Genomic DNA, 56804 nt, shown 5'->3' with positions numbered 1-56804 from the left:
ACTAAGTGGCCTGCCCTCTCAGGTGTCAGCAAGCCTCTTGTTCTGATGCTATCACCAAGTGATACGGTTCGGCTGTTGTACGTCGACGACGAGCCGGATTTCGCGGCAACGGCTGCTGCGTTTCTTGAGCGTGAGAACGACCGGTTCCGCGTCGAGACGGCGCCGAACGCGGAAGACGCGCTGGAGCGGCTTGCGGAGTCACCGGTTGATTGTATCGTGTCGGACTACGACATGCCCGGACGCGACGGTATCGAGTTCCTCGAAGCCGTCCGCAAGGAGTACCCCGACCTCCCGCTCATCCTGTTTACTGGAAAGGGAAGCGAGGAAGTCGCGAGCGACGCTATCTCGGCCGGTGTCACCGATTACATGCAGAAGGAAGGGGGCACAGACCAGTACACATTGCTGGCTAATCGGGTCCAGAACGTGGTGGCGGCGAAACAGTCGGCAACCGAGGCCAAGCGCCGGCGACACCGACTCGAACAGATACTCAAGACCGTCCCGTCGTGTGTCGTGCAACTCGACCGCGACGGCCAGTTCGTGTTCGCCAATCAGCGCGCCGTCGACGTTCTCGGACTGTCGCAGTCGGCGGTGAAAGACCGGGCCTACAACGACCCGAAGTGGGATATCCGGGACCTCGACGGGAACCCGATACCGGACGCGGAGCTCCCGTTTCGACAGGTGCTTGAAACCGGCCAGCCCCTGGCCGACGCTCGGCACACGATTCACTGGCCGGACGGCACGGAGAAGGTGCTCTCCGTGAACGGTGCGCCGCTGTTCGACGAGGACGGGGCTGTCGAAAGCGTGGTCTGTACGCTGACCGATATCACCGACAAGCGCGACCAGAAGCGGGACCTACAGGAAACCGAACGCCGACTCCAGCTGGCTCTAAAGGCCAGCGAAACGGGAGTCTGGGAATGGAACTACGAGACAGACAAGGTTGTGTTGAGCGACACGCTCGAACGGCTCTTGGGCTTCGAGCCCGGTGGGTTCGACGGGACGCTGTCGGCCGTGTTCGACCTGATTCACCCCGAGGACTCCCATGAAGTCCGCGAGCAGATAGAGCGAGCAGTCGAAACGGACAGCATCTACGACGGAGAGTTCCGGGTAATCGACGTGGACGGGAACGTCCGATGGGGGTCCGTTCGGGGACAGCCCCTATCAGACGACGACAGGACACTGATGGTCGGCGTCCACCACGACATCACCGAGCAGAGAGAACGTGAGCGTGACCTGCGGAGAGCAGAGCGACGGCTCGAAGCGATTCTGGAAAACACCACGACCCCGATGTTCATGAAAGACGACGACGGGCAGTACATCTTCGTCAACCACGGCTATCGGGAGATGACTGGGCTCACTGACGCGGAAATCGTCGGCCGCACCGACTTCGAGTTGTTCCCGGAAGAAACAGCCGAAACGGCGTGGACAAACGACCGTGCCGTCCTACACACTGGCGAACCGCTGGAGGTTGAGGAGCGTATCGTTATCGACGGCGAGGCACAGCAGTATCTCTCGACAAAGGTCCCGATATACGACACGGGGGAGCGGTCCGACCCCGATACCCCGGTCGCCGTGTTCGGCATCGCAAGCGATATTACCGACATTCGCGAGCAAGAACGGGAGCTACAGCGTGAGCGCGACCGGCTCGCCGAGTTTGCCAGCGTCGTCAGCCACGACCTTCGCAGTCCTCTGAGCGCCGCACAGGGACGATTGAAGCTCACCCGAACAACCGGTGATGAGAGCCATCTGGCGGGGATCGAGACTGCGCTCGACCGGATGGAGCGCATTATCGATGACGTGTTGCTTCTGGCTCGCCAGGGGCGAGACATCAAGGAGCCCGAGCCGGTTTCGCTCCGTGACGCGGTTGCGGATGCCTGGGAGATGGTCTCTCAGGACGCCGGGGACGGGACCCTCGGCTTCGCCGACACTGTCGGGCGGGGCGTGACGATTACCGCCGACCGGCCGCGCCTGCTGCAACTGCTCGAAAACCTGCTCCGGAACAGTGTGGAACACGGTTCCACGAGCTGTTCGACGGGAGTCGATGACAGTGCGGAACACGGGTCGGTCGAGCCACGGTCACAGGACCAGACGGATGTGGACCACGGCGCTACCAGCAGCCAGACGAAGCCAGAGGACACAGCTAACGGCAAGTGCGTGACAATAACTATCGGAACCGCCGAAGACGGTTTCTACGTCGCAGACGATGGCCCCGGCGTCCCAGGAGCCAAGCGTGGGACACTGTTCGAGGCGGGATACTCGACCGACGACGACGGCACCGGGTTCGGACTGGCGATTGTCGACCGCATCGCTGAGGCCCACGGCTGGTCGGTCGACGTGTCGGAAAGCGCCGACGGCGGGGCACGATTCGAGATTACCGGCGTCGAGTTCGAATAGCGGCCGGGTCACACCGCGTCACGCATCGGTGGCTCCGGGCTATCCGGTCCGTGTCGGTGCATCCGGATACGCGTCGTCGTACAGCAGGCAGGCGATACGGTGGTCGTCGCCGACATCGAACAGCGCTGGGTCGGTTCGCTCACAGGGCGATTCGAAGGCGTCGTTCAGCACCGTCCGCGCGGCTTCGAACGCCCCGTCGTGCAGGTGGTCTAGCGTCGTCGCGAGCACGTCCTCGGCCTCGCGGTCGCCGACCGTGTCCGGGAGGCCGAACTCGGCTCGGACCCGCGTGTCGAGGGCCGACCGTGAGAGCTGACTGCGGTCCTCGTCCTCGACGCCCTCCTGCACTGCGGTCACCGCTTCCAGCGAGTCGGCTTTGCGGAGCCGCTGTTTCAGGTCCATCAGTGACCGCCACTCCGACTGTGCCATGTCTGTCCCCTCGGGCTGGATAACCTTCGGACAGCGGGTGTGGAACCGACAGCCAGACGGCGGGTTCAGCGGCGATGGAACGTCGCCAGAGAGGAAAATACGGTCGCCCTCCCAGCCGGGATCTGGCTCCGGAATGGCGGACAGCAGCGCCTCGGCGTAGGGGTGATACGGCGGCTGAAACACGTCTTCGGTCGGGCCGACCTCGGCGAACTCTCCGAGATAGAGGACACCAACGCGGTCGGCAATGTGTTCGACGACGCTGAGGTCGTGCGCGATGACGATATAGGAGAGGCCGAACTCCGACTGCAGGTCCGCGAGCAGGTTCAGAATCTGGGCCTGCACGCTCACGTCCAGTGCCGAGACGGGTTCGTCACAGACGATGACCTCGGGGTCGACGGCGAGCGCCCGGGCGATGCCGATACGCTGGCGCTGGCCGCCGGAAAACTCGTGGGGGTAGCGGTGGGCGTGCCGCTGATTGAGTCCCACGGTTTCCAGCAGATCGCTGACGCGCTCGGTCCGGGCCTCGCCCTCGGCGATGTCGTGGATGTCCAGTGGCTCACCGACGATGTCGCCGACCGTCAGCCGCGGATTAAGGCTGGCAAAGGGGTCCTGAAAGATGTACTGGATGTCCTTTCGGAGCGCCCGGAGGCGGTCGTCAGAAGCTGCCGTCAGGTCCTCACCCTTGTACCGGACCGTCCCGGCCGTGGGTTCGATGAGCCGCAGCAGGCTCTGGGCGAGTGTCGTCTTGCCACAGCCGGACTCCCCGACGATACCGAGTGTCTCCCCGGGGTACAGTTCGAGGTCGACGCCGTCCAGCGCCTTCACTTCCTGATTCCGGCCCAGCAGGGTATCGATGAGGCTCCCCCCGGATTCGTAGTACTTTGTGAGGTTCTCGACCTCCAGAACGGGGTTGTCCGCCGTCCTAGCCATCTTGCTGGCCTCCAGTCTCGTCGTCCACGTCGTCGCTCTGGTCAAGCAGGTCGGTATCGGCTCCAACCGGGTCGGAATCGGCGCGAAGCGGATCGGAGTCGGCCCGGCGCTTCTCGGCGTCCGACGCGTGGAGACGGGCGTTCGACTGTGGCTCGGTGGGCGGCGCGTCCCGGCCTTTCACTTCGACCTCGTAATCCAGTTCGCCGTCGAGGTCGCCGGTGTAGGCCAGACAGGCTGCTGCCCGGTCGGACAGACCGACACCGTCCCCGGTGTCGGGGTCGACGAGCGGCGGCTGTTTGCGCGTACACACCTCTTCGGCGAAGGGACACCGCGGGTGGAAGCTACAGCCGGAGGGCACCTCTACGAGGTCCGGCATCGTCCCCGGAATCGTCTGGAGGCGGTCCTGCCGGTCGCCGATGCGGGGGATGGCGCTCATCAGCCCGACGGTGTAGGGGTGTTTCGGGTCGTAGTACAGCTCTTCGACGGTCGCCGTCTCGACGGCGCGGCCGGCGTACATTACCATCACCCGGTCGCACAGCTCCGCGATGACCCCGAGGTCGTGGGTGATGAGCTGGATGGCCGTGTCGTACTCCTCGGCGAGCCGTTCCAGCCGGTCCAGAATCTTCGCCTCGATGGTCACGTCGAGCGCCGTCGTCGGCTCGTCGGCGATGAGCAGGTCGGGGTCACAGGACAGCGCCATGGCGATGACGACCCGCTGTTGCATCCCGCCGGAGAACTCGTGGGGGTAGTCGTCGTAGCGGGCCGCCGGTTCGGGGATGCCTACGTCGTCGAGCAGGCGGATAGCCCGCTCGCGGGCGGCCGTGTCATCGTAGTCGAGGTGGTGGCGGATCGCCTCGGCGATCTGCTCGCCGACGGTGTAGACGGGATTGAGTGCGGTCTGTGCGTCCTGAAATATCATCGCGATGTCGTTGCCCCGCACGTCTCGAACGTCGGATTCGGACAGTTCCATGAGGTCTTCACCGTCGAAACGGACGGTCCCGCTCTCGATGCGGCCAGGCTCTTCGATGAGTCGCATTACCGATAGCGCGGTGACGCTCTTGCCCGCGCCGCTCTCGCCGACGACGCCGAACTTCTCGCCGCGCTCAATGCGAAAGGAAAGGTCGTCGACGGCGGTGACGACGCCCTCCTCGGTGTAGAACTTGACCGTGAGGTCCTCGACTTCCAGCAGCGCCATCAGACCTCGCCCCCGCGGGCCACGTCTTCGCTCTCCTGTGCGTCCAGCGCGTCGTTGATGCCGTCGCCGATGAGGTTCATCGACATGACAAACAGGAAGATTGCGCCGCCGGGGAAGACGGTGACCCACCAGGGAATCGACCCGCCCGGTCCCTGGACGATGGTCTCGCGGGTCTGGTCCAGCATCGTGCCCCACTCGGCGGAGCTGGGTGGGAGACCCAGCCCGAGGAACCCAAGGGCCGCCACGCCGATAACGACAGTCCCGATGGAGAGGGAAGCCTGGACGACAAGCGGCGCGATGGCGTTGGGGACGACGTGTCTGAAGATGACACGGCGGTCCCGCGCTCCCAGCGCTTTCGCCGCCAGCACGTACTCGTTTTCTTTGACTTTCAGAATCTCGCCGCGTATCAGTCGGGCGTAGCCCGCCCAGCCGATAGCGGTGAAGGCGAGCACCAGCTCCCAGTACCCCTTGCCGAGCACGGCGACGATGATGAGCGCGAGCAGAAGGCCGGGGAACGCGAAGATGAGGTCGAGTATCCGCATCATCACCTCGTCGACCCGGCCGCCGTAGTAGCCGGCGACCGCGCCGTACACCAGCCCGATTACGGCGGTGACGAGGACGACGATGAAGCCGATAGAGAGGCTGAACCGGCCGCCGTACAGCACGCGGGAGAACACGTCCCGCGCGGAGCCGTCGGTCCCGAACGGGTGGGCCAGCGACGGGGCTTCGTAGGCGCTCACGTCGAGGCCCTGTGCGTACAGGATGGCGCTCGGGTCGTACGGCGCGAGCGAGAACGGCTGGACGGTGACGCCCGCGACCGTAATTGGACGGGCGAACACCGCGAGCAGCGCCATCGCCGTGACGATGTACAGCCCGAGCATGGCGCTGCGGTTCCGGCGGAACTCGCGCCAGGCGCGCGCCCACCGGCTCTCTGTCCCCGTGTCTCTCGTCTCTGTCCAGTCGGATAGCGGTTCGCGGGACTCGACGCGGTCGGCGTCGAACCCCGTTATCCGGATGCGTCCTCGGTCCGTACTCATAGGTCAATCATAGCGGATTCGTGGGTCAAGCACAGCGTACATGATGTCTGCAAGCAGGTTCGCGAGGATGATCGTCACGCCGGTAAACAGCGTGATGGCCATGATGAGGTCGACCTCGCGGCCGATGATCGCGCCGACGAAGGCCCGTCCCAGCCCGGGCCAGGCGAACACCTGCTCGACGACGACGGCACCGGCGAAGATGCTCGCGGTCAGGAACGCAGCGATGGTCGTCACCGAGATGAGCGAGTTCCGCAGGACGTGTTTCAACACGACCGTTCGCTCTGGAAGTCCCTTCGCCCGCGCCGCCGTGACGTACTCCTTGTTCAGTTCCTCGGCCATCGACGACCGCATCACGCGCATCAGCGTCGCCGACGACGCCGTCCCGATGGTGACCCCGGGGAGGACGAGATACCACAGCATCTCGGGGGAGAGCAGCGGCTTGTCCGGGGCCAGCACCGGCCACAGGTCCAGCCAGAGCGCGAACACGAGGATGAGCATCAGGCCGAGCCAGAAGTTCGGCAGGGAGATGCCCGACAGCGCGAACACCCGCGAGAGGTCGTCGCCCAGCGTGTCCTTGTTCACCGCGGCGTAGATGCCGGTCGGGATGGCGATGAGCAGGGCGATGGCCCAGCCGAACAGCCCCAGCGCGACGGTTTCGGGGAGCCGGGCAAGAATGTAGGGCAGGACCGGCTGGTCGACGCTGATGACCGTCCCGAGGTCGCCCTGCAGGACGTTGCTCATCCACGTGAGGTACTGCTGCCAGACCGGACCGTCGAGGCCGTACCTGGCGCGTATCGCGGCCTCCTCGGCCGCCGAAATCTGCGGATTCAGGGCGACCATCTGGTCGATAGGGTCCCCCGGCGTCAGGTGGACCAGCGCGAAGGTAAGCACCGAGACGCCGAACAGTATCGGCACCGTCGCCGCCACGCGAACCGCGACGAATCGTCTGAGGCTCATCGTACTGAGTCACTCCCGATCCAGATATGCGACCTGCTGGTCCGTCGGGTCGTGCAGCCCGTAGGGCAGGATGCCACTGGAGAACGTGTACGTGTTGTGTCCGACGTAGTCGGTCGACAGCGCGGAGACGTTCGTCCCGAAGACGGTGTAGCTGTTGGGGGCCTGCTCGATGAGTCCGCGCCACACACGGTCGTACTGCTCGCCGCGGAACTGCGGGTCCTCGACGGCCTCGACCGAGAACCGCGCCTCCGTCGCAATCTCGTCGAGGTCTGGCGTGTCGACCCGCTGGAAGTTACAGCACTGCCCGAAATTGTCGATGGAGTTGACGGCGTCGTAGAAGCTCCCGGGGTTGAACGTGCCCGAGAGGCCGATGAGGACGATGTTGCCCTGCTGGTAGTACTCCGGCCCGAGGATGCGCTGGACGAAGGTCGTGAACTCGAAGGTCTCGACGCTGATGTCGAAAAACTCCGTGTTGCTCATCACCTGGGCGATGAGTTCGGCCTCGCGCACGCGGTCGTCGGAGGTGTTTGTCTCGATGGTCGCCTCGATGGGCGTCTCGACGCCGAGGTCGTCGACGGCCTCCTGCAGGAGTTCGGTCGCGTCCTCGGTGTCCTGTTCGGTCTGGGGGCGCAGTTCCTCGACCAGCGCGTCGTAGTCGGCGGTCCCTTCGTCGGCAGCCATCTCCGGCAGCGGCGTGTACGCCGGGTTCCGGTAGCCGTTGTAGATGTTCTCAGCAATCTGGGCGCGCGGAATCAGCTGATTGACGCCCCGGCGGACCCGCTCGTCGTCCCACGGCGAGACGGTGACGGGGTACTGGAGGAAGTTGTACGCCCCGGCGTTGGTCACGCTGAGCCGGTAGTCCTCCGCGCTCCGGTACTCGCCGTAGGTGTCGCTCGTGAGCCCGTAGGTGAGGTCTATCTCGCCGTTGTTGAGCGCGGCCGCCCGGGTCGCGTCGTCTTGCACGATAGCGACCGTGACCGCGTCGACGACCGGGCTCGTCGGGAACCCCTCTGGCCCGTCCCACCACTCCAGCGCGTCGAGGCCAAGGTCGTCCAGCCAGTAGTCGTCGAACGTGCTGAACTCGGCGCGCTGTTCGGCCTCGTAGGACTCGAACTCGAAGGGGCCGGTCCCGATCGGCGTCAGGTCGTTTCGCGGGTCCGCGCCAGTGTCGGGATACTCTTCGATGTGCTCCATCGGGTACACTGTCGTCGGGAGCTGGCTGTCGGCCTCGGCGTCGGGCTCCTGTCCGTAGATGTCGACGGTGTAGTCGTCGACGGCCTCCGCGTAGAGAAAGGAGTCGAAGGTCTGAGCCGAAATCGAGGAGTTCTCAAGCACCTCATACGACCGGGCGACGTGCTCTGCGGTCATCTCCTCGCCGTTGTGGAAGGTGACCCCCTCGTGGAGTTCGGCCCGGTACTTGATCCCGTAGGTGCCGTCTGCAACGGCATCAGGCGCTTCATTGACCGTCAGGACCTCGCCGGCCTCGGGGTTCCTGATGATTATCTGGTCGTCGGCAACGAGGTTCCCCTCGTCGTCCGTCTCCGCCGACACCATGTACGGCTCGTAGGCCCCGTCCTCGACTTCTTTGACGTCTATCCGTTCCCACGTCTTCGCGAGCCACGGGTACACAGTCCCCGCGGCGTCCTGCGTGATGAGACTCTCGTAGATGAGTCCGTGGACGTTGCCGGCCGGCGCGCTGGTGCTGTATGACGGGTCGAAAGAATCGATACCCGCGCCGAGGCCGAACCTGAGTGTCCCGCCGTCCTGAATCTCGTCGACGGCGACCTCCGCCCGCTCCCGGACCGGGTCGAGGCTCTGTCCACCCTCGCTTTCGCCGTCTCCACCTCCGTCAGTGCCGGCGCTACAACCGGCGAGTGTCATTACTGTTGCCGCGCCCGCCGTCTTGAGGACGCGCCGTCGCGTCACTGTACTCGTGCCTGCAGCTGCGTCATGAGACATTCCCGTTGACCTCGAAAGTTATGCGTTATGTTGCCCTCCCACACACTTATAGCATAACGGCGCTCGGAGTCGGGCAGCATCGGTACGCGACAGGCCGGGAGCATACTACACGGCGCCGATACAGACCCCGCTGGTGAGCTTCACCTCTCGGCTGAACTGCGCTGGTGTATAGCCTCCGGCCAGAGATACGCCATCCTCTGACGACGCGCTGTCGAGACCGAGTTTAGGGGAGATAGCACGTAGGATTGGTCGTTCAACGGTGTCCTGATGCCGGGCGCTCCCGGTACGAACGACACTGCGCCCCGGTCAAAGCTGGGGCCGACACCTACAGTTGCGATTCGAGTTCGAGCGGCTGCTCAGAATGGCGGGCTGTAATCCTCGTACTCGTCCATCTCCTCCATGTCGTCGGTCTTCGAGGGCATGACCGCAGCGCGCGGCCCGCCGGACCGCACGACTTCGACGGCTTCGAGTCCGTCGACGCTCTCCGGGAGTCGGCGTTCGATTGCCTTCATCGTCATCGGAGCGATGCCACACCCCGAACACGCACCGCCGATGGCGACGGTGGCCGTGCCTTCGCTCTCGTCGATGTCGCGGACCTCGAAGTTGCCGCCGTGTTGCTGGATTTGCGGGACGTTGTTGCTCAAGTAGTTACGCGCCTGTCGTTCGAGTCCTTCAGCGCTCATGACGATTGTATATACGCACTAACCTATCATAAAAATGTCGTTTTTGGCGTACCTAAAATACCGTTCCTTAGAGCTTCAGGAGCAATAATTTTGGCCACCCAAACAATTAGTATACTAATTCTATTAATTTTCGCACGGCCTAAAACAAGCTTGCTGTGGAGTCCTCGTTCAGGCGGTATCCTCATCCGGCGCCGTCGAACCAGCCTCTGAACCGTCCTGTTTCGTCTCGGCGTTGCAGGGCAGTGTGGCGGCCAGTCGCTCCGCGACCATCGGGCTGACTAGACCGGCCAGCTCCATCGCTTCCGTCTCGTGATCGTCGAGATCGAGAACCCCCCGAAAGAACCACGAGACGGTCACATACGTCTCGTGTAACTCCGCTGCCTCCTCATGCCCTGACTCTGTCAGCGTCACCCCCTCGTACGGCTCATATGTGACGAGATTCTCCTCTGCGAGTCGCTGGCACATCTCCGTCACCGCCGCCGGAGACCGATCAAGCATCTCCCCCAACTCTCCCGGGGCGACTGGCGGTTCGTCCCGGTGCTGGGCGATGTAAATCGCCAGCAGATACTCCGGTGCTGTGTTCATCGCTCCGACGGATCCGTCCGATTCCCGCTTACTGCCGTCGACTCCCCTGTCGACTGCTCACCGGCTCCGAAGACCACCACGTATGCCCACGCCCACAGTCGGGCATGTGACCGCTGCGGGCGTTTACCCATTCCCATCATCTCGATATTTCCGTCCCCACCCATCAGGCAGACGCCCCCAGTACTGTCGGTAGAGCACTGACCGAGCGGCCGCTCGTCGGTGGACGCTCAGCATGATGCCCACACCGTACGTCGGGACCACGCGAACGGTGTCGATAGCGCCCTCGACGATACGAAACGGTCCGCCATCGATCCCTGCGTTGGTCTCCCCCCGTTTGTGCTCCGAACTCAGTACCGTCGTCTGCCATATGTTTTAGGCTTGCCTAATAATATAAAACGTCTGCGGTTTTTAGGACTGCCTAATTCAATCAGCGAAGTCGAGCCTACCGTCCGAGACTCTCACCCATCGCGTGGCACTCCACTCACCATCGAGGCGTTATCTCTGCCGTAATCGCTTCCCGAATCGCCTCGATCAGTTGGTTTGCCGAATTTGATATCGCATTATATGCTTTATCGGGAAAACCACTGGTCACCTCCGGCTCGTCGATGAACAGGCAAATACGGGTAGTAGCGGCTAAAACACCGCTACTCAGTAAAATCGGTAATAGAATCGAACGTGTCGACCGCCAGCCGTTCAGCGACTGCGTCTCTGTCCACGTCACTGATTTCCTGCGGGTATTTTCGTTCGAAGTAGCTCACGATGTTCTCAACATCGCGAGTTAGCAGTTCCCGGGCGTTTTCGTGGTCGGTCGGGACAGCCTGTGGCCAATCGAAAACGACCACGCCTTCATTCGTGACGAAGACGTTGTACTCGCTCATGTCCGCGTGGACGTACCCTTCGCGGTAGGCCGTCTGCATCTCTTCGAGGACGAGATCCAGAATCGGCAGTACCTGTTCCGTTTCGAGTTTCGTTCGGGAGAGTTCGACGCCGTCTATTTTTTCCATGACAATCGCATGGCGGTTCGTGTCGATTGGCTGGGGAACCGCCACGTTCGGATACAGCGTTTCGAGGGCATCGTACTCCCGTTCGGCGGCCTTCCGGGCGGTGTAGAGCCAAGAAACGTGGTCGCGGTCGGCGGTATACTCCCGCTCTTTCATCACTTCACGGAAATTGGTGTACCCCTCGCGGTGGTATTTCAGTGCCACCGGCTTGTACGATTGAGCCTCGTACACGTCGCTTTCCTTGCCGACACCCAGTGGAGACCCGACTCCTTCGATTGTGTCGCGCTCGGCGAATGTATGCAGCGCAAGCGTGTCGTACCCCTCGAAAGTGAGTTTGAACCCTTCGTACTGGATGGTCTTGCGCTCGACCAGTCCCCGGTCCGCACACCGGTCGAGCCGGTAGTCGACGTCTTCCGACGTCAGCCGTGAGAACTCGGTCAACTTCTCGCGGGCGACGTACTCCGAGAACCGCATCCCCTGCTCGACGCCGGAGAGCAGATGGAAGTCCTCGGGTTCCAGCTCCGCCATCACTGAAGCCACGTTCTGGACCATTAGCGTTCTCTACTCGATGGACTGGTAAAAGGCCGACGCGTTCGCCGGATAGAGGTGATAAATCTGTAGCCGCTATACAAAATACACATCTGGTCTCAGGCTGGTTGCTGTATCGGCGGACGACGAGCGCTCTGACCGGGGCGGCTGGGCGCAAACTTAGACGGACTGCAGTGTTCGGACAGTCTGCCCGAGACAGCTACGCTCATATTTTCATCTGTCCGACTCGACCCGCTACTGTCGGCGTTTCGTGACCGAAACCGCAGTTCAGTCGCTTGCTCATCGAATAAGACCTCATTAACCTACATAATCACACGTTTTCAGCTTGGCATCATACATCTGCTATCGCTACTGTACTATCGTTTCAGTATCTCAAAACGCGGCTGATGTGGCTCGGAAACGGGCCTTTGCTGGTCGCAAGCGCTATTCACACATAATCAGCTATAGAAGCGAAACGTTAGGCATCAACTCGAAAATACGTTCCTAATCGCCGTGACAGTATATGTAAGGCGAACGGCGACTGCGTTCGCTGACTGTGTGGCCGTTAAGCTACTCTCTACTTTTGGTCATCTAAACGCAAGCGTGCCGTGTGAGCAGACAACATAAAGACCAGCTCAGGGACCTGCTTCGCTCACTCGCGTTTAATTCTCACGACCGTCGGCTCGCGTTTCCGGTGCTGTTTGCCGTCGGTTCGGAACTGTATTTCGTACTGACAATCACACTCGGTTCTGCCCGTCCCCCGATGGCTCCCGACGCTGGCATCTTCCAGCATCTCGGCTGGTATCTGACGCGGGGCGGTCGGCTGTACGTCGACGCCTGGGAGCCGAAGCTCCCGCTGTCCTACGAGACGACCGGCGTTCTGGCGATGCTCGCCGGCGGCGACATGTACCGGCTCCACCTCCTCAGCGTGGCGCTGATGAGCGCGGCGGTGTGTGGAATCGTCGGGCTCGTCGTGATACTCGTCTACGACATCACCGGCGACGACGTCGCTGCGCCGCTGGCCGGCCTCTCTATGTTCCTGCTGCCGGGGTTCGCCGTCCGGCCCGCGTACGGTTTCAAGGCGAAGTACCTCCTCGTCCTCTGTGGACTCCTGGCGATATACCTGTACACGCGCGAATACCCGGCACTGAGCGGTGTGGCCGCGGCGGCCAGCGTTGGGTACTGGCAGGCCGGGGTCATCTTCCCGCTCGTCGTGGTCGGGCTGGCAATCCAGCAACGAGACGTGCGGGCGCTTGAACGTGTTGTCGCCGGCGGCCTCGGGTTCACTGTGGTCATGCTTGCACCGGTATTTCTCGTCTGGCACTCGGTCTCGGAGATGGTCGTCCAGGTGTTGCTCGTGCCGCTACAGACCGAGGAGCAGGCGTCAGTACTCGCCCGACTCGTCGCCGGTGTCGTCCATTTCAAGTGGTCGTCGCCGTTCGTGGTGCTGGGCGGTTTCGGACTCGGACACACCGCTCGGTGCTGGTTCAGGGGCGACGACGGCGCGGTCGGGCGCACCGACTGGTGGATTCCGGTCGGCGCGGCGTGGTTCGCGCTCCTGATATTCTTCGTCGACTTCGAGACCGGCGGCTACACCGACCTCATTCCGGGGCTGGCGTTCGTCGCAATCGGCGTCGGGATAGTCGCGACGACGCTCCGTGACCGCCGACGGAAGCAGTATCTCGCCGCGGCGCTCGCGCTGGTTCTCGTCGTCAACGTCGCCGTCCTCGGTAGCGTCGGTCTCGTCTTCACACCCGTCGAAACGCCGGGACCGGTGCCAATGTCAGACCTCGAAACCACCAGTCTCCCGGAGACCTACGGGGAAAGCGAGTCGGTACCCGACGTCCGGTACATCTATTGGCAGCAGCTTGAACCGTCGGCGTGTCACTACCGGCTCTCGGTGATGGAGTTGCGGTGGCTCGACAGAGTCGACTCGTCGATAGACAGCCGCTGTCTCGGCTTGAGGACCGCCAGAGCCAGGCTCGCAAGCGGCTAGGACTCCGTGGAGTCGTAGTCAGAGAGCGAGGTCTGTGTCGTTTCGACAGAACCTGTGATGATGTAGGGGACGATAATCCGGAAGAACTGAGCGGCAAGCACCAGCAGGATCGGACCCAAAAAGATGCCGTAGAAGCCAAACGCGATGGGGCCGAGGATGTACGCGAACATCAACAGACCGACGTGAGTCAGATCACCGCTAACGTATGGCCGAATCAGGAAATCCGGGATGGTGTCGACGACGACCAGCGTGACCACAAGAAAGAGGACAACCCAGGCCAGGGCTGCCGTCTGTCCTGTGACGACCGCGGAGACCGCAAGCAGTCCAGCCACGGGCAGATAGACGATTTTCATTCCGACTACTGGAATGAGGCTGCCGATGCCGGTGAGCGCGCCGACGAGTGGTGCAAACGGAACCTGCACTGAGCCTGGCGCGACCAGATTGTACAGCGAGAACACGAAGATCCCGATAACGCCCGTCACCAGTGCGTTCAAGATGTTCCCGAAGAGAATCGAAGACAGTTCCTCGTCGACCGCCGCCGCGTAGTTGCGAAGGACACCTGACCCGTCGAAAGTGTCAAGGAACCAGCCGACAAGCCGCGGTCCGTCAGTAAGCAGGTAGTACGTCCCGGCAAACATGATGAACACGCGCAGCAGTAGCGCCGTAAGCATACTCACAGAGCCGATGAGCGTATCAGAGACACGTCCCAGCCACGACTGGACTGTCGCGTTTCGCAACAGGTCAATCACTTCGTCCGGCCCCATCGCCAGCACATCTGAGAATCCGAGGTCGGCGAGCGGCCCCGGAAGCGACCCACCCTGAAGATCCTGAAACTGCGAAAGGTACGCCGCGCCAAGGCCACCTTCGCCGAAGAACGACTGTAACTCGGGGACAATGAGGACGATCGTATAGCCGACCAGAAGCACGAACGGTAACAGAAAGAAGAAAATCGTGGCCGCCGCATGGAGCTGTTTCTGGTACGGGACAGCCCGACCCAGGAACGATTCGGGGAGCGGGAGCCACCCGAGCCGTCGATAAATCGGTCGGCTGGCGTAGTACAGAAAAACGGTAAACACGAGCGTCGGGAGGAACTGGGACAGGACGAGTCCGACCACGAGAAAAAGTGCTACGCCCGCGATAGCAAGCAGAACGCGCCGTCCGAGGTCGGTACTATATTCCATATGTTTTCAGTACAACATCTTGATAAAAAATAAAACCACCGGTCGGCCCGGTGGCTGTACGTGAGCGGGGTAACGCAGGTGACTACAGCCCTTCGAACTGGGTGATCGCCTCTCGCCAGTCTTCGGGGATCGAGCGCGAGGATTCCGTGTCGCGGTCGTATGTAACGACGGTTGTTTCTCCGGTCGCAGCCACACCATCTTCGGTCCGGACCTCGTACTCGAAGGGGAAGCTCTTCTCCCCAAGACGTGGAACCCGGACGCCAACGGCGACTGCATCACTGATTTGGACGGGCTGGATGTAGTCGACTTCGAGGTTCGCGATGACCATGCCAGTGCCCGACTCGCTGCCCGAGAGCAGCGCTTCGCCACAGTCGACCACGTCGTGCAGGTAGTCGATGCGAGCCTCCTCGAAGTAGGTCGCATACGTCGCGTTGTTGACGTGGCCATACGTGTCGATGTCCGTGTATCGGACCTCGACGTCCGTCGTGTACTCGAAGGTCATGCCAGTAATTCCGCGTGTTTCTGTTTGAGCTTCTCGATTTTCGGCGGGATGGTCAGCTGGCAGTAACTCTGTTCCGGATTCTTCTCGAAGTAGTCCTGGTGATACTCCTCGGCCGGATAGAACGTCTCCAGCGGTTCGACTTCGGTGACGATGTCGCTATCGTAGCCCGGCTGGACTTCCTCGATAAAGGCTTCCACGGTCTCGCGCTGGGACTCGTCGTGGTAGAACACGGCCGAACGATACTGCGTGCCAACGTCGTTACCTTCTCGGTCTTTTGTCGTCGGGGTATGGGTCGTGAAGTGGACCGCGAGCAGGTCCTCGTAGCTCACCTCGTCCGGCTCGTACGTAATCTGGACGCACTCGGCGTGGCCCGTCTCCCCGCGACAGACCGCCTCGTAGCTGGGGTCGGCGACGTGCCCGCCGGCGTAGCCCGACACAACGTCGACCACCCCGTCGATCTGTTTGAACACCGATTCCGTACACCAGAAGCAACCGCCCGCGAATGTCGCTTGGTCAGTCATCACCCGACGTACGTGCCCGGCATACAAAACTCACTGGCTGTGGTCCTCGCAGCTGGATGCCTACCTACCGGTCGACCTCGCCCATGATGGTGTCGAGACTGCCAATCGTCGCCACGAGGTCTGGGACGTATTCGCCGCGGGCCATCTCTGACAGTGCCTGCACGTGTGAGAACGAGGGACCGCGGATCTTGAACCGCGCCGGTGTCTCCGTCCCGTCAGAGCGGATGTAGATGCCGAGTTCGCCCTTCGCGGCTTCAACGGCGCGGTAGATTTCGGTGTCAGCGTCGGGCCGAAGTGTGCGGGGCACGTTCGCCTGTATCTCGCGGTCGTCCTCGGGCCAGTCCTCCAGCAGGTCGACGCACTGGCCGATAATCTTCGCGGACTCCTCCACTTCGCGCAGGCGCACGAGCAGGCGCGAGAAGTTGTCGCCGCCCTGCTCGGTGACGACCGACCAGTCAAGTTCGTCGTAGTAGCCGTAGGAGTCGTCCCGTCGGAGGTCGTAGTCGACGCCGGAGGCTCGGGCAACCGGCCCGGTACAGCCGTAGGCCTTCGCGGCCTCAGCCGAGAGGTGACCCGTATCGACCGTCCGAAGCTGGAGAATCTCGTTGCTGGTGAGCATATCGTGGTACTCCGTGAGCTTGTGCGGCAGGTCGTCGAGGAACGCGCGTATCTTCTCGAAAAACGCTTCCCGAGGTTCGGGCAGGTCCCAGGCGACGCCGCCCAGCCGCAGGTAGTTGAACATCAGCCGCTGGCCGGTCAGGTCTTCGAGAATGTCCTGAACGAGTTCCCGGTCCCGGACACCCCACTGGAAGGTAGCGGTGAACTCCCCGACCACGTCAAGCGCGTAGGTCGCGACTGCAAGCATGTGCGAGAGGATGCGCGACAGTTCGCCGCCCATCGTCCGGATGACCTGGGCGTACGCCGGCACCTCGATGTCGGCGAGGTCCTCGGCCGCCCGGGCGTAAGCCCACTCGTTCAACAGGCCAGCTCCGCCCCAGTCCCAGCGGTCCGGATAGGGCATGATCTGATGGCGGTAGGTGCCCTGCTGACACATCTGTTCCTCACAGCGGTGGATGTAGCCGATGTCGGGGTCGACGGCCGCGACCTGCTCGCCGTCGAGTTGGGCGTTCAGGTGGAGGACGCCGTGCGTCGAGGGGTGGTGTGGCCCCATGTTGAGATGCATCGTCTCCGGCCCTTCGCGGCGGTCTTCGAGCAAGCGCTCGTGTTCGCGGAAGGAGACGATCTGTGGCTGAGACTGATTGTAGTCCCGGCTCAGCGGGTGGCCCTGCCAGGTTTCGGGCAGGAGAATGCGCCGGAGGTCTGGGTGGTCCTCGTACTCGATGCCGACGAGGTCGTAGGCCTCCCGCTCGTGCCACGCCGCCGTCGAATACACAGGTGCGGCGGACTCGCTGCTCGGCGACTCCCTGGGTGTCGGCACAACGACCGAAAGTTCCTGTGTCGGGTCGTCGTAGCGCCGCAGGTGATAGATCGTCTCGAACCGGTCGGCGTACTCCTGGGCCGTAACACAGGCGCAGTGGTCCAGACCGGCCTCGGCTCGTAGCGTCGAGAGGACGGTCTGCACCTCGTCCGCGCGGATGACAACGGCCGGGGCGTTCTCGTGGCGTTCGGTGGAGAGGACGTGGTCGGCAATCGGCTCGATAAGCGGGTGGACGTCGTCGGCTCGGTGGACTGTCTGGGCCATCTCCGTGGTCGCCCGTTCGCCGGCTGCCGCCCTCGGGCTGTCCCCTCATGCCCGAGGTTATTTTAAATACCTCCTGGAACGGTCAGGCATGAAGTACGTCACGCTTTCGCTGTGGATGGCCCCGGAGGTTCGGCACCCGATGCACCAGTTCGTCGTCGACCACGACGGCTACGAGGCGAGCTATCTCCTTCGGGGCAACGACATCGGGGCCGATCCCCAGACGCTGCTGTTTCACGTCGACGGCTTTCCGCCGGAGCCCTATCGGGCGGCGCTGGAACAGGCCGACACCGTCCGGGAGTACGCCATCTCTACGTGCCCCGACGAGACGTTCTACCTCTACGTACAGGACTCGCCGTCTGCGACCGATCACGACCTCGTCGACGCGCTCACCCGAGCCGGTCTGGTCATCGTTTCTCCGGTCGCATACCGGGCCGACGGCACAGTCGGACTCACACTGGTCGGTCCAGGGGGGACGGTCCAGCAGGCAGTCGAAACGGTTCCCGACGGCGTCTCCGTCGACGTTCGGGAGGTCGGGGAGTACGACAGCCGGCGACTCGATACCGGGGCCGCGCTCACCGACCGGCAGTTCGAGGCCGTCGCCGCCGCCGTCGACTGCGGGTACTACGGTAGCCCTCGGGCGGGGAGCGTGGACGATGTCGCCGCCGAACTCGGCTGTGCTCCCGGAACTGCCGCCGAACACCTCAGGAAGGCTGAGGCCCATGTAATGGCTGACATACTCGAACAGCGCCCCGAATCGACGGCGTAGTCCGCTCTGTTCGGGAACTGCTGGAGCGGCCGACAACCGCCCCGAAAAACTATAAACTCCGGATAAGTGTCATCTAGTGCTGGGTTGCGAATATACTACAGGGCCAGCGGTGGTCCAACTCAGGACGATACTGACCATGGACACAGTAACTATCGACGACGTACCGGTCGAACGGAACCCGATGCAGGTGCATGACATCCGCAAGCCGGTTTCCAGAAAACTCGGGACCGAGCATTTCGCGGCGAACTACTTCGAACTCGAACCCGGCGACTCCTTCTCGGAGAGCCTCCACCGCCACCACGACCAGGAGGAGGTGTTCTACATCGAGCGGGGACAGACCACTTTCGAGGTCGGCCTCGACCGCGAGGAAGTCGACGTGTCGGGCGGGGAACTGATTCGCTTCGAACCCGGCGAGTTCCAGCAGGGGTACAACTCCGGCGACGAGCGCGTCGTCGGCTGGGCCTTCGGCGCGCCCGGCGCGACCCACGACTGGGACGAGCTAGAATCGAGAGCGCACTGTCCAGAGTGCGACGAAGAGACGACCCAGAGCGTCGCCCTCGCCGAGGGTCGGTTCGAACTCACCTGTACCGAGTGCGGGAACGTTCAGGGCTAGGACCTACTTCTGTCGCTCTCGTGATTGGAAACAGGTGTTTGTACAGCCAGAAAGCCCCGGCCGGCTGTACTCGGGGGGCTCGCTGCGCTCCTTGTCACTCCCTCCGGTCGTTCCTGTGGTGCTTACATCGCCCGCCTTCGTCCAGCCGGCCGCTCCTTTCAGTCCCGCCCAGCATTCTTTGTCCAACCGGCTATGGGTGGGACTGAAAGGGGTCGCTCGCTCGACGTTCGAGGCGATGCAAGCACTGACGAGCAACGTTGAGGAGCGAGGAAGCGCGCAGCGAGTCGCAGGTGTCGAGCGAGCGGGGGCGTTCTGGCTCTTTGCATAACCAACGACCCCATTCGTCTTTAGTTAATACTCTCAGTAATATCTTCTGACCGTATTTTCCGACTGGATACTGCTTACTGACACCCGCTACGACGAACATATCCCGTTTGCAATAGTTGCGTATCGCTCGATATCTGAGGTGATGGTGTCTGTTCCGTGCGTTCTACCCCACTCAATACTATCGAGCATACTTCTATCCTGGAATATTACTATCAGGCTTAGCTAAAGACGAATGCCAACGACCCCGTCGGTCATTCCACCCGCTGCTATAGTAACAATTGAAACGATTTACACACTTATCACACTGCCATCGTGCGATCAGGTGTGCATTGATTTTCAATGGCTACTATAGCCCGCAATTCATATCGCATCGCGTCACGAAGCCCGGGTATGTCACTGGCCGACCTGGAGTGGCGCGTCATCGGCGAGGAAACACGACCCGGGCCGATGACGATGGCGCTGGAAGCAGCCGCTGCTGAAACCGTCGCAGAGGGCGGTCCGGCAACGGTGCGAGTGTACACTTGGCCCGATACGCTGTCGCTTGGCTACGGACAGGACCCCGACACCATCGACTGGGAGTTCTGCGAGCGCCAGGCCGTTGGGGTAACGCGACGACCCACTGGCGGCGGTGCGATCTACCACGACAGCGTGGCGGATATCTCCTACGGGATTATCGCGCCGGCCGACGCCGTTCCGGGCGATCTGATGGCGTGCTACGAGCAGTTCTGCGAGCCGGTTTTGAATGCGTTCGAGCGCATGGGCGTCGACGCGTCGTTTGCTGACGACGAGCGGTCGGCGGTCCATCAGCCGGCCTGTTACCTGCGGCAACTCCATCCGGCCCACGATATCGTCGGCCCCGATGGCCGCAAACTCAGCGGGAACGCGCAGTACCGCCAGAAGGACGCTGTCATCCAGCACGGCTCCCTGTCTGTCTCGCTGCGTCCCGACCGCCACTCCGGCTGTTTCACCGCCGACATCGACTCGGAGCAGTTCACCGAACGCGTCGGGGCGATAGGCGAATACACCGATATCGACCGCGCCGAAGCCGTCGAGACGCTCCGCTCGACGCTGGCTGAGTGGGTCGACGCCGACGCTGGCGGGTGGACGGACGATGAACTCGCACGCGCACACGAGCACGCAGAGAGAAAGTACGCTACTGACGAGTGGATTCGACGGTCGCCCTGACCCGAGGTAGCGACGGTTTGCCTCCACGGGACAGCCACCGCGACCTACCGGCGGCCCTCTCGAATTCGCGGCCTCTAGTATTTGACAACACTCTAACGGCCATTCGGTTTCGACTCACAGCGGCTGAGAACAGGCGTATCGTAGCTCCTGTCGCCGCGTCGGCTGTGGCTTGCGGGTATCATTCGCTCCAGAACACTCGTCCGAACCGCACCGCTGACTATCGAATATTCGCCTATTGCTAAACGTACTGCTAAGACCGTTACTCGGCAACTGTTCGGTGATGGCTAAGCGAGACCACTACCGGTCGCCTAACCAGTTGAGTTTGGATGTTCTCGACCAGAACGCCCGGGATGCCGACCCGCGGGGAGACGACTTCGACTACGCCGAGGAGTTCCAGAAGCTCGACCTCGACGCGGTGAAGGCGGACCTCGAAGAGGTGATGACCTCCTCCCAGGACTGGTGGCCGGCCGACTACGGCCACTACGGGCCACTCTTCATCCGGATGGCCTGGCACAGCGCCGGAACCTACCGCACCACCGACGGCCGCGGCGGCGCGTCCGGGGGCCGCCAGCGGTTCGCGCCGCTGAACAGCTGGCCCGACAACGCGAACCTCGATAAGGCCCGCCGACTGCTCTGGCCTATCAAGAAGAAGTACGGCCGCAAGCTCTCCTGGGCCGACCTCATCGTCCTCGCCGGCAACCACGCCATCGAGTCGATGGGGTTCGAGACGTTCGGCTGGGCCGGCGGCCGCGAGGACGCCTTCGAACCCGACGAGGCGGTCGACTGGGGCCCCGAAGACGAGATGGAGGCCCACCAGTCAGAGCGCCGCAACGAGGACGGGACGCTCAGAGAGCCCCTCGGCGCTGCGGTGATGGGGCTCATCTACGTCGACCCCGAGGGGCCAAACGGCAACCCGGACCCGCTGGCCTCTGCCGAGAACATCCGCGAGTCGTTCGGCCGGATGGCCATGAACGACGAGGAGACGGCCGCGCTCATCGCCGGCGGCCACACCTTCGGGAAGGTCCACGGTGCCGACGACCCCGAGGAGAACCTCGGCGCGGTCCCGGAGGACGCGCCAATCGAGCAGATGGGGCTTGGCTGGGAGAACGACCACGGCTCGGGGAAGGCCGGGGACACGATTACAAGCGGTATCGAAGGCCCGTGGACACAGGCCCCGACGGAGTGGGACAGCGGGTACATCGACAACCTCCTCGACTACGAGTGGGAGCCGGAGAAAGGCCCCGGCGGGGCCTGGCAGTGGACGCCCACGGACGAGGCCCTCGAGAACACGGTCCCGGACGCCCACGACCCGGACGAGAAGCGGACGCCGATGATGCTCACGACGGACATCGCGCTCAAGCGCGACCCCGACTACCGGGACATCATGGAGCGGTTCCAGGACAACCCCATGGAGTTCGGCATCAATTTCGCGCGGGCGTGGTACAAGCTCATCCACCGCGACATGGGCCCGCCCGAGCGGTTCCTCGGCCCGGACGCCCCCGACGAGGAACTCATCTGGCAAGACCCCGTCCCCGACGCCGACTACGACCTCGTCGGAGACGAGGAAATCGCCGACCTCAAGGCGGAAATCCTCGACTCTGGCCTCTCCGTTACCCAACTCATCAAGACCGCGTGGGCGTCGGCGTCGACCTACCGCGACAGCGACAAGCGCGGCGGGGCCAACGGCGCTCGTATCCGGCTCGAACCCCAGAGGAGCTGGGAGGTCAACGAGCCAGAGCAGTTGGAGACGGTCCTCGACACGCTCGAAGGCATTCAGGAGGAGTTCAACGGCGCTCGGGACGACGACACGCGCGTCTCGCTGGCCGACCTCATCGTCCTCGGCGGTAACGCGGCCGTCGAGCAGGCGGCGGCCGACGCCGGCTACGACGTGACGGTGCCGTTCGAACCGGGGCGGACGGACGCGACGCCGGACCAGACCGACGTGGAGTCGTTCGAGGCGCTCAAGCCGAGGGCCGACGGCTTCCGGAACTACGTCCGTGACGACGTCGAGGCCCCGGCAGAGGAACTGCTGGTGGACAAGGCCGACCTGCTGGACCTCACGCCCGGCGAGATGACCGCGCTGGTCGGCGGGATGCGCTCGCTGGGCGCGACCTATCAGGACTCCGACCTCGGCGTGTTCACCGACGAGCCGGGGACGCTGACCAACGACTTCTTCCAGGTCGTGCTCGGCATGGACACGGAGTGGGAGCCCGTCACCGAAGCCAGAGACGTCTTCGAGGGGTACGACCGCGACACGGGCGAGCAGACGTGGACGGCGTCCCGCGTCGACCTGCTGTTCGGGTCCCACGCCCGCCTGCGCGCCCTCGCCGAAGTCTACGGTGCCGACGACGCCGAGGCCGAACTCGTCGACGACTTCGTCGACGCCTGGAGCAAGGTCATGCGGCTCGACCGCTTCGACCTCGAATAGGCCTCCGCGTAGCGGTCGCGTTCAGAGGGTCTCTTCGACGAACTGGGAGACGAGGCGGTCCTCGGCGGTCCGGAGCTGGTACTGGACGGTCGAACGCGGCTCGTCCAGTATCGACGCGAGGTCTTTGACCGAGACCTCCCGCGGTCGCTCGTAGTAGCCGTGGGTCACGGCGGCTTTGAGTACCCGCCACTGCTGGGGCGAGAAGTTCGTCGCGACCCGTTCGGTCGCCTTCCAGTTCCCCGCGCTGGTGATGTGAGAGACCGAGAGCGTGACGCCCTCGCGGAGGCTCGACTCGATTTTGTCGTAGACCTCGCCGATGGGGGCAGACCCAGGATAGAGGACGCGCCAGCGGTACTCGTTGCCCGTCCGCCGAGATTCGAAGATAGTCCCCTCCTTAACGTGCCGATGGAGGAAACTCGGTAGCGACTGACAGCCGCTGATTTCACGACGTAGCGTGTACACTGTCCGTGACGTCTCCCCGCGGTCCAGCACGTGGTACGTCCGCGCCGTCTCACAGCTCACGACGTCGAAACACTCGTTACAGCGGTTTTCGTCCAGAAAGACCTCGTCGAACGCACGCAGGGCCTCGGGTGTCCCCTTCGCGTGGTCGAGCCGCCACATATGGTCGTCGCCGACGAAGATGGCAGAGGACCACACGGAGAGGCTTTCATGCTGCCGGAACACGTCCATCAGGCTATCGGCTCCCGCGTCGAACTGCAGGACGAACTCGAACTCGCGTGTGTCTGCCACTGCTGGCTGTGTGTCGCTCATTTAGCTAGTACTAATTTAGGACAGTCGTTATAAATCGATTACTGGAACCACCAAGCCCACTCCACTTTATCTAGTTGGCTTTTGATTAAGATACAGCAGTCGGTTCGCGGTGAACCTCACGTCTGCGATGACGGGCTACGAGAATGGACTATTCGCCCCACTCCCGACAACGGAACGACACCACCGTTTTGTGGCAACCCGGCCAAGCAGTGGCATGGTCTCGTCCCCCGCTGATGACGACGCTGCCGACACCTCCGCCGACCCTCAGGCAGCCGACGGCAGCGCCGCAACGCTTTCTGAGGAAGAACTGTATGCGATTGTTCGGGTGGCTACCGAAGACGCGGTGCTCGGCGCGCTCGGCACGCTCATGTTGGTCGGTATCGGCATCGTACTAGCCTCCTGGGGCGCAGCGTTACTACTGTCAGCAACGCCGCTTCCAGCAGCTATCGGTGTGGTTCTCGTCCTGTTCGGTGCATACCTCGCGCTATCGAGCCTCCGCATGATCCCACCCGTCCGTGAGTGGATCTGAGCCGGTCGGGTATCTCTGTTCACCGGCCTGTCGTCCCGCTTCGAGGAAATCCTGACACGAGCTATAACCGACCGTAGCACTCCGGAACCTCTTTTGTCGGGCATCACCGACCGGTGTGCATGGTACGAGTCGGGGCACACACCTCCATCGCTGGCGGCGTCTACAACGCCGTCGAGGAACAGGTCGAGTACAGCGGCAACTGCGGGCAGATTTTCTCGCACTCGCCGCAGGTCTGGCAGGACCCGAACATCGACGACGACGAGGCCGAACAGTTCCGCGACCTCGCGGCCGACCACGGCGTCGGCCCGTGGGTCATCCACTCGTCGTACCTCGTCAACCTCTGTACGCCCAAAGACGACCTCCGCGAGAAGTCCCTCGATTCGATGCAGAAGGAGGTCGACGCCGCCGCCAAACTGGGCATCGAGTACGTCAACGTCCACCTCGGAGCCCACACCGGCGCGGGCGTCGACGGCGGGCTGGACAACGCCGCCAGCGTGCTGGACGACCTCGACGTCCCCGATGAGGTCACCGTGCTGGTCGAGTCCGACGCCGGCAGCGGGACGAAACTCGGCGGCCAGTTCGAGCACCTGGCGACGGTCCGGGAGCGAACGGACCAGGACATCGAGTTCTGTCTTGACACGGCCCATATGTTCGCCGCGGGCTACGACCTCTCGACGCCCGCGGCCGTCGACGAGACGCTCGCGGAGTTCGACGACGTGGTCGGGTTCGAAGACCTCGCCTGCGTCCACCTCAACGACTCAAAACACGAGTGCGGGACGAACAAGGACGAGCACGCCCACATCGGCGAGGGCCACATCGGCGCGGACGGAATGCGCGCGTTCGTCAACCACGACGCCATCCGCGACGTGCCGCTGGTGCTTGAGACGCCGACCGAGGACGGCAAGAGCTTCGCCTGGAACATCGAGCGCGTCAAGGAACTCCGCCGCGACTGATTTCGACCGCGGTACTTTTGAGGGCGACTCGACTCTGAGAAACTGTGCGCAGGTTCTCTGCCGACTACCTCGAAACCACCCGCAGGGGAATGTGGGCCGACTCCCGCGATGCGCTCTTGGACCTCCGACTGGACGAGTGTGTGCGCGTTCTCGACGTGGGCTGTGGGACCGGCGAACTGACCCGCGTCCTTCGCGAGGAGACAGACGGGACCGTCGTTGGCCTCGACGCCGACACGGACCTGCTGGCCGCCGCCGGCGACCCGGCCGTCTGCGGAGACGCGACGCGCCTTCCGTTCCCCGACGACACCTTCGACCTGGTGGTATGTCAGGCGCTGCTCATCAACCTCCCTGACCCAGAACTCGCGGTTCGGGAGTTCGCCCGCGTTGCCACCGACCGGGTGGCCGCCATCGAGCCAAACAACGCCGCCGTCACTGTCGAATCGACCGTCGACGACGAACCGGTGCTGGCCCGCCGCGCCCGCCGGCTCTTTCTCGACGGGGTGCGGACAGACGTTACCCTCGGGAGTGATGCCGCCGACGTGTTCCGCGACGCGGGGCTGTCCGTCGTCTCGACGACGAAATACGAGCAAGAACAGCGCATCGAACCACCCTACGACGATGCGGCGATGCAGGCCGCTCGCCGGAAGGCGACCGGAACGGGGCTGGCCCACGACCGTGAGACGATTCTCAACGGCGAGGCGACGCCCGCCGAGTACGACGCACTCCGGGAGCGCTGGCGGTCGATGGGACGGGATGTCATCGAGCAGATGCAAGACGAGGCCTACGAGCGCCGCGAGACGGTGCCGTTCTTCGTCACCGTCGGCGCGGTTCCGTGACCCGCTCGTTACCGAGTTCGGGGAGCAGAGTGCCCGCCAGTCCGTAGACTGCGATGTCCAGCAGACTGGCGAGCAGGCCGACGACGCCCCCGACGACAGCGGCGACACCGGCCCCGATGAGCAGGACCAACAGCACCGACTGGGGGCGGGCCCCGCCGCTCTGGAGCGTCGACACGAGTGCCACCGCGAGCAGTCCCAGCAGGAACACGACACCAGTGACACTCCCGGCCGCAACTCCGTGGAGGACGAGCGTGCTGACTCCGGCTGAATCGAGCGATACCCTCCGGTGAACCCATCGAACCGCTAGGACGAACAGCGCCCAGAGGTAGCAGAAGACGGCCACGCCGACGAGGGTGTTTAGCCCGGCGAGCAGGTCGGCGAGACCACCGCTCGCGTGGACGGCGAGGACGCAGAGCAGGACGAACAGGACGGTGTCGAACGTCGCGAGCGTCCACGTCACGAGTGACACCGGCCGCGTGGAACTCTGTTTGCCGTCGCGCGCTGGCTCAGTCTCACTCACGTTGTCCGCCATACTCTCCTGCTCACGCTGGTCCTCAGCCATGCGCGAGGACCTCCGCGAGGACGACGATACCGAGAAAGACGGCCGCCGTCGCGCCGTACGCTCGCGAGAGCGTTCGCCGGTGGACTGGGTGCAGGTCGTCGAACGTGTTCACGCGGTCACCGATCTGAACGAGGAGTAGCGTCCGGACGACCGAACCCCCGAGGAGGGCGACGACGACGGCGAGTTTCACCAGTAAGGTTCGTCCCCAGTCGGTTCCGGGACCCGGCGGTCCGAGCGAACCGAGGTTCCCGACGCCGGTGACCACGAGTACGCCGACGCCGCCCCAGAACAGCCACTCGAACTGCTTTGCGGGCGCGAGCGAGGCGATAGTGCCGCACCGATAGCTGTACCAGAGCACGGTTGTGCCGCCGACGAGGACCGCCATCGCAAGGACGTGGAGGGTTCGAATCGGGAGGGCTGTCATAGCTGTCGGTTCAGCGGCACGTCGCAAAGAATCACGGGGTTACCCCGACGGGTCGATTGTCACCACGCCCTCACCCGTCGCCACGTTGTACCGCGTCGACGGGTCGACGGTCAGGCTGACGACGCCGCTGTCGAGGGTGTCCGGGCGCTCGAACCTGACGACCGTCGACCGAGCAGTGAAATCACTGGTGTACACACAGGGCTGCGTGTAACAGCCGAACGCGTGGATGCCGTCCGCTGTCTCCTCGATGCGTTTCAGATGGGGGACGATCGAACCGGACCCCCAGCCGGTCTGGACGACGAGCACGGCGTGACTCTCGAAGTCGGTGTCGGCGGCGAGACTGTACGCGTCACCGCTGTTGTCTTCGAGTCGCTCGATGTCGTCGGCGTCTGTCAACAGCGTCGCGTAGAGCTGGTCACCGTTGTCGTCCGGGGCGCGCGCTAGCCCTTCATCGGCAAACAGCGCCCCTCGGGTCGACGCCTGTTCGAACGACAACGATGGCTTGGCCGGCATATTCGCACAGAGATACAGCGGATTGCGGTCGCCCTCGCCGGAGTCAGCAACGTTGCACTCGACCTCTTCGACCTCGTATGGCGGTGTCTCGACTCTGTCTAGCCCGTCCAGCGCATCCGTCGGTGTTTCGTTGGTGGGAGTCTCCGTCTCTCCAGCGTCGGTCGGCGTCTCTGTGCCTCCGTCGTCCGTTTCGGTGCCGGGATCAGTTCCCGGCGACGGATGCGTGCGTGTTTCCGTGCTGCCATCGCCACTGCCGTTCCCGCCCGGCGCGAGGCAGCCACTCAGGGCACCAATCGCCACGCTACCGACCAGTCCAAGGGTCGCTCGTCGCGTCCGTTGCATACGATTCCCTTCCCGTGGTGTGGGTGTATCCCTTCCGTTCGCTCAAAACCGCGTTGTAGTTGTCATGGCCTGTGTTCGCGCCCAGAGTACTGTCGCCCGTCGATAGGCCCTTGCTGTGTGAGCGGCTACGGACGACACGTGCCGGCTCACGTCTCCCCATGATACCACCGCTCGTCCGCCGCTGTCCGGAGTGCCGTCATATGACCTGGAGCCGCCGGTTCACCGCGGTTTCGGACGGCGGGACCGGCTCGCGGCTCGTCGAATGTCCCGCCTGCGGACACCGGTTCTCGACGGTCGACGCGCCTTGGCTGCTGTAAGTCACCCTGTCCAGCGCCGGCACGGTGAGCGCTACACCACGTCGCCTCGAACTGTCGCGCCCTCCTGCTGTGCCCGGTACTCTTTGACCGCGTCGGCAGCGTCGCCGGCCTCCGTCTCGTCCATCCCGAGCATCGACAGCGACTGGGTCAGCGTCGGGAAGACGAACTCGTTGTCACGGAGCTTCTGGAACGCGTCGGGCGACCGTTCGCCGTCGAGCCACAGGCAGGCTCCCCGGGGGTCCAGAATCTGCTCGTAGTCGTTTCGCATCTTCGCGCCCTTGAGCCGCTGGGTGACGTTGTCCTCGAAGGAGGCGTTACACACTTCCAGATGGACCGGCTCGTCGTCGCTCAGGAGGTGGGCGGCGAGGCACTTCTCGGGCGCGGCGTGGCCGTTGGCGTTCGCGCGGATGAACTCGGGGTGCTCGTCGGCCCACGCGGCGCGAACGGTCTTGCCGACCCCGTCGACGCCGTGACTGCGCTGAAACTCTTCGGCGCGCTCCGGGGCATCCTTGAACAGGATATCCTTGGTGACATAGACGTCCAGTCGCTCGACCGGGTCCAGCCCGAGCGCTACGTCGCCGTACACCCACACCTCTCGGACCGGGACCGGCATCGTCTCGTCCTCGACTGTGGCGACGATTTCTTCGACCCGCTCGACTGCCTCCGGACGGTCCAGACTCATTGCCTGCCCTACTGCTTGCGCAGCCTAAACGCTGACTCTCCGGAGGCGAACACCGATATCACTTTGCTGTCTCCGAGACGATATGTCAGACCTTCAGACGCAGTTTGGGACCTGGCTGTACGGACCGACGACTCCTCTCCCCTGTCCAGCCACCTCTGTCGCGAGGCAGCGCAAGACAGTGATATCCTCGACATCGCAGCGGCCGTTCCTGAGAGTCGCCAAGCCCCGCACCTCCTGCTGGCCGCGGTGCAGTACCTGCTCGACCGGCACCCCGACCATCGGCTGGCCGAGTACTACCCGAGCATTACCCAGACGGCGCACGACCCCGATGACAGGTGCTTTCCAGCCTTCTGCGAGTTCTGTCTCGACCATGCCGACGATATCCGGCCGCTCCTGCGGACCCGGCGCACGCAGACGAACGCGGTACGGCACAGCGCGGTCCTCTACCCGGCTATCACACAGGTGGCCCGCGCCACCGACGGACCGCTCGCGCTGGTGGAACTCGGGCCGAGTGCCGGCCTGAACATGCTGTTTGACCGCTACCGCTACGATTACGACGGTCTCGTAGTGGGTAACAGCGACTCGCCGATTACCATCGAGAGCAGCGTCCGACGCGGCGACCCGCCGCTCTCGGAGACGCCGCCCGCTATCCGCTCTCGGGTCGGTCTCGACCGCAATCCGCTCGACGTGACCGACGAGGCCGACAGGGACTGGCTCCGCGCGCTCGTCTGGCCCGAACACGAGGCGCGCCGGGCCGTCCTCGACGGGGCGCTCACCGTCGCCCACGAGGAGCCACCGCGACTCGTTGAGGGCGATATGCTCGATGACCCGCCGGCGGTATTCGACGAGATTCCGCCCGATGTCCCGATCTGTGTCGTCAACACGCTCGTGCTGTATCAGGTCCCGGCGGAACTGAACGAGGCGCTGACGACGGTGCTCGAAGCGCAAATGGTCGAGCGCCCGCTGCACTGGCTCACCGGGCGGCGGGACCTGTCGGGCGGCGAGTCAGTGGAACTGGACTGGAAACGCCAGACCGACGATGGCATCGAGACCACACACCTCGTCGACTACGAGCCACACGGCGCGTGGCTGTCGTGGCGGCCCTGAGCACAGCACGGCTTCCACGTCGACAACGCGACGAGTGGTTGTCAGGCGTTCACCCGGGCTTATGTCTGCACAACGGGAATGTCGGATATGCAGATTCGCGTGTACGACGAGGGGGCTGCGAAAGACTGCCTGTTCGTCCTCGGGTGGGGGAACCGCTGCCGACACCAGAACGTCCAGTGGCTCGTCGACCAGCTTGCCACGGCGTACCGCGTCCACGCCGTCGAACTGCCGATACATATCACCGACTACCGGCGGGAGTGGGTCGGCCCGGTCCAGGAGTACGCTTCCGACCTCGGCAGATTCGACCTGCTCGGGCACAGTGCGGGCGGGCTGACAGCGGCCCACCTCGACGCCGACGGTATCGGCAACCGAGTGTACCTGAGCCCATGGTGGGACAGTGACTTCCCGGTTCCGGGGCCGGTGCTCGACGCTCTCGCCTCGCTCCCGATAACGAAACCGTTCATCCCGGTCGATACGCTGGACGCCGACGCTATCGGCGACCTGGCGACGGCCCAGCAGCTCGCGGACGCTCCGTCGTCGGTTTCGCCGGCGTTCCTCCGGACGGTGTTTCGGGCACAGCGGTCCCTTCCGCCGGCCCGGGACGCCGCCGCGGCGTTTTGCTCGCTCACGGACACAGTCGTCGACCCGCGTGCCGTCGGCGAGCGCCTGCCGGCCGACCGTATACGGCTGTACGACGGCGGCCACGAACTGTTCTCCTCGAGCGGCCGCGAGCAGACCGTCAAGACGGTTCTCGACGCGTTACAGCACGGCCCCGGCGCGCTGTGAACGGCGTCTCCAACGACATCGCTGTCTACTGCCGTGCCGGAACCGAGACGAAACCCTCTCACCATTGCGGCCACGACTACTCGTCACGATGGAGTGCGACAAATGCGGCGAGAACGCGGTGTTACACGCGGCCTATTCCGGGCTGCACCTCTGTGAGTCTCATCTCTGCCGAGCGGTCACGAAACGGGTTCGTCGTCGCATCCGCGAGGACGGCCTCGTGTCCGACGACGCCACTGTCGAAGACCCCGAGACGTGGGTTATCGGCCTCTCGGGCGGCAAAGACAGCGTCGTTCTCACGCAGATTCTGCACGACACGTTCGCCGAAGACCCCCGAATCGAACTGGTTGCGCTTTCTATCCACGAGGGCATCGAGGGCTACCGCGACGCGAGTCTGGAGGCCTGCGAGGAACTGACCGACGACCTCGGCATCGAACACATCACCGTCTCCTACGCCGAGGAGTTCGGCGTCCAGATGGACGACGTTGTCGAAGACGACCCCGAAGGGATGGCTGCCTGTGCCTACTGTGGCGTGTTCCGCCGTGACCTCCTCTCGAAGTACGCCGAGGAACTCGACGCGGACAAACTGCTGACCGGCCACAACCTCGACGACGAAGCCGAGACGGCGCTGATGAACTTCCTCGAAGGCGACGTTGAACAGATCGCCAAGCATTTTGAGGCGTCGCTGGGACCGTTTGACTTGTCTGCCGACGCGCCCACGGAACAAACACGCGAGGCACAAGACCATCATATCCCACGGGCCAAGCCGCTTCGTGACATCCCGGAGAAGGAAGTCGCGCTGTACGCCCGCTTCCAAGACCTCCCGGCACACATCACCGAGTGCCCCCACGCCGAGGAGGCCTACCGCGGCGAGATACAGGACCTCATGCTCGGACTGGAAGAGAACCATCCCGGGACTCGCCACTCGATTATGGCCGGCTACGAGAAGCTCGCGGCGCTGGCCGCCGACACCTACGGCGGCGAGAACGGCGACACCGACTACGGCGAATGTGACAACTGCGGCGCCCCGACGGCGCGGGACCTCTGTCGGAAGTGTAATCTGCTGGACGCGCTGGAAGCAGTCTGACCGACGTCTCGTTTGTCAGACGCCGCTGACAAAAGCGTCGCTCGCGGCCGTAGAGAACGGAAAGAAGAACCGCGGTGTTACTTGTTCGTCCGGATGACGTCGAGTCCGTTGTTCTTCTCGCGCTGGTCCTGTCCGCCGTCGGTCTCGCTGTAGCCGGCGTTCCGACCGCCGCTGTTCTGACTCCCGCTGTTCGGGGCGGGGCTGTCGAAGCTCTCGACGTTGTCGGACGCATCGAATGAGGTGTCGTCGCCGACTTCCTGAATCGCCTCGCGGGACTTGTTGGCCTGTTTCTGGGTCGTCGGGCCGAGCACCTGGGCGGACTGGACGCCGGTCATGATGGCCATGACCCGCACCTTGCCCTTGTACTCTTCCTGAATCCGTGCGCCCCAGATGACGTTGGCGTCGGCCTCAAGCCGCTCGGTGATGTTCTGTGCGATGCCCTCGGCCTCCTTCAGCGTGAGGTCCGGGCCGCCGGTGATGTGGACCAGCCCGCCGCTCGCGCCACGGTAGTCCACGTCGAGCAGCGGGTGGTTCATCGCGTCCTTGACGACCTCTTCGGTCTTGTTCTTGTCCTGGGTCTCGCCGACCAGCATCACCGCGACGCCGCCCTGGTTCATGATGGAGGTCATGTCGGCGTAGTCGAGGTTGATGAGGCTCGGCTGGGTGATGGTCTCTGAGATGCCCTTGACGGTCTCGGCGATGATCTGGTCCATCACGGAGAACGCCTTGCCGATCGGCAGGTTCGGGACGTAGTCGAGCAGGCGGTTGTTGTCCAGCACGATGATGGAGTCCGCCTCGTTGCGGAGCTTCTCCAGGCCTTCCTCGGCCTTGACCGTCCGCGCTCGCTCGACGTTGAACGGCGTCGACACCATGCCGACGACGATTGCGCCCTGTTCTTTAGCGATCTTCGAGACGACTGGGGCCGCACCGGTCCCGGTGCCGCCGCCCATGCCGGCGGTGACGAACACGAGGTCTGCGTCGCCTAGCACTTCCTTGATAGTGCCCTGTGCCATCTCCGTGGCGCGCTCGCCCATCGACGGGTCGCCGCCGGCCCCGAGGCCATTGGTGAGGGACTTGCCGACCAGAATCTTCGTGTCGGCTTCGATCATCTTGAGGTGCTGTTTGTCCGTGTTGATGGCCACGGTGTCAGCGCCCTCGACGCCGATGTTGTACAGGCGGTTGACGGTGTTGTTGCCGGCGCCACCACAGCCGACGATGACGATGCGCGGGTCGCCGAACCCGTCGACGTCCTCGTCGGACATCCGCTTCTGTTCCTGCTCGTCGCGTTCGAGGGCCTCGTTGACGATATCCTGCATCGTTACACCTTGGCCCAGGACCGCTTCTTTTCGGAGGCCTGTTCGGAGCCTTCTTCGGCGAGCATCTCCCGAACCGCCGAGCGAATCGCTTCGCTCCGATTGGGGTACTCGCCCGTCTCGACCATTTGTTCGACCTCTTCAATCTGCTGCTTCGGAATCCGTAGTGTCACACGCTCCATGTTTGGTAGTTCCCCTTGGGTAAGACGGCCCGGACGAGGGCTGTTTACGCCCCGCACGAGTGTTTACACAGCGAAACCGCAGTACGAGGGCGGCATCCCCTCGCGTTCGCCGCCGTGTAAGACGACCGTCTTACGCAGGATAAACCACTGACCCTGATGTATTAAAACTTACGGGCAGTGTCATACATTTTCTCGTTTACGGTGTCTGGACTCTTCTATCCAGTGTAAACGCTGAATTAGGTCTGATCGAGCACATCCGCTGCGGGCGTTCGTCTCCCACAGCCCGGGCAGAATCCCCAGTCCGACCGGAGTTCATCGCCGCAATCACAGAACACCCGCCGAGACGCCTTCTCGCCACAGTTCGGGCAGTAAACGTGGTCAGGTCCAAGATTATCACCGCATTGCGCACATGTCTTACGTTCCTCCGTGTCGGTCCTGTCCCGCGTTTCCGGCTCTGTCTTACGCCCGCTCGTGTCGGACGACTGATTTTCACTGTGAGACCGCCCGTCCTCGGCACTTGCACCCCGATCGGCGGTCTGCCGTCGTTCGGTTTCAGCGTTCGCTGCCCCTGCGCTTACGCCGTCTAACGAGATGTTTACGTTGATATCCTGCGGTTGCGAGGGGCGGCGTCGCGCCCCCAGTCGGTCGGCGATGATGCTGTCGACACGCTCTTCGATGAGCTCGTCGATTGTCTCGGCGTCGGTCACAGACTCTGACGACGACGATGGTTCCGACGCTGACGGCGACGCGTCTCCGAGATACTCCCGAAGCGCCTCGCGCATGACCTCGCTCTTCGAGGCGTCGAACGCCTCGAGTTGGTCGATGAGGTCGTCGTCAGCGCGGAACGTTATTTTGCTCATCGAGTTCGGACGTGTGTTGTACATGATGGTATTTTAATCTTCCCGCGCTGTCTGACGCCCGTCAGCTACCGGCATGACGCGATACCGTTCCCTCCGCTCAGATTCCGTCCGTAGACTCTGTTGCCCCGTCTCCCAGACCTCTGCAAGTGGGTCAGACGTGTCTGACACCAATCAGTGTGTCACTCCGCGTCGTGTGACCGTTCGGCGAACCCTCCGCGAATAACAACCCTTAAGTCCGGACGGCGGGGTATTTTCGGGTGTCGACCGCCCTTAGCTCAGACTGGTAGAGCAGTCGACTGTAGATCGACTTGTCCCCCGTTCAAATCGGGGAGGGCGGACTTGGTTTTCAGTCGGTGTCGAGTGGACCTGAACAGCAGTTGAGTTGTCCTTTGCCTTCGGACAGCGGAGCTACGTGAGACAATCTCGTTCCAGCAGTTCCGCAAAACGAACCCTCCGAGGCCGGTTCTGGAGAGCGTCAGAACCGCTCGCTCATCGCCGCTAGTCCAGCGTCTACGTCCACTGCCGAACCCTGCTCACCGAGCGCGTTACCCAACGCAGCAAGCAGATAGCTGACGTTCTGCCGGCGGGCCGAATGGCCCATACAGCCGATGCGCCAGATGTCGCCCTCCAGCGCGCCCAGGCCGCTGGCGATCTCGAGGTCGTACTCGTCCAGCAGGTGCTGGATGACCGCGCCGTCGTCGACGCCGTCGGGCACGCGGACGGTGTTGAGGCTCGGGAGCCAGAAGTCGTCGGGGGCGTTCATCTCCAGTCCCATACCTTCGACGCCGGCTTTCAGCGCGCCAGCGACGTGCAGGTGGCGGTCCCAGCGTTTTTCGATGCCCTCCTCGGCGACGAGCCGAAGCGCCTCACGGAGCGCGTACACGTTCGTGATTGGAGCCGTGTGGTGGTAGGCGCGCTCCTCGCCCCAGTACCCCTCCAGCAGGGAGAGGTCGAGATACCACGACCGGGGGTCCTCCTCCCGGGCGAGGACCTTGTCCATCGCGTCGTCGTTGAGCGTGAGCGGGCTCGCGCCCGGTGGACAGGAGAGGCACTTCTGCGGGCCTGCGTAGGCCACGTCGATGTCCCAGTCGTCGACGCGGAGTTCGACGCCGCCCAGCGAGGTCACGCTATCGGCGATGACAAGCGCGTCGTTCGCGTGGGCGATATCAGTGAGTTCGGGCACGGACGGCTGGAGAACGCCAGTGCTGGTCTCGGCGTGGACGAACCCGAACACGTCCGGGCTGTGCTCGTCGAAGGCGGCCTCAACCGCCGCCGGGTCGAGCGGCCGGCCCCACGGCGCGTCGACGGTGACGACCTCGCCGCCCGCACGCTCGGCCATGCTTGCCATCCGGCCGCCGAAGTAGCCGTTCGTCGGAACAAGCATCGTATCGCCCGGCTCGACGACGTTGCCGATGGCTGCCTCCATCGCCGCGGAGCCGGTCCCGGAGACCGGAATCGTCCACTTATTGTCCGTCCGGAACGTGTATCGGAGGAGGTCCTGGACCTCGTCCATAACCTCAATGAACGAGGGGTCGAGGTGGCCGACCAGCGGCGTGCTCATCGCCTTGAGCACGCGCGGATGGACGTCGCTCGGGCCGGGCCCCATCAGTGTTCGATCCGGCGGTGTCAACTCACCGACAGCAGGTACCTCATCCATACCGTCCGTTACCTGGAGACTGGGCATTAAAATCCGTGGTCGCAACTCTCTGGTCAGGACAAGGTCGGTCTCACGCCTCCACCGGAAGGCTAATTCGACCGCCGTAGAAATATAGGATAATTATTACATCTGTGCCACCAGTCACTGGCTGCCACTACCCTACTCCATAATCGCAATCGCCAGACGCGACTGGTATGAAACGTGTGAACGATCTACTCCGTTTTTAATCTCGTATTGCTAAGGTGGCGTGTGGTCGTCGATGGGATTGTTCGATAACGTTGCGTCCCCTGGGGAGGAACCGAGCCGCCGGTACACCTGTCTGGTGTGCCGGGCGTCGTTCGACGTTCAGTACCACTCGTGTCCGGACTGCGGTGCGTACGACATCCGCCGGACGAAGTGGCTCACGTAGCCCCCGGCGTCCACGTTGGCACGTCCACCGGACTGCCTGCTATCGGGCTACACTGCCCTTTTTTGTTCAGGTTGTTGCCGCGTATCACAGCCACCAAGTGACTGTCGACGGTATAGTCGTACGTGAACCGACGACAGTTAGGGACGGCAGGGTACGACGTGACAGCCGTCGGACTTGGAACCTGGAACATCGGTGGAGATTGGGGCGATGTCTCGGCAGAGGAAGGCCGGGAAACGATCCGGACCGCGCTCGATGCCGGCGTCGATTTCATCGACACCGCCGACGTGTACGGTGACGGCTTCAGCGAGCAGCGCATCGCAGAAGTGCTGGACGAACGCGGGGTCCGCGACGAGGTGACCGTCGCGACGAAGGCCGGCCGCCGGCTCGACCCACATACAGCCGACCGCTACAACTACGACAACCTCTCCGAGCACGTCGACCGCTCGCGTGAGTACCTCGGGACCGAAACGCTGGAACTGTTACAACTCCACTGTCCGCCGACCGACGCCTACTATCAGCCCGAGACGTTCGACGCCCTCTCGCGGCTGCAAGACGAAGGGAAGGTCGCTCACTGCGGCGTCAGCGTCGAACGTGTTGAGGAAGCGCTGAAAGCCATCGAGTACCCGGAAATCGAAACGGTCCAGATCATCTTCAATATGTTCCGCCAGCGGCCTGCGGAGCGGTTCTTCGAGGAAGCCAAGCGCCGCGATATCGGCGTCATCGTCCGCGTTCCGCTGGCTTCCGGACTCCTGACCGGGAAACTCTCCCGGGACACGGAGTTCCCCGAGAACGACCACCGGAACTTCAACATCGAGGGCGAGGCCTTCGACCGCGGCGAGACGTTCGCCGGCCTCCCGGTCGACGCGGGCTTTGACGCCGTCGAGGAACTCCGCGAACACGTCCCCGAACGGATGACAATGGCCCAGATGGCGTTGCGCTGGATTCTGGACCACGACGCGGTGTCGACTGTCATCCCCGGCTCTACCTCGCCGGCCCACGTCCGCGCGAACGCGGCGGTGAGCGAGATGGACCCGCTCTCGAATCAGGTCCACGGCGCGGTGCGTGACATCTACGAGGAGTACGTCTTCGACGATGTCCACCATCGCTGGTAGTCGCCGTTCCGCCGATCTGTATGATTACATATGTGCTTTCGGGGCGGTAGAACACGATTGGTGCAGCAAAACTTGGCCCAAGATTCCACCGAAGAGGTCACTGCAGTGTCTGAGTTATTATAGTAAAACTGACGAATCCGGTGGCGATATACATATGAATACAGACAGTTATCGGCGGTATTAATATCAAAATCCAGTAATGAGTCTGACGAACTATCGAGTGTGCCGCGCCTCGCAGTAGCAACTGACCCCGGCTATCGGCAGACGTATTAGGAACCGATGCCGGGTGGCCAAACCCGGCGTGAAACCGTCCCGTACAGGGGAGCATGGAACGGTGGGCGTCGGGAGAGTACGAGCACCAAGTGTGCTCGCATTTACCTCTCCGTGCTATCCAATGTTTGTTATACAGCTCTTTACATGGTGACAGTCGACAGACTGGGCGACAGGCGGACGCTACCGAACGTCGCTCACGCCAACTGGAACGACATCGCCGTTGAACGCTGTAGCTGACGCTCCGGCAGGAGTTACAGGCGTTGGCTTCGGCCATTACTGACCGGTTGCAGCGAACTAGCCGCTTGCTACCGTCGGACTTCGGTTGGTAACCACACCGCCCCGGTGTGGGAGAAGTCGGCTCACGACGGATGCGGCGCGGTGGTTCTTATTCTTCGGTCGTGAGTTTCGGACCCGGCTTCCAGGTGTTGCCTTCGAGGACAACGAGGTCGTAGCGTTCGAGCACCTGGAGTGTATCGACGACCGCCTGTGCATCGAAGGAGACGGTCATATCCTTGGGCAGTTGCTGTGCAATTGCACTGCGTGTCCCACCGTCCATCCGGACCACTGTGTCAAGCAACTGTTCGAGGTCGTCGAGCAGCGAGACGAGCGACGTCGACCCATCGTCCTCTGTCGCCAGTTTCGACATGACTTCGTCGTAATTTCCTGATATCTCCATCGATACGGACACAGTTTCGTCTTCGAGGTCTTCTTCGTCTCCCATAGGACCAGATATGTGCACACTTATAGAAATACGTTTCTGTATTCCGAACAACGTGTGTATCTTTCGTCTGTTTCTCTGCAAATCTACTTTCGCCATATGTTTTTACATTAGGAAGAGTAGGGGGAGAAACACGCCCGATGGTAACTTAAAACCCAATACAAAACGAGTTTGTGGATTCTGTTACTGTAACCGCCTTATCTGAGTAGAAAGAGTAAGTATTTGAATATATGTGGACGGATGCACTTCCACTTATGACATTCTACAACGGTCTGCCCCGTGTCAGCGGGCGTCGCTCACCGCCTGAATGTTTCAGTATACAGAACGATACCGCTAGCGTCGCTGTGATCCCAACAGACACGCGAAATCGAACGCGGCACTACAGGGATCAGTTTGACCGGACAGCGACTGAGCGGCCCAGTCTGGCTGTTCAATCGAGCTAACTGCCGCCCGTACTGCTGGCGACCGGATAACAAAAGTACGGGTATTATCCTTTTCCGCCTGCCTCTCACGAAACCGGTCGAAGTGTCCGTGAGCGTCCGCCTGTGGCGTACTACGGGAATTATTCCAGTATACGGAACGCCACGCCGCAGAACGGTCTGCACACAGATGACAGCCATCGGGAGAGCGACGGTCGCGACAGTGGTCGTGTGGCGATACTGCTGTAGCACTGACTATTACAGAGACGTTTGGCGGTCAAACCCAAGTCCACGAGAAACACTTGCCCAGATGGTGCACGGCCAAATATATATTCGGGTAGCTGTCACACACTGGGTGTGGCGTTTAGCCTGACAGCCGAACAGACGACAGTCCGAGAAGCAGTGCGTGAATTCGACGGAAACGAGACCAAACCGGAAATTCCGAGCAGTACGGCGGCGCGGGCTACCGCCGAAGCGTGAGGAACTCGGCCGAGAACACAGCTTCGTCGGCCTGATTCAGCGTAGTGACTTCAGTCCGGACGACGCCTGTCGCAACCGGGTGGTCTCGGCGCTCTGTGTCGACAACCTCGGCTTCGGCGTGAATCGTATCGCCCAGAAACACTGGTTTGATGAACCGAAGCCGGTCGATGCCGTAGAACGCGACCATGTGCCGCTTTTCGGCCTCGTCGCGGGCCTGCCATACCAACCCAGTGACGACTGAAAACACCAGCGCACCGTGTGCGATGCGCTCGCCGTAGCCCGAGTCGGCCATCCGTTCGGCGTTCGTATGGAGGTGATTGAAATCCCCGCTGACACCCGCAAAGTTGACCACGTCGGCCTCGGTGATGGTCCGGCCCGACGTGGTAAAGCTATCGCCAACGTCGACTGTGTCGAACTCGCCGGCCATCTTACTGGTCCTCGCAAGCGACTGTGAAACGACGCTCCGGTTTCTGGTCGAGTTGCCACTGCCCCGCTGGGACCCGCTGGTCCCTAGACCCCGGTTTGTTACTATTGCTGGACATACACATCCCTCCGTGTCTCGCGTCGGTGTTAATGCTACCGGGGCTCGTCCGTTACTCTCGACGCTGCCACAGGGAGACGCGGCACCACTCGTCTGATCTGACTGTTCAACGATATTCAACTGAATCCGGCAGAGAGAACTCAGGACGTAGCTTTATTGCAGATGGCCGAGATGTCCGATGCGATGTCAAAGCCACACACGGAGCGGTTTCGCTTGGAGGGACAGCGGGCGATTATCACGGGTGCATCGAGCGGTATCGGCCGGGCAATCGCGGAGGAGTTCGCGGCTGACGGGGCCGACGTGGTTGTCTGCTCGCGCGAGCAGGACAACGTCGGCCCGGTGGCCGACGAAATCAACGACAGCGACCGGCCCGGTGACGCAGTCGCTATCGAATGCGACGTGACAGACCGCGAGGCTGTCGAGGCGCTGGTGGAAGCGACCGTCGACGAGTTCGGTGGGCTGGATGTGCTCGTGAACAACGCCGGCGCGAGCTTCATGTCCGGGTTCGACGACATCAGCGAGAACGGCTGGAAAACCATCGTCGACATCAACCTCCACGGGACCTACCACTGCACGCAGGCGGCCGGCGAAGCGCTGGCCGCGGACGGCGGCGGGGCGGTCATCAACCTCTCCAGCGTTGCCGGGGAACAAGGCGCACCGTATATGAGTCACTACGGGGCCGCAAAGGCCGGCGTCAGCAATCTCACATCCACGCTGTCGGCGGAGTGGGCCGACCGTGACATCCGCATCAACTGCATCGCCCCGGGCTTCGTCGCCACGCCGGGCGTCGAGTCACAGATGGGTGTCAGCGCCGACAATATCGACCGCGAGGCCGTCGAGCGCCGCATCGGCCTCTCGGAGGAGATCGCCGACATCGCGCTGTTCCTCGCCAGCCCGGCATCGTCGTACATCGTCGGCCAGACGATCACCGCCGCTGGCGTCCCACGGCTCGAAGAGACGCCCGACATCTGAGTAGCGGGGAGTCCCAGTAACGGCGGTCGTAATCCGGCTTCACTCCGAGACGCCAAGCCAATCCGGCAGCTCGCGGAGGTCGTCGAGCGTGATATCCACAGCGGGTCCGTCTTCGGCCCCGTAAGCGACTGTCCACAGCCCGGCCCGTGTTCCGCCGTGCATATCGTGCTCGTAGCGGTCACCGATCATCACGGCCCGCGCCGGTTCGACCGAAGCCTTTCTGAGCGCCGTTTCGAACATCGCCGGGTCCGGTTTGGTCCGACCGACGGCCTCTGAGGCGGTGTACGAATCCATCGCGTCCCAGACCCCGAAGGTCCGCAACAGTTGCTCGCCCTCGTCGTCGTCCACGTCACTGACGACGCCTTGATGGAGCGGCGCGTCCGCCAAGGCCTCGATGGCTGCGATGGCGTCGGGGTTGGGTTCGACCTGTTCGTCGCGGATTCTATGGAACAGTGATTCCCACTCAGTTTCCTCGGGACTGACTGTCAGAATCTCGTCGATTGCCCGCCGGTACCCCTCGCGGGCCGGTCGGAACGCTGTGCCCTCGCGCTCGCCGAAGTACGTTCCGAGGACATCCCGCCATCGGTCGAGAGCCGCGTCGGAATCCGCAGCCGCCGGGTACTCCGAACACAGGCGGTCGACAAACTCGCGGTGGGCCGCCCGGACGGACGCCATCCGAAGGATGACGCCCCCGATATCCCAGAAGACGGCCTCAATGTCTGACCTCTCGTTCACGGTAGCGGCTTGGACTGGTCCGGGTATGAAACTACCGCCGACGCCCAGAGTCCCGTGGCTGTGTCGCGGCGGGTGCACCGGGGCACCGCGCTGTGGAATAAACGACCGACCACGCGTTCGCTGTGCTCCAACACTTATCATGACGACGTGCGAGAACGAGACTGTGCCATGATATCGTTCACCGATTCCGAGGCCGCGACTGCGCTTGCCGAGCGCGCCAGAGCGTTGATGGACGAGGTTGTCATCCCGCGGGAGCGCGAACTCGCGGGCGGGACAGCGATCTCCGACGCAACAGTTCGCGACCTCCGCGCTGCTGCACGGGAGTACGACGTGTACGCCCCGCAAATCCCCGAGGAACACGGCGGCATGGGCTATGACTTCCGGGACGTGTTGCCGACGTTCGAGGAAGCGGGCCGAAGCCTCCTTGGCCCGATTGCGATGCGCGTCGACGCGCCCGACGAGGGCAATATGCACCTGCTGGAGATGCAGGGGACGGCGCTCCAGAAATCGGAGTATCTCGACCCGCTCGTCGAGGGCGAGATACAGTCGGGCTTTGCGATGACCGAACCGATGCAGGGCGCGGGCTCCGACCCGAAGATGATTCGAACCACCGCAGAGAAAGACGGCGACGAGTGGGTCATCGACGGCCACAAGTGGTGGACGACCGGCGGCGTCGATGCCGACATCCTGCTCGTCTTCGCTCGAACGGACGAGGACGTCCATCCGTATCAGGGGTGTTCGGTGTTCATCGTCCCGACGGACGCCGACGGCGTGGACATCGTTCGAAACGTCCCGCACATGGGCAGCCAGGGCGACCCGAAGGGCCACGCCGAGATCGAGTTCAACGGCGTTCGCGTCCCTGAGGAGCACCTGCTCGGCGAGGAAGGCAACGGCTTCCAGCACGTCCAGCAGCGGCTCGGTCCGGCGCGGCTCACCCACTGTATGCGCTTTTCTGGAATGGCCGAACGGGCGCTGTCCATCGCCAAGGCCTACACCACCGAACGGCAGGCCTTCGGTGACTCCGTGGCCGACAAGCAACACGTCCGGTTTGAAATCGCCGAACAGGAGACACAGATTCAGGCCGCACGGGCGCTGGTCCGGGCCGCCGCAGACGCCATCGCCGCCGGCAATGAAGCCCGCGTCGAGGTGTCGATGAGCAAAGTGTTCGCTGCCCGGGCGACGCAGGACGCTATCGACACCGCCGTCCAGTTCTGTGGCGGCAACGGCATCGGCCGGGACCTTCCGCTGGCGGACTTCTACGAACTGGTCAGGACGTTCCGCATCGTCGACGGGGCCGACGAGGTTCACCTCCGGACCATCGCCCGGGAGGCCTTCGAGGACGTGGACAGCGAGGAACTGAAACCGGTGCGGCGCTACCGCGAGTAAGCCAGCGCCGTCACCGGCAACGGTCGCTACTCGCACTCCGAGCCGGTCGTCGCAATCCAGATGTCACAGGCGTGAGCGAGTTCCAGCCCCGCGCCGCCACATGTGCAGGGTCCTCGGCGTCCCTCTCTTTAGAGCGGTTCGTCGCCCTCGATAATCCGAATCGCGCGCTCGGCCAGCGCCGGGACGCGGTTTTCCATCAGCGGGTAGAACGGGTCGTCGGCGTTGCCTTCCAGATAGCGCCGGTAGAACATCTCGCCGAGGGCGGCGAGCTTGTACACGGCGAGCGTCCGATAGAACCGCTCGTGTTCGAACGTCAGGCCGGTCTGGGCTTCCCAGCGGTCGACCAAGTCTTGACGGGTCAGGTAGCCCGGTGCTTCGATGAACTCCATCGCGAGGTCGGGGATCTCCGGCTCCGGGTCCTTGGCGTCGCGCCAGTACGAGAGCAGCCAGCCGAGGTCGGCCCGTGGATCGCCCAGCGTCGCCATCTCCCAGTCGAAGACGGCGGCGAGTTCGGGGCTGTCGCTGGGGCCGAACATCACGTTATCGAGCTTGTAATCGCCGTGAACCAGTGTCTCCGGGTGGTCGTCGGGGCACTCGTCCTGTAACCACGAGCCGACCCGCTCTAGCTCGGGGACGGTTCGGGACTCGGTCGTCCGTTCGAACGCCCACGCCAGTTGTTTCCCCCAGCGCGTGACCTGGCGCTTCGCATACCCGCCTGCGCGGCCGAGGTTGGACAGGCCGACAGCTGACGGATCGACCTCGTGGATGGCTGCGAGGGTGTCCACCAGTTCGGTGCCGACGGCCTCTCGGGCGTCGTCGTTCGCGAAGCGCTCCGGTTCTTCGTCTCGGATGACGGTCCCCTCGACGCGGGTCATGACGTAGAACTCGCTCCCGATGACCGTCTGGTCGTCACAGGCCGTCACCGTCGGTGGGACCGGGACGGCTGTGTCCTGCAGCGCGTCGATGACGCGATACTCCCGCAACACGTCGTGAGCCGTCTCAGCGGTCTGGCCCGGCGGGGGCCGCCTGACGACCAGTTCTCGGTCGCCCCAGGTGACAAACAGCGTCTCGTTGGAGTGACCCTGCTCGTGGCGCGCAACGTCGAACGTCTCGGTCGGGCCTATCTCCTTTGCGAGAAACTCTTTGAGCGCACGTTCGTCGACCAATCGCTGGTAGTAGTCGCTGCTGTGTTCAGTCATGATTGCTGATTGCGGTCCGCGTCATGAAAAGCTGCGGGTCGTGTCACCGTCCGACGAACTCCGGTCGGCGGTCGGTCAGAAACGCTTCGACACCCTCCTCGTGGTCGGCGGTCTCGAAGACGATGCCCTGAGCCGTCGCCTCGTCGCGCTGTGCGCGGTCGAAGGACTTCTCCAGCCCGTCCTGAAGCAGCCGCTTGGAATGCCGGAGAGCGATGGTCGGTCCATTAGCAATGCGGCTGACGGTCGCCTCGACTTCGGATTCGAACGCCTCGTCGTCGTAGACGCGGTTGAACAGGCCCAGCTCCGTGGCCCGCTCGGCATCCAGAATCTCCCCGGTGAACACCAGTTCCTTTGCGACGTTGGTCCCGACAATGCGGGGGAGCAGATACGACGTGCCGGCGTCGACGCTGAGTCCGACCTGCCGGAACACGAAGCCGATACTGGCCGACTCGCTCGCCAACTGGATGTCACAGGCGATAGCGAGGTTCGCGCCGGCCCCAACGGCCGACCCGTCGACCTTCGCGACGGTCGGAACCGGCAGTGCGACGACTCTGGCGATGGTGTCCCGGGTTCGGCGGGCCAGTTCGCTGACGGCGTCATCGGCCGGGTCATCGTTCGAGAGTCGCTCACTCATCCCCTTGATGTCACCGCCGGCCGAGAACGACTCGCCGGTCCCCTCGATGACGACACACCGGACATCGGACGCCGTCTCGATGGTATCGAGGTGGTGCTCCAGCGCGTCGTATACGGGCTGTGTGAGTGCGTTCCGCGTCTCCGGTTCGTTCAGCGTCAGCGTGGCGATTCCGTCGTCGATGGAGAGCAGTACGGACTCGCTCATCGGATATACCTCTGTCGTAGCTGCATGGGGCCACTTCACAGGGCCTCGGTATAAATTTACCGCTAGTTTACAGTTTTATCGAATACTGGCTACGCACTGAATTCGGCGCACCAACAGCCACCACACTCAGCAGGACTAGTTTTAAGATATCGGTGTGTGTTGGCATGGAGTATGCCAGGCGGTGCACCACTTAACCTCCGGTCGTTCCTGTGGCGTGGCGAAAACGTGTTCCCCGACAGCGAGATCGTTTCGCGGACGCATCAGGGGATTCACCGATACACGATAGCGGAGTACGCCGAACGGGTACGGAAGCTAGCTTCTGCCCTCGAACAGGCGGGTATCGAACGCGGGGACAGAGTCGGGACGTTCGCCTGGAACAACCACTGGCATCAAGAGGCCTACTACGGCGTCGCCTGCATGGGCGCACAGGTCCACATGATTAACCTCCTCCTGCCCGACGAGCACATCCAGCACATCGTGGCCGACGCCGAGGACGAGATTCTCATCGTCGACCCCGTCATGCTGGAGAAGCTCGAAGCGGCGTACGACGAGGCGGCGTTTGCCTCCGTCGAGCAGTACATCGTGATGGGCGACACCGTCCCCGAAACGTCGCTGGAGCCGGTCGTCGACTACGAATCGTTCATCGCCGACGGCGACCCCGACTACTCCTTCCCGCAACTGCCCGAGGACCAGCCGGCGGGGATGTGCTACACGTCCGGGACAACAGGAAAGCCGAAAGGTGTCGAGTACACCCAGAAAATGTACTGGACACAGGTCATGTCGCTGATGACTAGCCAGGCCGGAATCAAGACCGACGACGTGGAGCTGACGTACGTCCCGATGTTCCACGTCAGCGGCTGGTGTCGCCCGTTCACGACTATCGCTGCAGGAGCCAAGACGGTCCTCCCCGGGCCGAACCCGTCGGCCGAGGACCTGGCGAAGCTTATCCAGGAGGAGGACGTGACCGTCTCCGCGGCGGTCCCGACCGTCTTCATGGACCTGTTGGAGTACGCCCGCGAGGCCGACGTGGACTTCTCCTCGGTTCGGTACTTCACCAGTGGCGGGTCCGCGACGCCGCGGTCACTGATGGAAGACTACAAAGCGGAGTTCGGAGTGGATCTCATCTCCGGGTACGGCATGACCGAAACGTCACCGGTCACGCACGCCTACGAGCCCAAGCCCGGAATGACGGACCTACCGGAAGAGGAACTGTTCGACCTGCGGAGCCACTCCGCGGGGCTTCCGCTTGCCGGGCTGGAGTTCAAAGTCGTCAACACCGACGGCGAGGAAGTGCCCTGGGACGGCGAGTCGCTGGGCGAACTCTGGATGCGTGGCCCGTGGGTCACACAGGAGTACTACAACGCCCCCGACGCGACCGAACAGGCCGTCACCGACGACGGTTGGCTCAAAACCGGTGACATCGTCCGGGTGAGTCCGGAGGGATACGTCGACGTGGTCGACCGGATGGACGACCTTGTCAAGAGCGGCGGCGAGTGGATAGCAAGCGTCGAGGTCGAAAACGCGATTATGGGTCACGACGAGGTCGTCGAAGCCGCTGTCGTCCCGGTCCCCCACGAGCGGTGGGACGAACGTCCCGCCGCGTTCGTCGTCACACGCGATGCTGTGTCCGACGAAGCCGCGCTCCGGCAAGAAATCAAAGACCTCGTCGCCGAGTCGTACCCGTCGTGGTGGGTCCCCGACGCCATCCGTCTGGTCGACGAGATTCCCAAGGGCGCGACCGGGAAGTTCTCCAAACAGACGCTCCGTGACGAGTACGTTGACGAGTCGGTCATCGAAACTGTCGCCGAGAACGCCCCGGCGACGTGATGACGATATAGCCCGTCTGACCGGCGATTCAGAGGTGCTGTGCGGACTCCGCATCCCAGTTCTGTCTGCCTGCGACAGCGGCCAGCATATGGACGACGCGCTGTCCGACAGTTCAGCCTCTGCGTGGGATAGGCCTCCGCAATCGATTTGAGCGGACCAGCCGCTTCGCTCGGACGTTACAGCAGTTGGTAGTCGCGCTCTTCGTGCTGGACGGAGATCCACTTGGTCTCGGTCAGTTCGTCCATGATCCACTCGCCGTTGTACCGGCCGATTCCGGAGTTCTTCATCCCGCCGAACGGGGCGTTGGGTTCGTCCTGAATCGGGTGGTCGTTGACATGGACCATCCCGGCGTCGATCTGGTCGGCGATGGACCGACCGTGTTCGACATCACCGCTGTAGACGCCCGCGGCGAGGCCGTACTCGGTGTCGTTGGCGAGTTCGACAGCTTCCTCGTCGGACTCGAACGGGATGACCGGAGCGACGGGGCCGAAGTGCTCGTTACAGGCCGCAGACATATCGTTGGTACACCCCGAGAGGACGGTCGGTTCGAGGAACAGGTCCTCGGCCTCGCCGCCCGTTTCCAGCGTCGCGCCGGCGTCGACGGTCTGCTCGATGAACGAGGTGAGCTGGTCGACCTGACTCTCGTTGATGATCGGGCCGAACTCCACGTCCTCGTCGAGCGGGTTCCCGATGGTCAGCGACTCCGCGTGCTCGACGAGCTTCTCGACGTACTCGTCGTAGACGGCCTCGTGGACGAGGTGGCGGTTGATCGAGATACACACCTGTCCCTGATGACCGAACGCACCGACAGAGCCGGCCTTGGCGGCTGCCTCGATGTCGGCGTCCTCGGTGACGACGAACGGTCCGTTGCCACCGAGTTCAAGCGCCGGGAGGGCGAGCGCGTCTCCGGCCTGACTGGCCACGGACCTGCCGACTGCTGTCGACCCGGTGAACGACATCACACGGGCGGTCGGATGGCCGGCCATCCGGTCGCCGATATCGGAGCCGTGGCCCGTCACGACGTTGACGACGCCGTCCGGGAGGCCAGCCTCCTCGGCGATGTCGGCCAGCAGGAGGCCGCCAGTTATCGGCGTATCCGTCGCTGGCTTGATAACGACGGTGTTCCCCAGCGCGAGCGCGGGGCCGAGCGCCCGCGTCGTGAGATGTAGCGGGAAGTTCCACGGGGAGATAATCCCGACGACGCCAGCGGGCTCGCGGACGATGTGATGGTCCTTGTCCTCGTGATACATCGAATCGCGGACCTCCTCTTCCGGCGGGACCATCTCCAGTGCGCTCTGGAAGTCCGCCATGGCGAAGTTGGCCTCGGCAGTTGCTTTGGCCTGAACACTGCCTGACTCCGTCGCAAGTAGTTCGACGATTTCGTCGAGCCGGTCCTGCATCACTCCGATCATCGACTGGACGTACTCGTTGCGCTCCTCGCGCGACAGCGCCGCCCAGTCGGACTGGGCCGCGTCGGCGGCCCGGTAGGCGTCGTTGACATCCCCCTCTGTCCCGGCGGGTACTGCCGCGAGTTTCTCGCCTGTCGCGGGGTTAGTCACCGGAATCGTCTCAGATGCGTCGGCGTCGCGCCACTCACCGTCAATGTATAGTTGGTTCCACGCCGTCTGGCTATCTGGTTGTGACATTCTATAGTGTCGACAGCGCCACGGACTTTTATCCCTTTGGCAGCGGGCAAACGCTTAATTGAACCCCGGCCACAGATCCTATATGATCGATTACCTCGGTCTCGAAGACGACCTCGGCGAGGAAGAGCGGATGGTCCGTGATACGGCCCGAGAGTTCGTCGAGAACGAAGTCAAGCCGGACGTCGGGCAACACTGGATCGACGGGACGTTCCCGACGGATCTCATCACCGAGATGGGCGACCTCGGGTTCTACGCCCCGAACCTCGATGGCTACGGCCTGCCGGGACTCAGTGAGACGGCGTATGGCCTCCTCCTGCAGGAACTGGAGGCCGGCGACAGCGGCCTGCGCTCGATGGCCAGCGTGCAGGGGGCCCTCGTCATGTACCCGATTCACGCCTACGGCAGCGATGCACAGAAGGAGGAATGGCTGCCGGCACTCGGCAGCGGCGAGCGGGTGGGCTGTTTCGGTCTGACCGAGCCCGAACACGGGTCGAACCCGTCGGCGATGGAGACGACGGCCGAGCGCGACGCCGACGGCTACGTCCTGAACGGCTCGAAGACGTGGATCACGAACGCGCCCATTAGCGACCTCGCAGTGGTCTGGGCGAAGGTCACCTCTGCCGACGGCGACCCAGTGCGGGGCTTCCTCGTCGAGACGGACCGCGACGGCGTGACGACGAACAAGATCGACGAGAAGCTCTCGCTGCGGGCTTCGATTACGGGTGAGATCAGCCTCCAGAACGCCCGCGTTCCCGAGGAGAACGTCCTGCCGGGCGTCGAGGGGATGAAGGGACCGCTGTCCTGTCTCACACAGGCCCGCTACGGTATCGCCTGGGGAACGGTGGGGGCCGCCATGGACTGTTTCGAGACCGCCCACGAGTACGCCACCGACCGCGAGCAGTTCGGGAAGCCGATCGCCGGCTATCAGCTCCAGCAGGAGAAGCTCGCGGAGATGGCGACCCAGATATCGCTGGGCCAGTTGCTCGCCCACCGGCTCGCCGACCTGAAGGAACGCGGCGACCTCCGCCCGGAACAGGTGTCGATGGCCAAGCGCAACAACGCACGGATGGCCCGCGAGCAGTCACGGGTGGCCCGCGAGATGCTCGGCGGCAACGGCATCACGGCTGATTACTCCCCGATGCGGCACCTGACGAACCTCGAAACCGTCTATACCTACGAGGGAACGCACGACATCCACTCGCTCATCATCGGCCACGACCTGACCGGCATCCCGGCCTTCGAGTAGGGTCCGTCCGACACATTCCGGAATGCGGGACGACGCCCACACGAATCTGCACTTCTCAATCATACGTGAGGTCGATCTTCAGCTCGCTGGCTTTCTGTTCCAGTAGGTCGGGGTACGTTGATTCGATATCTGCCCGGCGTACCCGGCCGCTCGGACCGAAGACGCTTAACGCGCCGATGAGATCGTCCTCGTGGTTGTACACCGGCACGCCCGCCGCGCGCAGGCCGTCCATGTGTTCTGACATGTTGGTCGCATAGCCCTGCTCGCGGACCTGTTCGAGTTCCTCGACCAGTGCATCCCGGTCGGTAATCGTGTTCGCCGTCAGTCTGTTGAGGCCTGCGGTTTCGACGAACTCTTCGATGCGTTCGTCGGACCACTCCGCGAGAATGGCTTTCCCCGAGGCGAGCGCGTGTAGTGGCCGGCGTTTGCCGATCATCGTGTCGCTCTGGAGCGGGTTCCGGCCGCCGGCCCGATGGAGATACACGCCCTCGAAACCCTCCTCGACCAGAAACAGCGCCCGTTCGTCAGTCTCTATCGCCAGCTCGATGACTTTCTGCTTGGCGACGAGATAGCCCGGTCGCCGTATCCGCGGCGGTTCGCTGAGTTGCAGAAACCGCAGCGAGAGCCGGTATTCCCCGCCCTCTTCGACGAGATAGTTCATGTCGTGCAGCGTCTTGAGGTGTCGATACACCGTGCTCTTGGCCAGGTCCGTCTCTGCCCGGATGTCTGCGATTGTCGCGCCTCCCGCGTCCCGAATCAGCGCCAGAATCTCGAATGACGTCCGGGTCGTCGACACCTCTGACGTGCCGTTCTTGTTGCCGAGCATACGGGCTCGTGACCGCTTAGTGACATCAACGTTTCGCATACTCGACCACCGGGGTCCGACAGCTCGAATGCAACGAGTAGCTGTCCGCCGTTCGATTCCGCTGTCGAACCGAACCTAACTTGTAGTATGCGCCCGGAATCAACACAGACCATGCCACAGCTTGGCGCAAGCGATATCGAACAGCTCCGGGCCCAGTTCGAGCGACAGCTCGATGTCGGACTCCACCACGGCGCACAGCTGGCGGTGTACGTTGACGGCGACCTAGTCGTCGATTTCGCTGGCGGCTCCACGGGTCCCGACGGCGACGAAACGACGCCCGAGACACGCCACATGCTGTTCTCCTGTACGAAGCCGTTCGCCGGTGTCGGCCTGCACCAGCTCGTCGAACAGGGCAAGCTCGACTACGACGACCGGGTCGTCGAGCACTGGCCGGAGTTTGCCGACGACGGCACACAAAAGGCATCGATCACAGTCCGGCAGGTGCTCAGCCACACCGCCGGTATCCCCTTCGGCGAGTTCGACGAACAGTACGAAAGCTGGGGCGACTGGGATGCTGTCGTCGCGGCGATGGAGGACATCGAACCTGTGTTCGAGCCCGGAACGACGCCAGCGTATCACGCCATCAACTACGGCTGGCTGGTCGGCGAACTCATCCGTCGCTGTAGCGGCCAGCCGGTCGAAGACTACGTCGCCGAAAACGTGTTTGAGCCGCTGGGGATGGACGATACCGGAATCGGTCTGCGGGATGACGAGCCCGACGACGTGGCGACCCTGGCCGGCTACGAGGCGTTCGAGCGGTGTCACGATGTCGACGAGGGGCTCGAAGACCCTGCCGCGGAGTACGCGGCGGCGTTCAATCAGGCGGCGATGCGCCGGGCGGTGATTCCCGCAGCCAACGGCATCGGCACCGCCCGGGACATGGCCCGGTTCTACGCCTGTCTCGCAAACGGTGGGTCGCTGGACGGGACGCAACTGCTGACCGAAGCGACCGTCGACGAGGCGACCACGACCCACGCCGAAACCGAGTCCGACGGCACGCTGTCGCGTCCGGCTCGCTACGGACTCGGCGTCTGGACCGGTGGGCTGGCCGCCGACATGTTCGGGGCCGCCAGCAAAGAGCGCATGTTCGGCCACGCCGGCCTCGGCAGTTCGTTCGGCTGGGGCGACCCCGAACTGAACGTCGGGTTCGCGCTCGTCACGAACGGTATCCGCGAGGAGTCCTTCGAACACGCCGCCCGCGTCGGCCAGCTTTCCGACGCTGTCCGACTGTTGTTACAGGACTAACGGCGGCATCCGCGGTTCGTCGCAGGCTTCTTCTGACCTTCTGGAACGAGGATCGTGTTCCGAGCCACGGTAGCGCCGTGTGACCGCGGTTTTTGTATGATTCGCCCCGAACCCTCTGGTATGAACTTCCCAGACCGAGGCGACGTGGACCATCTCATTGCCCCACAGCCGCTGCCGGACTTCGCTCGTATCCAGTACGAGCCAGAGACGGCCGCCGTCGACGACCCGTCGGCTGCGACGCGCGCCGAACTCGGCCGTCTCGACTTTGATGGGCTGGCACCGGGTGCGACTGTCGCCGTCGCCGTCGGCAGCCGCGGCATCCACCGTATCGACGACATCGCCGAGGCTGTCGTCGCGGCTGTTCGTGACCGGAGCTTCGAGCCGGTCGTCGTCCCGGCGATGGGGAGCCACGGCGGGGCGACGCCGGAGGGCCAGCGCGAAGTGCTGGAGAGTCTGGGGATCACCGAATCGCGCCTCGACGCCGACATCGACGCCCGGATGGACACCGAGCAGGTCGACACCGTCACCGTCGGTGACACCGAGTGTCCAGTCCACGTTTCGACGGCGGCACAGGAAGCGGATGCTGTGATCGTCGTGAACCGAGTGAAACCCCACACTAATTACAGCGGTCGCATCGAGAGTGGTCTGACGAAGATGTCCGTCGTCGGGCTGGGCAAGCAACACGGCGCGAAGGCGTTCCACTCGACAGCTATCAAGGAAGGGTACGTGGAGGCGCTGGAAGCCGCGCTCCCGGTTGTCGAGTCGGCGCTGCCGCTTGTCGGCGGCATCGCGCTGGTCGAGAACTTCCACGAGGAGACGGCCCACGTCGAGGCGATTCCCGCGGGCTCGTTCGCCGACCGCGAGCCCGCCCTGCTGGAACGGGCGTACGACGAGATGGCGACGCTCCCGGTCGACGACATCGACCTGCTCGTCGTCGACGAACTCGGCAAGGATGTCTCCGGCGCGGGAATGGACACGAACGTCATCGGCCGCTACCGCGTTCTCAACGCACCGGACCCCGACGAGCCGTCGATCAAGCTGCTCTACGCCCGTGGACTCACCAAGGCGACGAAGGGCAACGGCAACGGCATCGGGCTGGCCGACATCACCCGCCGGGCCGCTGTCGACCAGCTGGACCTGCAGAAAACGTACGCGAACGCACTCACCAGCGGGTCGACGGCGAAGGCAAAGCTCCCGCTCGTCGCGCCGGACGACGAGTTCGCTATCCGGACGGCGCTGTCTGCGCTCGGCGGCTACGACCCCGACACGGTCCGCATCGTCTGGATCCAGTCCACACAGGAGCTCTCGGTGCTCCACGTTTCCGAGCCGCTCGTCGAGGACTTGCCGCCCGCCGCCGAAGTCACCGAGCGTGAGTCGCTCGCGTTCACCGACGGCACTGCGTCGTTTACCCGGGACTAACTCTTCGGTAGCGACAGTCCCGCCGTGCGTCTGAAACAATTTCTAACAACTGTACGTTCGTTTCTCTGGCCCCGCGTATCAGGATGATGAACGTATCGGAATACGAGCCAATCCGAGCTGACGCAGGAACCGGAAGCGAGCAGAAGCACGAGCACTGATTTCCACCCAGAGAGAACCGATTCCTTTGCGTGGCTGTCTACATATATGCCACTAATATAGTTTTATACAGCAAACTATGGGTGATTTGGCGACATATATAACTAAAAAGACCGAAAGTAATATCAGAAATAAAAATCTGAATACAAACAACGGCATAAAAAGGAGTTTCGCAACAGACGCAACTTGATTATCGACAGACACAGGAGTGTATAGAAAGCCACGGACACTGCCAAGCAGGCCTTTTTTTAGAGGGCGCGAACAGTCGCTGACCCTGTCACACTGGCTGTCCGGCTGTCGTCGTGTTCGGGAGTCGCTCGGCGACAACTTCGATAGGATGGGGTGGAATCTCGTCGACGCCGTCGCGGTCACCCAGTTGCGACCGACAGGACCCGCCCGGGGCAACGACGCGGTCACCGTCGCTTTCCTCGACCTTGTCGAACAGCAGTCGCCCGATAGTCTTCGAGAGGTCGTAGTGCTCGTCGTGGTAGCCGAAGCTCCCGGCCATGCCACAGCACGTCGAGTCCAGCGGGTCGACCTCGTAGCCGACCCGGCGCATGACGCCGACGGCGTGGTGGTCCTTGTTGGTCCCCTTCTGGTTGCAGTGGCCGTGGTAGCTGACCGCGCCGGCGGCCCCGAGCGACCGGTCCTCGACCGGCAGCGCGTCGTCGAGTCGGAACGTATCGAGGTACTCCAGCACGCCGTAGGCGCTCTCGGCCACCCGCGAGACTTCGGGGCCGTCGAGCAAGTCGCGGTACTCGTCCTGGAACATCACCGCGTCAGAGGGTTCAACAAACACGACGTCCCAGCCATCGGCGACGCGCTCCGCGAGCCGGTTCGCGTTCGTCTCGGCGCGCTCCCGCGTCAGGTCCAGCATCCCGGAGGAGTACGCCGCCCGTCCCGACGGCGCGGTGTCGTCCGGGATGGTGACGTGGACGCCCGCGGCTTCGAGGGTTTCGACGGCGGCCTTGCCGGCGGCCGGGTACGAGTAGTTCGTGTACGTGTCGGGGAACAGCAAGACCTTCCGGTCGGCCTCGGCCCGCGAGACGGTTGAGCCGCCGCGGTCATCGAACCAGTCTTGCAGCGTCTCCCGGCGGAAGGTCGGGAGTTCGCGCTCCGGTGCGATGCCGAACAGTTTCTGCATGACGACTCGCGCCCCCGGGATGTCTGTCGCCCAGTTCGAAACCGGGGCCAGCGCCGACCCGATCTTCGAGGCGGTGTCGATGTTGGCGAACAGGCGCTCCCGGAGGCTTGTTCCCTCCTCTTGGTGGTGCTGGTGTTTCAGTTCGGTCTTGAGTTTCGCCATGTCGACGCCGGTCGGACAGTCGCTCTTGCAGCCCTTGCAGCCGACACAGAGGTCGAGCACTTCCTCCTGGAACCGGTCGGAGTGAATCTCGTCTTCGTCAAGGTCGCCGCTGATGGCCGACCGGAGGAGGTTCGCACGGCCCCGCGTCGTCTGAACCTCCTCCTCCGAGGCGCGGTAGGTGGGACACATCACGTCCCCGTCGGTCTGTCGACAGGTGCCACAGCCGTTACACAGTTCGACCAGATGTGAGAAACCGCCCTCGTCCTTGAAGTCGAGCGTCGTCTGTGGCTCCAGAGACTGGTAGTCCGGGCCGTACCGGAGGTTCTCGCGCATGTCCGCGCCGACGCCCCGGTCGGTGTCGGGGCCGATGTCTTCGGGCCCGTCGCGGTAGACGACGTTACCCGGGTGCATCCACCACTGTGGATCGAACGCCGTCTTGACTTCCTTGAACGCATCCCAGAGCGTCTCGCCGTACATTTTCGGCGTGAACTCTGTCCGGGCCATCCCGTCGCCGTGCTCGCCGGAGAACGACCCCTTGTGTTCCAGCACGAGGTCGGTTACGTCGTCGGTGATAGAGTGCATATCCTCGATGCCGGATTCCTCCTTCAGGTTGAGAATCGGGCGGATATGGAGCGTTCCGGAACCGGCGTGGGCGAAGTACGCGGCGGAGGTGTCGTGGTCGGCCAGCACGTCCTCGAACTTCTCGACGTACTCGGCCAGTTCGGCTGGCGGGACCGTCGCGTCCTCGATGAACGGGTACGGCTTGGGGTCGCCGTCCATGGACATCAGGAGCGGAATCGCCGCCTTCCGGAGCTTCCAGAGGTCGGCCTGGTCTTCGTCGGTGTAGGCCTCGACCACGTCGAAGGCCGCGCCGGTATCGAGGAACCGCTCGTTGGTCCGCGCGATGGCCGCCTCGAAGTCGTCATGCAGTTCCGAGTCGTATTCGAGCATCAGTGCGGCCGCCGCCCGGTCGGGAATTGGCTCGACGTACTCGGCGTAGCCGTCGGACCCCGCTGCGAGCCTGAACATCTCGTCGTCCATCAGCTCGACCGCGCTGACATCGTAGTCGAGCGCGACCGGGACGGCCCGCATCGCGTCCCCGAGCGTGTCGAAGCAGTACAGCGCCAGCGCCGTCTCCTCGGGGACCGTCACCAGCGAGAGTTCGGCCTCGACGATGACGCCCAGCGTCCCCTCGCTCCCGACGAACAGCTTTGCGAGGTTCAGGACCCGCTCCCCGTCGTCGTTCTCGTAGATGACGCGGTCGAGGTTGTAGCCCGACACCCGCCGTTTCAGATCTGGGTAGCGTTCTTCAATCTCCTCGGTGTTCTCTTCGACGATTTTCCGGACCGTCCGGTAGATGTCGGCCTCACGGTCGTCTTTGCTCACGATGTCGTCCCACTCCGGCGAGTCGATGACCACCTCGCGGGCGTGGATGAGCGACCCGTCCGAGAGAACGGCCTTCACCGCGTCGGTGTAGGCGTCGGTGATGCCGTATCTGACGGAGTGCGCGCCGGTGGAGTTGTTCCCGATACCGCCGCCGACCGATGCCCGGTTCGACGACGCCGGGTCAGGGGCGAACTTCAGGCCGTACTCGGCCAGCGTGTCGTCCAGATCGTCCTGCACCACACCGGGCTGGATGCGCGCCGTCTGCTCGCCAGGCCGAATCTCGATGATCTCGTCCATGTGCCGGGACATGTCCAGCACGACACAGCCCGGGCCGACGGTTTGCCCGGCAAGCGACGACCCGGTTCCGCGAGGGAGTATCGGCACGCCGTGGGCCGTCGCCACGTCGACGGCCGCTCGCACGTCGTCGATACCCGTCGGATACACGACTCCGGCCGGTTCGGCGCGGTAGATGCTCCCGTCCGTTGCGTACAGAATCCGGGCGTATTCGTCGAACTCAACCCCACCTGAGACCCGCGAACGGAGCGCTTCCGCAAGGTCTCGATACGCGTCGACATCCGGTCTATCCAGGTCCAGTTCCTGTGCTGACCAGGTGTCCTCGACGTTTTCAATCGCCATACGAGCATTCAGGGGTAATAATCATTAAAGTCTGTGGCATGCGGTCACAATTCATTCTGGGGAGCCCGCCAGCTATTTGCCCCGGGGCGTCGGATGCGGTGTATGGTCAGTGCAAGCGTGCTCCATATGTGCCTGAACGTCGCCGACGCGGCGGAATCG

The 56804-nt window shown here is 63.4% G+C and carries 51 protein-coding genes and 1 tRNA gene (1 of these 52 only partly in view); 23 read left to right on the top strand and 29 right to left on the bottom strand.

What is annotated here, in order from left to right; all coding sequences use genetic code 11:
* The first annotated feature begins 45 nt into the window (after window positions 1–45).
* Window positions 46–2391, top strand: a complete 2346-nt coding sequence (locus tag DVK01_RS03405; RefSeq protein ID WP_121535405.1) for a PAS domain S-box protein — start codon at window positions 46–48, stop codon at window positions 2389–2391.
* 39 nt (window positions 2392–2430) lie between these two features.
* Here the strand turns inward: DVK01_RS03405 and DVK01_RS03400 are convergent, their stop codons facing one another.
* From DVK01_RS03400 to DVK01_RS03365, 8 genes are all read right to left on the bottom strand, one after another.
* On the bottom strand, window positions 2431–3747 hold the full coding sequence (locus DVK01_RS03400; protein ID WP_121535403.1) for an ABC transporter ATP-binding protein: 1317 nt from the start codon (window positions 3745–3747) through the stop codon (window positions 2431–2433).
* Window positions 3740–4942, bottom strand: a complete 1203-nt coding sequence (locus DVK01_RS03395; RefSeq protein WP_121535401.1) for an ABC transporter ATP-binding protein — start codon at window positions 4940–4942, stop codon at window positions 3740–3742. The genes DVK01_RS03400 and DVK01_RS03395 overlap by 8 nt, the downstream gene beginning before the upstream one ends.
* Window positions 4942–5979 (bottom strand): ABC transporter permease, encoded by a 1038-nt coding sequence (locus DVK01_RS03390; RefSeq protein ID WP_101350895.1) that lies wholly within the window; start codon window positions 5977–5979, stop codon window positions 4942–4944. The genes DVK01_RS03395 and DVK01_RS03390 overlap by 1 nt, the downstream gene beginning before the upstream one ends.
* Before the next feature lie 3 nt (window positions 5980–5982).
* Window positions 5983–6936, bottom strand: coding sequence for an ABC transporter permease (locus DVK01_RS03385; RefSeq protein ID WP_121535399.1), 954 nt, complete (start codon window positions 6934–6936; stop codon window positions 5983–5985).
* Between the two features lie 9 nt (window positions 6937–6945).
* Window positions 6946–8895: an ABC transporter substrate-binding protein gene (locus DVK01_RS03380; protein WP_121535397.1), complete on the bottom strand. Its 1950-nt coding sequence runs from the start codon at window positions 8893–8895 to the stop codon at window positions 6946–6948.
* A 356-nt stretch (window positions 8896–9251) separates the two neighbouring features.
* On the bottom strand, window positions 9252–9578 hold the full coding sequence (locus DVK01_RS03375; protein WP_121511460.1) for a NifU family protein: 327 nt from the start codon (window positions 9576–9578) through the stop codon (window positions 9252–9254).
* Window positions 9579–9746: 168 nt separating this feature from the next.
* Window positions 9747–10163, bottom strand: a complete 417-nt coding sequence (locus DVK01_RS03370; RefSeq protein WP_101350891.1) for a metal-dependent transcriptional regulator — start codon at window positions 10161–10163, stop codon at window positions 9747–9749.
* Window positions 10164–10807: 644 nt separating this feature from the next.
* Window positions 10808–11716: a serine/threonine-protein kinase RIO2 gene (locus DVK01_RS03365; protein WP_101350890.1), complete on the bottom strand. Its 909-nt coding sequence runs from the start codon at window positions 11714–11716 to the stop codon at window positions 10808–10810.
* 739 nt (window positions 11717–12455) lie between these two features.
* On the opposite strand from DVK01_RS03365, the gene DVK01_RS03360 reads away from it, so the two are divergent.
* Window positions 12456–13688, top strand: a complete 1233-nt coding sequence (locus DVK01_RS03360) for a DolP-mannose mannosyltransferase (RefSeq protein WP_121536154.1) — start codon at window positions 12456–12458, stop codon at window positions 13686–13688.
* Here the strand turns inward: DVK01_RS03360 and DVK01_RS03355 are convergent.
* The 4 genes from DVK01_RS03355 to DVK01_RS03340 all read right to left on the bottom strand — a co-directional run bounded on the left by DVK01_RS03355 (window position 13685) and on the right by DVK01_RS03340 (window position 17594).
* On the bottom strand, window positions 13685–14869 hold the full coding sequence (locus DVK01_RS03355; RefSeq protein WP_121535395.1) for an AI-2E family transporter: 1185 nt from the start codon (window positions 14867–14869) through the stop codon (window positions 13685–13687). The genes DVK01_RS03360 and DVK01_RS03355 overlap by 4 nt on opposite strands.
* An 82-nt stretch (window positions 14870–14951) precedes the next feature.
* Window positions 14952–15371 (bottom strand): thioesterase family protein, encoded by a 420-nt coding sequence (locus DVK01_RS03350; RefSeq protein WP_101350888.1) that lies wholly within the window; start codon window positions 15369–15371, stop codon window positions 14952–14954.
* Window positions 15368–15892, bottom strand: coding sequence for a peptide-methionine (S)-S-oxide reductase MsrA (gene msrA, locus DVK01_RS03345; RefSeq protein WP_121535393.1), 525 nt, complete (start codon window positions 15890–15892; stop codon window positions 15368–15370). The genes DVK01_RS03350 and msrA overlap by 4 nt, the downstream gene beginning before the upstream one ends.
* Before the next feature lie 64 nt (window positions 15893–15956).
* Window positions 15957–17594: an NADH-quinone oxidoreductase subunit D gene (locus DVK01_RS03340; protein ID WP_121535391.1), complete on the bottom strand. Its 1638-nt coding sequence runs from the start codon at window positions 17592–17594 to the stop codon at window positions 15957–15959.
* 88 nt (window positions 17595–17682) lie between these two features.
* On the opposite strand from DVK01_RS03340, the gene DVK01_RS03335 reads away from it, so the two are divergent.
* The 5 genes from DVK01_RS03335 (at window position 17683) to katG (ending at window position 22913) form a co-directional block, all read left to right on the top strand.
* On the top strand, window positions 17683–18360 hold the full coding sequence (locus DVK01_RS03335; protein WP_101350885.1) for a helix-turn-helix domain-containing protein: 678 nt from the start codon (window positions 17683–17685) through the stop codon (window positions 18358–18360).
* Between the two features lie 136 nt (window positions 18361–18496).
* Window positions 18497–18973 (top strand): cupin domain-containing protein, encoded by a 477-nt coding sequence (locus DVK01_RS03330; protein ID WP_121535389.1) that lies wholly within the window; start codon window positions 18497–18499, stop codon window positions 18971–18973.
* Between the two features lie 196 nt (window positions 18974–19169).
* Window positions 19170–19301 carry a hypothetical protein gene (locus DVK01_RS22785; protein ID WP_255410199.1) on the top strand — a complete coding sequence of 44 codons (132 nt, stop codon included), beginning with the start codon at window positions 19170–19172 and terminating at the stop codon, window positions 19299–19301.
* 389 nt (window positions 19302–19690) lie between these two features.
* Window positions 19691–20485, top strand: a complete 795-nt coding sequence (locus tag DVK01_RS03325; protein WP_101350883.1) for a biotin/lipoate A/B protein ligase family protein — start codon at window positions 19691–19693, stop codon at window positions 20483–20485.
* Window positions 20486–20765: 280 nt separating this feature from the next.
* Window positions 20766–22913 carry a catalase/peroxidase HPI gene (gene katG / locus DVK01_RS03320; protein ID WP_121535387.1) on the top strand — a complete coding sequence of 716 codons (2148 nt, stop codon included), beginning with the start codon at window positions 20766–20768 and terminating at the stop codon, window positions 22911–22913.
* 21 nt (window positions 22914–22934) lie between these two features.
* On the opposite strand, the gene DVK01_RS03315 is transcribed toward katG, so the two are convergent.
* Complete coding sequence (locus DVK01_RS03315; protein WP_121535385.1) at window positions 22935–23684, bottom strand: helix-turn-helix domain-containing protein; 750 nt, start codon at window positions 23682–23684, stop codon at window positions 22935–22937.
* A gap of 214 nt (window positions 23685–23898) precedes the next feature.
* Between DVK01_RS03315 and DVK01_RS03310 the strand changes: the two genes are divergently transcribed.
* From DVK01_RS03310 to DVK01_RS03300, 3 genes are all read left to right on the top strand, one after another.
* Window positions 23899–24213 carry a hypothetical protein gene (locus DVK01_RS03310; RefSeq protein WP_121535383.1) on the top strand — a complete coding sequence of 105 codons (315 nt, stop codon included), beginning with the start codon at window positions 23899–23901 and terminating at the stop codon, window positions 24211–24213.
* Window positions 24214–24332: 119 nt separating this feature from the next.
* Entirely contained in the window at window positions 24333–25166 is an 834-nt protein-coding gene (locus tag DVK01_RS03305; RefSeq protein ID WP_101350879.1) for a deoxyribonuclease IV, read from the top strand.
* 89 nt (window positions 25167–25255) lie between these two features.
* The gene (locus tag DVK01_RS03300) at window positions 25256–26002 is read left to right on the top strand and encodes a class I SAM-dependent methyltransferase (protein ID WP_101350878.1); all 747 of its coding nucleotides are present in this window, start codon (window positions 25256–25258) and stop codon (window positions 26000–26002) included.
* Here the strand turns inward: DVK01_RS03300 and DVK01_RS03295 are convergent.
* The 4 genes from DVK01_RS03295 to DVK01_RS03280 form a co-directional block, all read right to left on the bottom strand.
* On the bottom strand, window positions 25980–26564 hold the full coding sequence (locus tag DVK01_RS03295) for a hypothetical protein (RefSeq protein WP_121535381.1): 585 nt from the start codon (window positions 26562–26564) through the stop codon (window positions 25980–25982). The genes DVK01_RS03300 and DVK01_RS03295 overlap by 23 nt on opposite strands.
* Window positions 26557–26988 carry a CopD family protein gene (locus DVK01_RS03290; RefSeq protein WP_101350876.1) on the bottom strand — a complete coding sequence of 144 codons (432 nt, stop codon included), beginning with the start codon at window positions 26986–26988 and terminating at the stop codon, window positions 26557–26559. The genes DVK01_RS03295 and DVK01_RS03290 overlap by 8 nt, the downstream gene beginning before the upstream one ends.
* A gap of 39 nt (window positions 26989–27027) precedes the next feature.
* Window positions 27028–27843 (bottom strand): hypothetical protein, encoded by an 816-nt coding sequence (locus DVK01_RS03285; RefSeq protein ID WP_101350875.1) that lies wholly within the window; start codon window positions 27841–27843, stop codon window positions 27028–27030.
* 348 nt (window positions 27844–28191) lie between these two features.
* On the bottom strand, window positions 28192–28842 hold the full coding sequence (locus DVK01_RS03280; protein ID WP_101350874.1) for a hypothetical protein: 651 nt from the start codon (window positions 28840–28842) through the stop codon (window positions 28192–28194).
* A 15-nt stretch (window positions 28843–28857) separates the two neighbouring features.
* On the opposite strand from DVK01_RS03280, the gene DVK01_RS03275 reads away from it, so the two are divergent.
* The 3 genes from DVK01_RS03275 to DVK01_RS03265 all read left to right on the top strand — a co-directional run bounded on the left by DVK01_RS03275 (window position 28858) and on the right by DVK01_RS03265 (window position 31819).
* Window positions 28858–29949 carry a DUF2332 domain-containing protein gene (locus DVK01_RS03275; protein ID WP_394337660.1) on the top strand — a complete coding sequence of 364 codons (1092 nt, stop codon included), beginning with the start codon at window positions 28858–28860 and terminating at the stop codon, window positions 29947–29949.
* A gap of 87 nt (window positions 29950–30036) precedes the next feature.
* Window positions 30037–30735 carry an alpha/beta hydrolase gene (locus tag DVK01_RS03270; RefSeq protein ID WP_121536152.1) on the top strand — a complete coding sequence of 233 codons (699 nt, stop codon included), beginning with the start codon at window positions 30037–30039 and terminating at the stop codon, window positions 30733–30735.
* 88 nt (window positions 30736–30823) lie between these two features.
* Complete coding sequence (locus DVK01_RS03265) at window positions 30824–31819, top strand: TIGR00269 family protein (protein WP_121535379.1); 996 nt, start codon at window positions 30824–30826, stop codon at window positions 31817–31819.
* Window positions 31820–31896: 77 nt separating this feature from the next.
* Here the strand turns inward: DVK01_RS03265 and ftsZ are convergent, their stop codons facing one another.
* The 3 genes from ftsZ to DVK01_RS03250 form a co-directional block, all read right to left on the bottom strand.
* Window positions 31897–33135 carry a cell division protein FtsZ gene (ftsZ, locus tag DVK01_RS03260; protein ID WP_101350872.1) on the bottom strand — a complete coding sequence of 413 codons (1239 nt, stop codon included), beginning with the start codon at window positions 33133–33135 and terminating at the stop codon, window positions 31897–31899.
* Window positions 33136–33137: 2 nt separating this feature from the next.
* Window positions 33138–33314 (bottom strand): ribbon-helix-helix domain-containing protein, encoded by a 177-nt coding sequence (locus DVK01_RS03255; RefSeq protein ID WP_004515010.1) that lies wholly within the window; start codon window positions 33312–33314, stop codon window positions 33138–33140.
* A 236-nt stretch (window positions 33315–33550) separates the two neighbouring features.
* Window positions 33551–34174: a zinc ribbon domain-containing protein gene (locus tag DVK01_RS03250; RefSeq protein ID WP_121536148.1), complete on the bottom strand. Its 624-nt coding sequence runs from the start codon at window positions 34172–34174 to the stop codon at window positions 33551–33553.
* Between the two features lie 264 nt (window positions 34175–34438).
* Between DVK01_RS03250 and DVK01_RS03245 the strand changes: the two genes are divergently transcribed.
* Window positions 34439–34512: transfer RNA gene (locus tag DVK01_RS03245), tRNA-Tyr, on the top strand.
* 137 nt (window positions 34513–34649) lie between these two features.
* Here the strand turns inward: DVK01_RS03245 and DVK01_RS03240 are convergent.
* The gene (locus DVK01_RS03240) at window positions 34650–35831 is read right to left on the bottom strand and encodes an alanine--glyoxylate aminotransferase family protein (protein WP_121535377.1); all 1182 of its coding nucleotides are present in this window, start codon (window positions 35829–35831) and stop codon (window positions 34650–34652) included.
* Between the two features lie 259 nt (window positions 35832–36090).
* Between DVK01_RS03240 and DVK01_RS22075 the strand changes: the two genes are divergently transcribed.
* Together DVK01_RS22075 and DVK01_RS03235 are read left to right on the top strand one after the other, a co-directional pair.
* Window positions 36091–36240: a hydrogenase maturation nickel metallochaperone HypA gene (locus DVK01_RS22075; protein ID WP_147435159.1), complete on the top strand. Its 150-nt coding sequence runs from the start codon at window positions 36091–36093 to the stop codon at window positions 36238–36240.
* Between the two features lie 122 nt (window positions 36241–36362).
* Window positions 36363–37352, top strand: coding sequence for an aldo/keto reductase (locus DVK01_RS03235; RefSeq protein WP_101350870.1), 990 nt, complete (start codon window positions 36363–36365; stop codon window positions 37350–37352).
* 658 nt (window positions 37353–38010) lie between these two features.
* On the opposite strand, the gene DVK01_RS03230 is transcribed toward DVK01_RS03235, so the two are convergent.
* Window positions 38011–38346, bottom strand: a complete 336-nt coding sequence (locus DVK01_RS03230; protein ID WP_101350869.1) for a hypothetical protein — start codon at window positions 38344–38346, stop codon at window positions 38011–38013.
* 879 nt (window positions 38347–39225) lie between these two features.
* Window positions 39226–39669 carry a MaoC/PaaZ C-terminal domain-containing protein gene (locus DVK01_RS03225; RefSeq protein ID WP_101350868.1) on the bottom strand — a complete coding sequence of 148 codons (444 nt, stop codon included), beginning with the start codon at window positions 39667–39669 and terminating at the stop codon, window positions 39226–39228.
* Window positions 39670–39945: 276 nt separating this feature from the next.
* Between DVK01_RS03225 and DVK01_RS03220 the strand changes: the two genes are divergently transcribed.
* Window positions 39946–40755: an SDR family NAD(P)-dependent oxidoreductase gene (locus DVK01_RS03220; protein WP_101350867.1), complete on the top strand. Its 810-nt coding sequence runs from the start codon at window positions 39946–39948 to the stop codon at window positions 40753–40755.
* Window positions 40756–40794: 39 nt separating this feature from the next.
* On the opposite strand, the gene DVK01_RS03215 is transcribed toward DVK01_RS03220, so the two are convergent.
* Window positions 40795–41490, bottom strand: coding sequence for an HAD family hydrolase (locus DVK01_RS03215; protein WP_101350866.1), 696 nt, complete (start codon window positions 41488–41490; stop codon window positions 40795–40797).
* 168 nt (window positions 41491–41658) lie between these two features.
* Between DVK01_RS03215 and DVK01_RS03210 the strand changes: the two genes are divergently transcribed.
* Entirely contained in the window at window positions 41659–42876 is a 1218-nt protein-coding gene (locus DVK01_RS03210; RefSeq protein ID WP_101350865.1) for an acyl-CoA dehydrogenase family protein, read from the top strand.
* A 128-nt stretch (window positions 42877–43004) separates the two neighbouring features.
* Here the strand turns inward: DVK01_RS03210 and DVK01_RS03205 are convergent, their stop codons facing one another.
* Together DVK01_RS03205 and DVK01_RS03200 are read right to left on the bottom strand one after the other, a co-directional pair.
* Entirely contained in the window at window positions 43005–44075 is a 1071-nt protein-coding gene (locus tag DVK01_RS03205) for a phosphotransferase family protein (protein ID WP_121535375.1), read from the bottom strand.
* Window positions 44076–44118: 43 nt separating this feature from the next.
* Window positions 44119–44913 carry an enoyl-CoA hydratase/isomerase family protein gene (locus tag DVK01_RS03200; protein WP_121535373.1) on the bottom strand — a complete coding sequence of 265 codons (795 nt, stop codon included), beginning with the start codon at window positions 44911–44913 and terminating at the stop codon, window positions 44119–44121.
* 171 nt (window positions 44914–45084) lie between these two features.
* On the opposite strand from DVK01_RS03200, the gene DVK01_RS03195 reads away from it, so the two are divergent.
* A complete protein-coding gene (locus tag DVK01_RS03195; protein ID WP_101350862.1) occupies window positions 45085–46740 on the top strand; it encodes a long-chain-fatty-acid--CoA ligase in 1656 nt (551 codons plus the stop codon).
* A 176-nt stretch (window positions 46741–46916) separates the two neighbouring features.
* Here DVK01_RS03195 and DVK01_RS03190 read toward each other — a convergent pair whose 3' ends face one another.
* A complete protein-coding gene (locus DVK01_RS03190) occupies window positions 46917–48386 on the bottom strand; it encodes an aldehyde dehydrogenase family protein (protein ID WP_101350861.1) in 1470 nt (489 codons plus the stop codon).
* An 82-nt stretch (window positions 48387–48468) separates the two neighbouring features.
* Here DVK01_RS03190 and DVK01_RS03185 point away from each other — a divergent pair, with 82 nt between their 5' ends.
* Window positions 48469–49632, top strand: coding sequence for an acyl-CoA dehydrogenase family protein (locus tag DVK01_RS03185; protein ID WP_053967361.1), 1164 nt, complete (start codon window positions 48469–48471; stop codon window positions 49630–49632).
* A 55-nt stretch (window positions 49633–49687) separates the two neighbouring features.
* On the opposite strand, the gene DVK01_RS03180 is transcribed toward DVK01_RS03185, so the two are convergent.
* Window positions 49688–50458 (bottom strand): IclR family transcriptional regulator, encoded by a 771-nt coding sequence (locus DVK01_RS03180; protein WP_121511485.1) that lies wholly within the window; start codon window positions 50456–50458, stop codon window positions 49688–49690.
* A gap of 150 nt (window positions 50459–50608) precedes the next feature.
* On the opposite strand from DVK01_RS03180, the gene DVK01_RS03175 reads away from it, so the two are divergent.
* The gene (locus DVK01_RS03175) at window positions 50609–51742 is read left to right on the top strand and encodes a serine hydrolase (protein ID WP_121536146.1); all 1134 of its coding nucleotides are present in this window, start codon (window positions 50609–50611) and stop codon (window positions 51740–51742) included.
* 120 nt (window positions 51743–51862) lie between these two features.
* The gene (locus DVK01_RS03170) at window positions 51863–53161 is read left to right on the top strand and encodes a DUF362 domain-containing protein (RefSeq protein WP_121535371.1); all 1299 of its coding nucleotides are present in this window, start codon (window positions 51863–51865) and stop codon (window positions 53159–53161) included.
* Window positions 53162–53594: 433 nt separating this feature from the next.
* Here the strand turns inward: DVK01_RS03170 and DVK01_RS03165 are convergent, their stop codons facing one another.
* Window positions 53595–56645 carry an FAD-binding and (Fe-S)-binding domain-containing protein gene (locus DVK01_RS03165; protein ID WP_121535369.1) on the bottom strand — a complete coding sequence of 1017 codons (3051 nt, stop codon included), beginning with the start codon at window positions 56643–56645 and terminating at the stop codon, window positions 53595–53597.
* A 102-nt stretch (window positions 56646–56747) separates the two neighbouring features.
* Between DVK01_RS03165 and DVK01_RS03160 the strand changes: the two genes are divergently transcribed.
* Window positions 56748–56804: the 5' portion of a VOC family protein gene (locus tag DVK01_RS03160; protein ID WP_101350857.1), read on the top strand. It continues 324 nt past the right edge of the window; the window shows 57 of its 381 coding nt (coding positions 1–57); it begins with the start codon at window positions 56748–56750; its stop codon lies off the right edge, out of view.

The sequence above is a fragment of the Haloarcula sp. Atlit-120R genome (assembly GCF_003665885.1).
In the GTDB taxonomy this organism is placed as follows: Archaea; Halobacteriota; Halobacteria; order Halobacteriales; family Haloarculaceae; genus Haloarcula; species Haloarcula taiwanensis.
This window is presented reverse-complemented; position numbering and strand designations above follow the sequence as displayed.

Bases quoted from the DNA above. Each gene is read 5' to 3' on its own strand.
- DVK01_RS03195 (WP_101350862.1), top strand. From the start codon at position 45,085: ATGCCAGGCGGTGCACCACTTAACCTCCGGTCGTTCCTGTGGCGTGGC.
- katG (WP_121535387.1), top strand. From the start codon at position 20,766: ATGGCTAAGCGAGACCACTACCGGTCGCCTAACCAGTTGAGTTTGGAT.
- DVK01_RS03285 (WP_101350875.1), bottom strand. From the start codon at position 27,843: ATGCAACGGACGCGACGAGCGACCCTTGGACTGGTCGGTAGCGTGGCG.
- DVK01_RS03175 (WP_121536146.1), top strand. From the start codon at position 50,609: ATGCCACAGCTTGGCGCAAGCGATATCGAACAGCTCCGGGCCCAGTTC.
- DVK01_RS03365 (WP_101350890.1), bottom strand. From the start codon at position 11,716: ATGGTCCAGAACGTGGCTTCAGTGATGGCGGAGCTGGAACCCGAGGAC.
- DVK01_RS03220 (WP_101350867.1), top strand. From the start codon at position 39,946: ATGGCCGAGATGTCCGATGCGATGTCAAAGCCACACACGGAGCGGTTT.
- DVK01_RS03340 (WP_121535391.1), bottom strand. From the start codon at position 17,594: ATGGCCCAGACAGTCCACCGAGCCGACGACGTCCACCCGCTTATCGAG.
- DVK01_RS03180 (WP_121511485.1), bottom strand. From the start codon at position 50,458: ATGCTCGGCAACAAGAACGGCACGTCAGAGGTGTCGACGACCCGGACG.
- DVK01_RS03380 (WP_121535397.1), bottom strand. From the start codon at position 8,895: ATGTCTCATGACGCAGCTGCAGGCACGAGTACAGTGACGCGACGGCGC.
- DVK01_RS03225 (WP_101350868.1), bottom strand. From the start codon at position 39,669: ATGGCCGGCGAGTTCGACACAGTCGACGTTGGCGATAGCTTTACCACG.
- DVK01_RS03300 (WP_101350878.1), top strand. From the start codon at position 25,256: ATGTGGGCCGACTCCCGCGATGCGCTCTTGGACCTCCGACTGGACGAG.
- DVK01_RS03325 (WP_101350883.1), top strand. From the start codon at position 19,691: ATGTCACTGGCCGACCTGGAGTGGCGCGTCATCGGCGAGGAAACACGA.
- DVK01_RS03210 (WP_101350865.1), top strand. From the start codon at position 41,659: ATGATATCGTTCACCGATTCCGAGGCCGCGACTGCGCTTGCCGAGCGC.
- DVK01_RS03395 (WP_121535401.1), bottom strand. From the start codon at position 4,942: ATGGCGCTGCTGGAAGTCGAGGACCTCACGGTCAAGTTCTACACCGAG.
- DVK01_RS03280 (WP_101350874.1), bottom strand. From the start codon at position 28,842: ATGAGTCTGGACCGTCCGGAGGCAGTCGAGCGGGTCGAAGAAATCGTC.
- DVK01_RS03355 (WP_121535395.1), bottom strand. From the start codon at position 14,869: ATGGAATATAGTACCGACCTCGGACGGCGCGTTCTGCTTGCTATCGCG.
- DVK01_RS03315 (WP_121535385.1), bottom strand. From the start codon at position 23,684: ATGAGCGACACACAGCCAGCAGTGGCAGACACACGCGAGTTCGAGTTC.
- DVK01_RS03330 (WP_121535389.1), top strand. From the start codon at position 18,497: ATGGACACAGTAACTATCGACGACGTACCGGTCGAACGGAACCCGATG.
- DVK01_RS03370 (WP_101350891.1), bottom strand. From the start codon at position 10,163: ATGAACACAGCACCGGAGTATCTGCTGGCGATTTACATCGCCCAGCAC.
- ftsZ (WP_101350872.1), bottom strand. From the start codon at position 33,135: ATGCAGGATATCGTCAACGAGGCCCTCGAACGCGACGAGCAGGAACAG.
- DVK01_RS03230 (WP_101350869.1), bottom strand. From the start codon at position 38,346: ATGGGAGACGAAGAAGACCTCGAAGACGAAACTGTGTCCGTATCGATG.
- DVK01_RS03200 (WP_121535373.1), bottom strand. From the start codon at position 44,913: ATGAGCGAGTCCGTACTGCTCTCCATCGACGACGGAATCGCCACGCTG.
- DVK01_RS03255 (WP_004515010.1), bottom strand. From the start codon at position 33,314: ATGGAGCGTGTGACACTACGGATTCCGAAGCAGCAGATTGAAGAGGTC.
- DVK01_RS03185 (WP_053967361.1), top strand. From the start codon at position 48,469: ATGATCGATTACCTCGGTCTCGAAGACGACCTCGGCGAGGAAGAGCGG.
- DVK01_RS03165 (WP_121535369.1), bottom strand. From the start codon at position 56,645: ATGGCGATTGAAAACGTCGAGGACACCTGGTCAGCACAGGAACTGGAC.
- DVK01_RS03205 (WP_121535375.1), bottom strand. From the start codon at position 44,075: ATGACTGAACACAGCAGCGACTACTACCAGCGATTGGTCGACGAACGT.
- DVK01_RS03350 (WP_101350888.1), bottom strand. From the start codon at position 15,371: ATGACCTTCGAGTACACGACGGACGTCGAGGTCCGATACACGGACATC.
- DVK01_RS03375 (WP_121511460.1), bottom strand. From the start codon at position 9,578: ATGAGCGCTGAAGGACTCGAACGACAGGCGCGTAACTACTTGAGCAAC.
- DVK01_RS03310 (WP_121535383.1), top strand. From the start codon at position 23,899: ATGGTCTCGTCCCCCGCTGATGACGACGCTGCCGACACCTCCGCCGAC.
- DVK01_RS03385 (WP_121535399.1), bottom strand. From the start codon at position 6,936: ATGAGCCTCAGACGATTCGTCGCGGTTCGCGTGGCGGCGACGGTGCCG.
- DVK01_RS03360 (WP_121536154.1), top strand. From the start codon at position 12,456: ATGGCTCCCGACGCTGGCATCTTCCAGCATCTCGGCTGGTATCTGACG.
- DVK01_RS22075 (WP_147435159.1), top strand. From the start codon at position 36,091: ATGGGATTGTTCGATAACGTTGCGTCCCCTGGGGAGGAACCGAGCCGC.
- DVK01_RS03270 (WP_121536152.1), top strand. From the start codon at position 30,037: ATGCAGATTCGCGTGTACGACGAGGGGGCTGCGAAAGACTGCCTGTTC.
- DVK01_RS03405 (WP_121535405.1), top strand. From the start codon at position 46: ATGCTATCACCAAGTGATACGGTTCGGCTGTTGTACGTCGACGACGAG.
- DVK01_RS03305 (WP_101350879.1), top strand. From the start codon at position 24,333: ATGGTACGAGTCGGGGCACACACCTCCATCGCTGGCGGCGTCTACAAC.
- DVK01_RS03400 (WP_121535403.1), bottom strand. From the start codon at position 3,747: ATGGCTAGGACGGCGGACAACCCCGTTCTGGAGGTCGAGAACCTCACA.
- DVK01_RS03335 (WP_101350885.1), top strand. From the start codon at position 17,683: ATGAAGTACGTCACGCTTTCGCTGTGGATGGCCCCGGAGGTTCGGCAC.
- DVK01_RS03265 (WP_121535379.1), top strand. From the start codon at position 30,824: ATGGAGTGCGACAAATGCGGCGAGAACGCGGTGTTACACGCGGCCTAT.
- DVK01_RS03290 (WP_101350876.1), bottom strand. From the start codon at position 26,988: ATGACAGCCCTCCCGATTCGAACCCTCCACGTCCTTGCGATGGCGGTC.
- DVK01_RS03390 (WP_101350895.1), bottom strand. From the start codon at position 5,979: ATGAGTACGGACCGAGGACGCATCCGGATAACGGGGTTCGACGCCGAC.
- DVK01_RS03170 (WP_121535371.1), top strand. From the start codon at position 51,863: ATGAACTTCCCAGACCGAGGCGACGTGGACCATCTCATTGCCCCACAG.
- DVK01_RS03250 (WP_121536148.1), bottom strand. From the start codon at position 34,174: ATGAGCAAAATAACGTTCCGCGCTGACGACGACCTCATCGACCAACTC.
- DVK01_RS03190 (WP_101350861.1), bottom strand. From the start codon at position 48,386: ATGTCACAACCAGATAGCCAGACGGCGTGGAACCAACTATACATTGAC.
- DVK01_RS03295 (WP_121535381.1), bottom strand. From the start codon at position 26,564: ATGGCTGAGGACCAGCGTGAGCAGGAGAGTATGGCGGACAACGTGAGT.
- DVK01_RS03240 (WP_121535377.1), bottom strand. From the start codon at position 35,831: ATGGATGAGGTACCTGCTGTCGGTGAGTTGACACCGCCGGATCGAACA.
- msrA (WP_121535393.1), bottom strand. From the start codon at position 15,892: ATGACTGACCAAGCGACATTCGCGGGCGGTTGCTTCTGGTGTACGGAA.